The sequence below is a fragment of the Streptococcus dentasini genome, assembly GCF_053206945.1.
Window position 1 is genome coordinate 57,672 of record NZ_JBRUHS010000003.1, and the last position, 55,233, is coordinate 112,904.

The window sequence follows — 55,233 nt, forward strand, 5'->3', positions numbered from 1 at the left end:
TTATGGAAATTTCACCAGTTTATAGGATGGAGTTATTGAAAAAAGTTGAAACAAAAATATGGAATAAATATAGTAGCTATAAAAACGTAGAGCAATATATTAGACTGAACCAAACAGTGTATGACAATTTTGGAAATGCTGATTTTTATATTTCGTATTTTACGGAAGGAAATAATAAAAATAAAATTAATCTATCTGAAACCTTGGGGAATATAGCTATAGAAGTCCCTGATAAATTACTTCAAATGGCTATAGATTTAGGAATTGAAACGCCTGATTTTATTCCGTCAATTCCAACTTTTAGAAATGAGCTGAAAGCTGATTACAAAAATGCTTCAACAAGTTTTGAGAAAGCTTTTCAAAATATTGAAAAAGACCCTGCAGAATCAGTAGGTTACGCTAATTCAGTTTTAGAAAGTATTATGAAGGAAATTTTGAAGGATAGTAGATTTTCGGATATCAATGCTTCTAACTTAACAAATGGGAAATTAGTGAAAGCTATTTTAAAGAAATTTGAGCTTAATCCTAATTTAGAAATGCCTGATGAAATGAAAAGTATCAGCAGCTCACTTACAACTATTTCAAAGGCAATTGAAGATTTGCGTAGTGATAAAACATCATTTCACGGGCATGATTCTGATAAATACCTTATAGATGAACCATTATATGCTTATTTTGTTATTAATGCTTGCGCAACTGTGGGGTTGTTTCTAATAAATTTTTATGAAAATAAATTTCCGAAATATGGGACAGAAGAAGATAGTGATTTAGACATATTTAACATTAGCGATGATGATTTGCCTTTTTAGATGGAGTTACTACTCTGGTAAGATAAGTAAAGGATTTAAATATGGAGATACGGAGGTAGAGGGAAGTGAAATTTAATCCAGAGATTGCTAGAGATATTTCATTAGATATTGAGGAGTTATACCAATATCCAGAGCCCCTTGTGTTTTCTACACCAGAAAAATTTAATAGAGCAAAAAAGTATGATATTAATACTATTACCTATCGTTGTAATCTCCTTAAAGAAGCAGGATTTTTAAATTGGGATCCTAAGTATGGAAATAATAAATTTCAAATGGGATTTGTAAATGGATTAACTTATGAAGGTCATCAATTTTTAGATTCTGTTAGGAGTCCTAAAGTTTGGAGAGAAACTAAATCACGTGCTGAAAAATTAGGAGTGTTTACTGTAGATGTGATATCGAAAATAGCTTTAAATGTTATTTTAGACATGATAAATAGATCAAAATAAGCTACACGAGGTATATATGACAAATGAATTAATAGAAAGAAAAGGTAATAATGAGATTATCAGAAAAAAGTTAGAACAATTTTCTTTATTTACTTCTGATATTGATAAAAGAACCACAAATATTTTTGCAATTAGTAATCCGTTTGAGACGATTTTGCCACAATTACTTGACAGTGACGTATATCCTACTATAAATCAAATTGTTATTTCACATGATACGAATTTAGTCAATGCTATGACTGTTAGAGATCAAATTCACTCAGCGATTTTTGATGAATCTACTGGAAAACTCTATAAACCTGATTTTGATAATTTGTCGCCAGATGTAAAAAATAAGTTGGAAGCTGGAATATATAAATTAGGTGATTCTAAAAAGGTTGAAGGGAACTTACGAGCAGTAATTGTAGATACTCAAAATAATAATACTAGGGTTGAAGATTTGACATTAAAAGAAGTTGACGAGAGGGTAGATAATTCATCTGAACTTTCAACTCAGTTACAGTTAAAACAGATTTATGAGTTGTTGCTTGATATACAAAGTACACAGGAATATCAAGTGATATGGGATAGGAATAATAGTATTCTTAGTCCATTTTTTGAGTCTAGGATGAAAATAATTGAGGCTCAGAGCGAGACAAACCATGAAAAGAAGTTTAAGTTACTTGAAAAAGCTTCTAATTTGATGGAGAAATCAATTAGCCATATCAAATCTGATATGATTTCTAATAAAAACGAAGTTCTAAAAAAGATAAATCAACCAAATTATTTATATTCATCATTTGAAAGGCATACTAATTTTATTTTAGAGGATATTCAGTTGTATACTAAAATTGTTGGTATGCAAATATATATTGATTTTACACTAGATAAACAAGGACTTGCTAAAGAAAGGTTTTTAGCTTATAAAAGTTCAATTAATGAATTATCGGAATACAATGTGCCTATAAATAGAGGTTTAGTTGTAAAACTATTAAAAAAGGTGCCAAAAATTAAAAATTTGGAGTATATTCAAAAGCAAGAATTTGGAAGTGTTCTTGAGACCATTCATGAGAACTATCGTACTTCTGGTAAAAACATAGATTTTTGGCTAGATTTAGATAGAAAGATTAAAAAATTGAATAGTGAGAAGACGTTAATTGAGAATAGCAAGCAGTCTAAGTTTATTAAGGAAGAAAATAATGATGAAAGATAAAAAGGAGAGGCAGTGCATCAATAGATTTTGTAAGAAAACTTTGACAACGAACAAAAAGGTGCTAATTTGTGATAGTTGCAGAAAGAAGGGACGTGATTGGACGTTTGGTATTTTGGGGACAGTAGCATCCGTTGTGTTTTTGGAAAAGCAGATCAATAAAGATAAATAGCAGACTAATCCATAACTTACAATACTCTAAAGTACCATGGGTTCATTTTTTAGAATTTTTTAGTTAAAACTTTCTGGGAGAATACGATGACCTATAGGATTAGAAAAATGAAAAGAGATGAAGTAGATAGACTGAATGACTTTTTGTATGAAGCGATTTTTATTCCGGAAGGGGCGGAAAAGCCTGATAAAGAGATTATCAAACGCCCAGAACTGCAGCTATATGTCAAAGACTTTGGCAGTCAGTTTGGGGATTTTTGCCTGGTGGCAGAAATCAATCAAGAGCTAGTCGGTGCTGTATGGAGCAGGATAATGGAGGATTATGGGCACATCAACGATGATACGCCTTCTCTATCTATTTCCCTTTTCAAAGAATACAGAGGGCAGGTGATTGGAACAGTCCTGATGAAAGAAATGCTGACCTTGCTCAAAACAAATGGCTTTAAGGCAGCTTCTTTATCTGTTCAAAAGGCTAACTATGCCGTTAAACTGTACCGGAAACTAGGTTTCCGCACAGTATCTGAAAAAGATGAAGAGTTGATTATGGTGGCTGAATTATAGTAGGTTATTCTAGTTTTTCAATTCGATATGACTTTGGAGAAAGTTAAGTAATGGCAAGGTATAAAGGAGTGCAAATATGAAGGCTATTGAAAATTATCAGGCAGAAAAATATCAACAAACTAATTATGAAAAAGTTGAATCAGGCATTTATCAGACCAAAGATGAGAGTGGAGAACTTCAGTATGTGACTTCATTGTCTTTTGTACAGGAGCCCGACTTGGGTGAGGGAGCTGGTGAGGCTATATCGCAGTATCCTCTGGAGGATATTTTAGAGGAATTTTACTGTTATATTAGCGATTTTTATAGGGATATGAATACAGCGGATTCTGAAAAAAACTATCTGGAATTTGCCAGCCCTGACTTAGCAGATATCCAAAAACTTCGTTCTATTATTGGGAAACACGTTTACAATGCCGAAGAAGACGGTTTTGTAAAGTTGATGATTGATGAAACCTAAGGAATAGGAGACGGCCAAGCAGATTTGCAGAAGGTTTTGAAGCTTTTGCTGAGTGAAAAATATCCTAACCCGATAATCTCTGTCAGGCTTGTGCTGTCCTATTTGTAGGAGCAATTGATTTATGAAAAATAATAGACTATTTAAAATTCTATATTACGTACTGGAGAAGGGTAAAGTAACGGCTAATGAATTGGCTGAGAAATATGAAGTCTCGGTCAGGACCATATACCGAGATATCGATGTTATCAGCAGTGCAGGCATTCCGATTTATGCGACTCAAGGCAAGGGTGGCGGCATCGAAATTTCTGAAGACTTTGTACTGAGGAAGTCCCTTCTCTCTGGGAAAGAACAAGAGCAGATTTTAATCGCCCTGAAAGGTCTGGAGGGAACAAGTAAAGAATATGAGAATGAGCTTCTGACAAAATTGTCGGCCCTCTTTAAAATGAAAAACACCAATTGGATAGAGGTTGATTTTGACAGCTGGCAGGGGAATAAGGCCTATGGTGAGTTATTTAGAGACATAAAGTCAGCCATTATCGATAAAAATATTGTAAGATTCAGGTATTTTTCCAGCAGTAAAGAAGAGACTTATAGAGAAGTCAAGCCAATCAGGCTTTTATTTAAAAGCTGGGATTGGTATGTCTATGGTTTTTGTTTGCTCAGAAAAGATTTTAGATATTTTAAACTGTCTCGTATAAAAGCCTTTGAAATATGTTCGGATAGCTTTGACGATCAATTCGATAGTATTGTTTTGCCAAGGGAAGTAAAGACTAAAGATACAGTAGCAATCAAAATGAAATTTGATAAAACAGCAGCATTTAGGGTCTACGATGAAATGGCTGAATATGCTGTAGAAGATAAAGAGGGCAATCTCTGTGCCGAGATAGAATTGCCTAATGACGACAACCTTTATCGCTATATTCTTTCCTTTGGCGATGCAGTAGAAGTTTTAGAACCAGAGGATGTTCGAAAGCAAATGAGAGAAATGACTCATAAAATGGCCAAAAAATATAGAACCTGACAAATGGTGTCAAGTATCTTCCTGTACAATAGAACTATCAAAATACAGGAGGATTAGATCATGAAATACGAATGGAGAAAACAGGAAAAAGCTCTTTATGGTGTCAAGCAGACACCGGTCGTAGTAGAAGTACCCAAACAGCAGTTTATCCTGATAAAAGGCAAAGGTAATCCCAATGAAGCGGATTTTTCAGATAGGATATCCGCCCTATATGCGCTGGCCTATGCTATCAAGATGCAGTATAAGAAAGATATGAAAGATAGGTCCGATGCTGAAGTGACGGATTTTACCGTCTATCCTTTGGAGGGACTTTGGGAAAATGGTGATGAGTCAGCATTTGATAAAAACAAACTGACCTATACACTGATGATTAAACAACCTGATTTTATAAGGCAGAAGGATTTTACCAAGGCGCTTGAGACTGTTAGAAAGAAAAAGCCTAATGACTTGTATGATGAGATAGGCTTTGAAGAAGTAAAAGATGGCAAAGCTATTCAGATCTTACATATGGGAAGCTACGATGATGAACCCAAGTCTTTTGCATTGATGGATCAACTTGCCAATGAACTCAGCCTTACACGAACAGCCGATTTTCACAGAGAAATCTACCTAAGCAATCGCAACAGAACAGCTGAAGACAAGCAAAAGACCATACTAAGATACTCTGTGAGGTAGGAAATACATGGAAAAAGTTATTCAATAGGGGTGTGTGAGGCAGGAATGATGAAAACCGTTTATATGTACGTCCAAGATACTATGGCTGATTGGGAGCATGGCTATTTGATGCAAGCTTTGAGCCTGCAGACTATGCTGAAAAAGCCCAAAGTTTCGTTTAAGACGGTAGGCAGGACAAAAGCGCCGATTGGGACAGCCAGCGGCATTACTCTAGTGCCCGATTTAAGTCTAGATGATATAGATGTTGCGAGTACAGCAGCTTTGGTGCTCATTGGCGGTGAGACTTGGCTAGATGAGGAGCAAGCAGCTATTTTGAACCTTGCGGCCAAGTTGTTACAGGAGGGGATCTTGGTTGCCGCTATCTGCGGTGCTACCTTGGGGCTGGCTGACCGTAGTGCCTTAAATACACGTTTCCATACGAGCAATGCTCCTTTTTACCCAGAAATGAGTCCTCATTATACTGGGCAGAGGTATTACAAAGAAGATGTGGCTGTTTGTGATGGCAATCTGATCACAACAAGTTCCGCTGGTTCGCTCTTGTGGGCCAAACTGATTGTGGAAAAATTAAACTTGTATGCTAACAAAACCATCGAAGCTTGGTTTGACTATTTTTCTACGGGAGATGTTGCCGCTTATGCTAGATTGATGGCTTCATTTTCAGAGTGAGAAGACCTGATGAAGAAAGCGATTATCCTCCTGCGTGGCGTTACGCCGACCAGGCCAAATAAAATTCCCAAGATGGCTTATCTTAGGGAAATTTTAGAAGTGGCAGGTCTGCAGTCCGTAGAAACCTATATTCAGAGTGGGAATATTGTTTGCGAGACGGATTTAGCCGATAAAGACGTCAAAAATCTCGTCCACGATACGATTTTAAAAAATATCGGAGCGAATTTATCCGTCATTGTCAAAAGCTCTGAGCAACTAGCAAAGGCTACTCAGGAGAATCCTTTTGGTGAGACCTATGATAGTTCACGTGTTCATCTGGTGTTTACTAATGATCACTGCCTTCGGAGAAAATCGCTCAGCTCCTAGAGCAAGATTTTGGTGATGAAGTGTTTGCTGTCGGCAGTGAATGTCTGTATCTTTACTACCATGTGATGCTGAAAAGAAACGGCTGAATACCAACTTTCTAGAAAATAAGTTAGGCATTACCGCAACCATGCGTAAGCTTAGTGTCACGAAGCGTTTGAGTCAGCTGTGAAAAAGAATTGCAAAGGGAGTGGGAAAGAACCCAAAAATTGAAAGTTTTGGTTCGTATTCCCACTCCCTTTAGAATCATTTAGTCAAATACAGTCACAATTGGTTCAGCTGATGACCAATCAGACAATTGGTCGAAAAATTGGGTGAAGGCCGGTGTTTGGTTGTGGCTATCAATGGCTTCTTGATTTTCCCACTGTTCAATCATGATAAATTGATTGGGCTTGTCCACAGCTTGATAGAGCTGGTAGCTGCGGTTTCCTTTTTCTTGTCTTGAGGATTCAATCAGTGGTTGAACGGCCTGTAAAAAATCTTGACGTTTGCCTTCTTTAATAAAGAATGTAGCGTTGATTGTTTTCATAAATGGCCTCCTTGTAATTGATAATACTGGTAACAGTCTATAAATTTATAGACTAAATGTCAATATTTTGGTGCTTTCTAACACAGAGGGCAGCTACATATTATCTTTACCCCATGTGTTGAGTTTGAGTAAAAGCTTCAATAGTTCTTGTCCTTTTGCTGTTAAACGGTACTGAGTGTGGAAAGGCAAGGTTTGTAGGTCTGTTTTGAGCACTAGGCCATCGGCTATTAAATCGTTTAAAGCGCGTGTCAGCATGGTTTTAGTGATTCCCTCTACTTCACGCTTTAACTGGTTAAAACGAATGGGCTCATGCTGCGAGATCATCCAGATAATATTGAGTTTCCATTTTCCTGAAATACTGTCCATTAATCTTGATAACCCACAGTTCCAGTGTGTTTTTGGTTGCATAGAAAGGTCTCCTAAGACAGTAGTCACAAAAAAGTGACTACTGTTTTTTCATCATTAGCTTTATTATAATGAAATTGTTGAGAAACACAAAGGAGGATACAAGTTGTGGAAAATATTTTAAGCTTTTTGGATGAGCGTCGGTCTATCAGATATTTTGATTCCCAAGCAATCTTGGAAAAAAGTGTGATCGTCGATATGCTGAAACATGCCAGCTATGCACCGTCTGGCAACAATTTCCAGCCTTGGCGCGTCGTAGTTGTTAAAAATAAGGAAAAGCAAAAAGAGTTGAGGAAATTATCAGCTAATCAGCCGCAGGTTGAAACAGCCTCCGCAGTGTTTCTCTTGTTTGGAGATAAAGAGGCTTATGATTTGGATTGGTGGCAGGAATTTCATATGGAAAAAGGCATTGTTACAAAAGCTGAAGCAGCTGTCCGTTCTGAGCGGATTGGTCAGTATTTTGCCCTTCACCCTGAGGATAAGGATATTGAAGGATTGCGATTGGATGTTGGTCTCTTTGCTATGAACCTCATGCATGTTGTCCGTGCCTATGGTTATGAGAGTGTGCCGATGAGGGGGGTGGATTTTGAAGCAATGAAGGACTACCTAAAACTCTCTTCTGATTGGGAACCTATTTTAATGTTGTCTGTGGGGAAAGCCTTAAAATCTGGTCATCCCCATGTTAGGAGAAAGGTAGGAGAGTTTTCGGTTTTTATTGATTAATTAGCTTAACTGTTCTAGGTCGCCCGTCACCCCTGTTTTATTTATGGTAGAATAAATAGAAAGAATTAAAATAGAAAGTGCACCTATGAGAATAGCAGATTACTCTGTGACCCGTGCCATTTTGGAGCGTCGCGTTGTCAATCTGAAATGTCAAAATAGAAAAAAATCTCAGATGGTTCTGTAAGAAATGATGCTCTTTCAAATATCTTTTAGCCAAAGCAGTCTAATTTTGTAACTATTGACGTATTACTTTCTAAATCCTATGACATGGAAAATAGAATGTGTTAGAATTAGCTTGAATAAATGTCTATTTAGAAAAGGCATCTCTATGACTAAAAAACGCACAAAATTAGTATGTATTACCCTCTTAATTCTTTTACTTTCTTTGGGTTTATCAGCTGGAATCCCCATCAAAGGACAAGGTTTACAGTTTGTATTTTCCGCTTTAATTGGAATCATTTTACTTATTAAGAATATCAAGGCCTTCAAGTTTCAAGATTTAGTTCTTTCCCTATTTTTTGCCCTCTTATTAAACTTATACTATTTCAATCGCCACGAAGTGATTTCGCCCCTGACCTACATGCTTATTCCTAGCTATTTAGGAGCAATGGCAAGTATTAGGCGTTACGATATTGACCAATCGATAGTGAAGAATAATCTAATAAGAACACTAAGTATAATCATTGGATTGGGAACACTATTGGGAGGAATTAATATTTTATTAGTCTACTTATCTGGTGGGAGTAACTTTGGTTTCTTTCTTAATCTGGACAACTTACTAAAGTCGCTAGTCCCTGGTATTTCTGAAGAAATTATTACTCGTTTTGTGTATCTAGCCTTAGTCTTTAGTTTGTTAAAACGCAGACCTGAACATTTAATTGAGAATTTATGTACCTATACCTTAATGATTTTTCCCCATGTATTAGGACATTTTGTCGGACATATCCCTATTGCTGAAGTTATCCTCCTATCTATCTTTTTTGGTTTTCCATTGGCTTATTTGCAAAAGAAAATTGATTTAATTACCGCCATTGGGACTCACTCATATATAGATTTGATCCGTTATATTGTTTTTAACGCTTGATTAGAAACCTAGAAAGAAATACACATGAGAATTGCAGATTATAGCGTGACGAAGAGCGTACTTGAGCGTCACGGATTTACTTTTAAGAAATCCTTCGGTCAGAACTTTTTGACCGATACCAATATTTTACAGAAGATTGTGGATACCGCTGAGATTGACAAGAACGTCTTGCAGCATTTGCAGCAGGGCAGCTGCAAGTCAAGGAGGCTTCCGTAGTCTTTTTGCTCTTTGGTGATAAAAAGGCCTATGACTTAGAGAGGTGGCAGGAATTTCATGTGGAAAAAGGTACTGTTACAAAAGCTGAAGCAGCTGTCCGTTCTGAGCGGATTGGTCAGTATTTTGCCCTTCACCCTGAGGATAAGGATATTGAAGGATTGCGATTGGATGTTGGCCTTTTTGCTATGAATCTTATGCATCTTGTCCGTGTCTATGGTTATGACAGTGTGCCGATGAGAGGAGTGGGTTTTGAAGCAATGAAGGACTACCTAAAACTCTCTTCTGATTGGGAACCTATTTTAATGCTGGCTGTGGGGAAAGCTTTGAAATCTGGTTACCCGCATATCAGACGTTCCCCAGACGATTTTGCGGTTATTATAGAGGAGTAAAGGAAGTAAGAGGGGAAGGGAAAGAATTCAAAAATGGAAAATTTGGGGTCGTATCCTCTTGTGCCAAGGGCTTACTCCAAAATAGGAAGACTGGACGAATTTTTGCCCAGTCTTCTTTTTATGGTAGAATAAAATAGAAGATACTAGAACATTTTATGAAAATGACCTATTAAATGAGACAGACTGTCTTTTATTGTACTGTTACCAGAGGTAGTAGAAGCAATCAAGAGGAAGTTTTATCTAGAGATAGGCTGCAGAAGGAAATCATTATAATGAAAAAACAAACATTCGTCTTTAAGGTTGGAACAAGTTCCCTGACTCAGAAAAATGGAAATTTGGATCGTATTAAACTAGCCCGTATCACTAACCAGCTGGCCCAGCTCCACCAACAAGGGCATGATATTGTTCTTGTTACATCTGGCTCTATCGCAGCGGGCTTTAGGCGTCTAGGATTTGAGAAGCGTCCCAGAAAAATTGCTGAAAAGCAAGCTAGTGCAGCGGTCGGTCAGGGGCTTTTGATTGAGGAATACACTCAAAATCTCATGAAAGACAGCATTGTGGCGGCTCAGGTTCTATTGACTCAGGACGACTTTGCGGACGATCGTCGTTATAAGAATGCCTCTCAAGCTCTGCAGGTTTTATTGCGTCAGCGAGCTATTCCTATCATTAATGAAAATGATACCATTGCTATTGAAGAGATTAAGGTCGGAGACAATGATACGCTCTCAGCTCAGGTTGCTTCCTTGGTCAAGGCGGATCTTCTGGTTATCCTGACTGATGTCGATGGACTCTACTCTGACAATCCTAGTAAAAATCCTGAGGCTAAGCATTTTGATAAAGTCGTCAACATCACGGACGATCTCTTTGAAATGGCTGCTGGTACTGGCAGTAGCAATGGGACCGGTGGTATGACCACTAAACTTCAGGCTGCTCAGATTGCAACTAAGTCCGGTGTACCAGTCTATATTTGCTCGTCTAAGAAAGATACGGCTCTCCTGCAAGCGGTTGGTCAGACTAATCGGGGCACTCTTTTCTTGGCGGATGAAGCGGGGATGAGCCAACGTGAGCAGTGGATGGCTTTCTATGCCCGAACAGAAGCTTATGTAGAGATTGACGAAGGAGCCAAGGAAGCTTTGGATGACCATGGGAATAGTTTACTGGCAGCAGGCATTACCAAGGTCAGTGGTGATTTTGAGGTCGGCGATATTGTAGAGGTCTACAATCAGCCCCAGCATGACTTGCTTGGTAAAGGACGTGCCAAGATGTCTTCGCAAGAACTACGAGACCTGTTGCTTCAAGAGCATGCTAAGGGAGTTTTTATTCACCGCAATGACTGGGTGGCTCTATAAGAAAGGGATAATATGACATCAACACAAGAATTATTAGATAGTCTGCTAGCTCATAAAGCGGCTATCAATCTGGCCAGTACGACCCAGAAAAACGAGGCGCTTGAGGCCATGGCTGCAGCCTTGGAAGAGCATATACCAGCTGTTTTGGCCGCAAATGAAGCAGATATGGCCGCAGCCCAGCAGGGCTCTATCAGTCCGGTTATGCAAGACCGCCTGCTGTTGACAGAAAAGCGCATCCAAGAGATGGCTGCAGGTATTCGAGCCCTGATCTCTTTGACTGACCCAGTTGGTCTGATTTTGGAAGAAAATACGGCTTCCAACGGGATGAAGATCGTCAAGCGCTCCCTACCTTTTGGATTGATTGGCATGATTTATGAAAGTCGGCCTAATGTGACCTCCGATGCCGCAGCCCTAGCCATCAAAAGCGGTAATGCTGTCATTTTGCGCGGCGGTAAGGAGGCCTTTCGCTCGGCCAATGCGATTGTTTTAGCCCTGAAGGCCGGTTTGGAAAAGGCGGGTATTGCTCCTGAAGTGATTGAATTGGTTCAGGATACCAGCCGTACTTCAGCGACTGAGTTAATGACTGCCAAGGGCAAGATTGATCTCTTAGTTCCTCGGGGCGGAGCAGGTTTGATTCGGGCTGTTGTGGAGCAGGCTACTGTGCCAGTTATCGAGACAGGGACGGGAATTTGCCATGTTTATGTAGATGCTGACGCTGATTTGGATAAAGCGGTAGCTATCGTTGTTAATGCTAAAACCAGCCGGCCGTCAGTCTGTAATGCTGAGGAAGTCCTTTTGGTGCATGAGGCTGTTGCCAGCGACTTCCTGCCTAAATTGGAGCGAGCTCTGGCCGGTGAGGTAGAGCTGCGTGCTGATGAGCAAGCTTTGGCCTATTTAAGCAGCGCTCATCCAGCCGGCGTAGATGACTTTGATACGGAATTTTTAGACTTTATTTTGGCTGTTAAGGTGGTTTCTGATGTAGCTGAGGCCGTAGAGCATATCGCTCAGCATTCGACAGGGCACAGTGAAGCTATTGTGACAGAGAATACTAAAGCTGCAAATTACTTTACCCAGTTGGTAGATTCAGCAGCTGTCTATGTCAATGCATCGACTCGTTTCACTGATGGCGGACAGTTCGGTTTGGGTTGTGAATTGGGAATTTCAACGCAGAAAATGCATGCGCGCGGCCCTATGGGCTTGCGTGAAATGACAACCTACAAATACATCATTACAGGTAATGGTCAAATTCGAGAATAGGAGACAGACATGAAGATTGGTTTTATCGGTTTGGGCAACATGGGGGGAGCTATTGCAGAGTCAGTAGCCAAGCTTGAAGTCCACGAACTCTTACTCAGCAATCATAATCCAGTTAAAGCCGAACAGATCCAAAAAGCCTGTGGTGGTGAGGTTTTATCTAATGAGGCGCTTATTGAACAGGCTGATCTAGTTTTCCTCGGCATTAAGCCACAATTTATAGCACCTATTTTGGAGGACTTATCAGAAACTATTGCTCATAATCCTGAAACTGTTTGGGTCTCCATGGCTGCTGGTGTTACAATTGAGCAATTGTCAACTTATCTGCCCACTGAAAAGATTGTTCGTATGATGCCTAATACTCCAGTGGCTATCAGTCAGGGAATGACCACATTTACCACCCGCAATCCTCAATTAGAATTGCTTTTTGAAGAGGTGATGGTCGAATCTGGCCAAGTTCAGAAAATTCCAGAAAAGCTGATGGATGCAGCAACAGCTATTGCTGGCTGCGGACCGGCTTTTGTCTATGAGATTATCGACATCTTGACTCAAGCCGGTGTACAAAATGGTCTCAGTGCAGTAACAGCTAGACGCTTGGCAGCTCAGACCCTGCTTGGAGCTTCTCAAATGGTGCTTGAGTCAGACAGGCATCCGTCTCAATTACGAGATGAAGTGACGTCACCCGGTGGTTCAACGATTGCTGGCTTGCTGGCTATGACTCAAGCTGGCCTGCAAGCTTCACTGGTCCAAGGGATTAATCAAGCCTTGGAGCGCACTAAAGAACTGACTAAAGATAAGTAGCCCTCAGTTTACCAGTATTTAGTTCCTTAAGAGAAGAAAGATTAGTCATGAAAATCGCAGATAAAACCGTTACCCGCGCCATTTTAGAGCGTCATGGGTTTACCTTTAAAAAATCCTTCGGTCAGAACTTTTTGACCGATACCAATATTTTACAGAAGATTGTTGACGTAGCAGAGGTTAATCAGAACGTCAATGTCATTGAGATTGGCCCCGGCATCGGGGCTTTGACCGAGTTTTTGGCGGAGAAGGCTGCTGAGGTCATGGCTTTTGAGATTGATGAGCGTCTCATTCCGATTTTGGCAGATACCCTGCGTGATTTTGACAACGTGCAGGTAATCAATCAAGATATCCTCAAGGCGGACTTGCAAACGCAAATTCAAAACTTTAAAAATCCTGACCTGCCTATCAAAGTTGTAGCCAACCTGCCTTACTACATCACCACGCCGATTCTCATGCATTTAATTGAGAGTAGGATTCCCTTTCAAGAGTTTGTGGTCATGATGCAAAAAGAAGTGGCAGACCGGATTTCAGCCGAGCCTAACACTAAAGCTTACGGCTCTCTGTCTATTGCGGTACAGTATTATATGGAGGCTCAGGTAGCCTTTATCGTGCCTCGCACCGTTTTTGTACCCGCGCCAAATGTTGACTCAGCCATCCTTAAAATGGTACGCCGCAATCAGCCTTTGGTGGAAGTGCAAGACGAAGATTTCCTTTTTGACGTCGCAAAAGCCAGCTTTGTCCACCGTCGCAAAACCTTGTGGAACAACCTAACCAATCGCTTTGCCAAGTCAGAAGACATCAAAGCTAAATTGGAAGCCGCTTTGGAGCAAGCAGAACTCCAGCCATCTATCCGCGGCGAAGCTTTGTCTATTATGGATTTTGCTAGATTGGCAGATGCGTTAAAAGATCAAGGAGTGTAAGATGTTAAGAGAGTTGAAGTACGGCAACACACGGACCTATCTTATTAAAGGTAGCAAAGAAATCTTGCTGGTTGATACAGACTGAGCAGGAAAGCTGCCACAGTTTTTCAAAGTTATCAAGCAAGCGGGGGTTCAGGTAGACACTATTGACTACCTCCTCATCACTCACTACCATCCTGATCATATGGGTCTGGCACAGGACTTGATGGCTTTGGGGATAGATCTGGTAGTCATGGACGTGCAGAAATCTTTTATCCATCAGTCAGACCATATCTTTGAAAAAGAAGGAAACAAGGATTTCAAACCGATTCATGATGAGGAGATTTTTCTGCTCTCTTGTGCCAACAGCAGAAGCTTCTTGGCGGCTTTGGGAATCGCTGGTGAGATTGTCCATACACCGGGGCATAGCGAGGACAGTGTGTCCTTAGTCTTAGATAGTGGTCAGGCTATTGTTGGTGACCTCTATCCTTTAGAGCAAGTACCGCTTTATGACAATCCTGTGCTGACAGAGACATGGAATAGTTTGCTCAGTCGTCAGTTGAAGACAGTTTATTACGCCCATCCTCTACCAGCTGACGTCAGTCGCTGGCAGTCTTTTGAAGAATACAAGGCAGATGTTGAATAGAGGCAGGTGAATTTATGAAGTTGATAAAGATTTTAGCTGGTCTTTGTGCTAGCCTTTATGTCCTACAGGCTGGTTTACATTTTCTCATTTTATTAGGGATGCCTTTGGGTGGTTTCTTTTTTGGCGGGCTTTATACCGTCTTTCCGCTTTGGCTGAGGCCGATCAATCTGATATTTACCCTAGTTTGGTTATTTTTTGCCTATTTTTATTTGACTTATGGGCAGATTCTTACAAGCCACTGGACAAAAAGAAGACTGGATCTTATTATGGTGATAATGACTAGTCTAGCCCTCCTGGCTACTGTTTTTAATCTCTTTATTAGTAGCAGTCTGCTTGAGAAATATGGAACCGGCAGTATGACAGCCTCGACCTTTTTACTGAGTTGCTGCTTGCTCACCTTATCAAAAAAATCCCGCTGAACGAGCAGGATTTTTTAATTAGCTTAATTTTTCAGGCTCTTCCACAAAAAATCGAACAACCGTTCCACAGTTTTTACAGATTTCTAGGCAGATCGATTGACCTAGCTTAGTGGCACTGCCCGAACGTGAAACACCAGCATAGCCTTTGTTTTGTTTGGCTGTAACAAATTGATTTTCCCCACAGTAAGGGCAAGTTTGTGTTTTCATGATTGATCCTCCTTATTCAGTTGAAAAATATCTTCCACAGGCAGCTGGAAAATCTCCGCGATTTTCAGCGCCATTTCAAGTGAGGGGTTGTAACGGTTGTTTTCTAGGTGGACAATGGTTTCCCTTCTGACCCCAATTAACTGCGCCAGTTCCTCCTGACTCATTTTTTTCGCCTTGCGTAATTCTTTGAGATTAGTTAGGATATTAGCCATCTTAACCACCTCTTTTCTCAAAGAGGAAAAAAGCAATATCAAAGGCCAAAATCATAACTGCGCCGAAGATCAAAATCATACCAGCTGTCAAGGTAAATGGGAAGAAGAAGGCAATAACGCTCAAAATCATCAAGCAGGCTAAGATCAAACTCAAGGTCAGGCAAGCAGCCTTAGCCAAGTCAGCATAAAAGCGTTCATCAGGCTTTTCGTCCACTTTTTTGAAAGCAAAGTAGAGGAAGAAAGCAACTAAAATCAAGAGCCCCAATCCTAAAAAGACATGCTTTATCCAGATAGGATTGCTATTTGGCGTGATAGCCCAAATACCTTTGGTATAAACCCCCATTGCGGCAAAGATTGTCATACTGTACAATTTTTCAGTCAATCCAAAATAGCGGTCTTCTGGTTTTTGAAAGGCTTCTTTGCGAAAGAGCCACAGAATGATAGCTTGAAACAGTAAAGCGATAATGAAGACAGTAGTTTTTATCCAAGCAGGATGACTTTGCGGTGTTAGAAACCACGTTAGAAACCACAAAAGTAACATCAGAAGCCAGGAAATATAGAGCCGTTTTTTATTTTTCATTAGTAAGCAACCTCCCTAGTTTTTTGTGACGATTCATCAGCCAAGCAGTAGTCGCGAAAATGACAGCTATCAAACCAAATGTTATGCCTAAAACAGCAAGCTTGATACTAACAGGATTTGAACTAACTGCGACATTGACAATCATCATTGGGATAACAAATAAACTTGGTATCAAGTAGGTCCAGCGGAATTTTTGTTTTTGCTGGGGAGCTTTTTTAAGATCAGATTTGGCAGGTTTATCAGGAAATTTGACAGTATTGACAATGATAGAAATAATGAAAATCAAAGCCATTGTAATGCCAAAGGTGACATGTTTGATCCAGACAGGATGAGAGTCAGTTGAGATTAACCAGATGACAAATAGTTGAGGAAGCACAATAGCGAATGTCATCCGTTTGTAAATATGGTTTTTCATAAGTCATCCCTTCTTTCTATATAAGATAAATGTTAATTATTTCTAACTCTTTCTGTTATAAATATATCACTTCTTCAAAATACTGTCAATAAAAAAGTGAATTATTTATCACTTTTATGTCGTGGGGCATAAAAAACGCCCCCAATCCTTTTTATGACAAAAAACTCCCGTCTATATGAGACGAGAGCTCGCTAACAATAAGGAAAGGACGGGATTTGAACCCGCGCATGAACAAAGTCCACTTGCCGGATTTCGAGTCCGGTGCCGTACCAAGCTGGGCCACCTTTCCAGAAGTCTTTCAAACCTGACAAGGCAAGAATTCCACAAAATATTATTTCGTTTCAAACGAGGAAACAAAAGGCAGCTTAACCTGAGTTAGGCGCCTTGCAGTGACGAAGTATCAAACGAAATAAATGCGGAGGAAGGGATTTGAACCCTCACACCCGTACGGGCACATGCGCCTGAAGCATGCGTGTCTGCCGTTCCACCACCTCCGCATACACAACTATTATAGCGTATTTTCTGAAAATTGCAAGGCTTTGTTTCTGCCCCAAAGAGAGGGCTTTTATGGTATAATAAGCCCATAAAATTCATAAAGGAGCTCATTTGCAAGGTAGAATTATCAAGGCTTTAGCGGGTTTTTACTATGTTGAGTCAGCCGGCCAGATTTATCAGACTCGAGCCAGGGGAAATTTCCGCAAAAAAGGACAGACTCCCTATGTTGGTGACTGGGTCGATTTTTCAGCGGAGGAAAATTCTGAAGGTTATATTTTAAAGATTCATGAACGGAAAAATAGTCTGGTCCGGCCGCCTATTGTCAATATTGATCAGGCTGTTGTCATTATGTCCGCCAAGGAGCCGGATTTTAATAGTAATTTACTCGATCGTTTCCTAGTCCTTTTGGAAGGGAAGCAGATTCGGCCTATTATCTATATTTCCAAGATGGATTTGCTGGAAGATAGAGTAGCTATGCAAGAAATCCGTAGGCAGTACCAGATTATCGGTTATGATTTTGTCTGGTTGCTAGATGAGCTGCTTCCTTATTTATCTGGAAAAGTGAGCGTTTTTATGGGGCAAACTGGTGTTGGTAAATCTACCTTGCTCAATAAAATTGCTCCTGAGCTGGACTTGGAAACCAAAACTATTTCTGATAGTCTGGGACGGGGACGCCACACGACTAGGGCAGTCAGTTTATATGACGCTTATGGTGGTAAAATTGCTGATACCCCCGGCTTTTCCTCTCTTAATTATGAGATTGGCAGTGCTGAGGACTTAAGCGAAGCGTTTCCTGAAATTCGTAAAGCTAGTCATGGCTGTAAATTCCGATCCTGCACCCATACGCATGAGCCTGACTGTGCTGTGAAGACAGCTCTCGAAGCCGGCCATATCTGGCAGGAACGCTATGATAATTACCTGCAATTCCTTAGTGAAATTGAAAATCGCCGAGAAGTCTATAAGAAAATTATTAAAAGAAAGTAGGAAATCCATGATAAAAAAGATTGCTCCTTCAATCCTTGCTGCTGACTATGCCAATTTTGCAAATGAGCTCAAACGTATTGACGCTACTAATGCTGATTATGTTCATATTGATATCATGGATGGTCAGTTTGTTCCGAATATTAGTTTTGGAGCAGATGTGGTTGCTAGTATGCGTAAGCACAGCAAAATGGTTTTTGATTGTCATTTGATGGTTGTTGATCCTGAGCGCTATGTCGAGGCCTTTGCTCAGGCCGGTGCTGATATTATGACCATCCACGTTGAAGCAACGAAACATATTCATGGTAGTCTGCAAAAGATTAAGACTGCAGGAATGAAGGGTAGTGTGGCAATCAATCCAGGAACGCCAGTATCGATGTTAGCTCCCTTGCTGCCCTTGGTTGATCAAGTGTTGATTATGACCGTTAATCCAGGTTTTGGTGGGCAGGCTTTTATCCCTGAAATGCTGGATAAGGTTAAAACAGTAGCGGCTTGGCGGGAAGAAATGGGTTATGACTTTGATATTGAGGTTGACGGTGGTGTCGATAATCGTACGATTGCAGACTGTGCGGAGGCTGGAGCTAATATTTTTGTGGCAGGCTCCTACCTCTTTAAAGCTGATGATTTAACAGCCCAAGTCCAAACCCTAAAGGATGCGCTCAATGACTGAGGTTGCCTTGATTGCCGGTGGGAGGCCTTGCGCTCCTGCTAGGGATTTTGATGTTTATGTCGGAATTGATGGAGGCAGTCTCTGGCTTTTGCAGCATGGCTTTCCTTTAGATTTAGCAGTAGGGGATTTTGATTCTGTTACTGTCGAGGAGCTAGCCTTGATTGGGCAGCAAGCAGGGAAAATGATTCAAGCTCCAAGTGAGAAGAATGATACGGATACCGAATTAGCAGTCAAGACCGTATTGAGTCAGTATCCCAAAGCCGTCTTGACTATTTACGGAGTATTTGGCGGCCGTATCGATCATACCTTATCAAATATTTTCCTCCCTAGCGACCCAGCTATCGCTCCTTATATGCAGCAAATCAGTTTAGTAGATGAGCAAAATCGTGTTTGCTTCCTTCCAGCGGGGACTCATCAACTCCAACCAGTGAAGGATATGACCTATATCTCTTTTATGACATCAGATAGCGCGGATTTAGTGATTAAGGGAGCTAAATATGAGCTGACGGGTGATAATTTTTTCAAAAAGAAAATATATTCCAGTAACGAATTTACGAATCAACCTATTGAGGTCACTGTAGCAACAGGCTACGTTATTGCTATTCAGAGTAAGGATAAGAAATGGTCGGATTTTTAATAATTATTGGTTTGGCTGGCTTGGGCCTTTCCGTTTATATAGTGAGGCACTTGATTGGTTTATCAGGTCAGTTGGAAAAAAAGCTGGATGATAATGCTGATAATCTCTCAGAACAACTTTCCTATCAACTGGATTTGGCAAAAAAAGATCAGGCACTAGAGCTTAATCAACAAATTGCTGCTTTAAAAACAGAACTCTATCAGCAACTAGCAGATATTCGTGATGTCCTCCACCAAAACCTGACCGACAGTCGCGATCGTTCAGATCAGCGCTTGGAGCTTATTAATCAAAATTTGACGACTGCCGTTCAGGATATGCAAAGGTCAAACGAGAAACGTTTAGACCAGATGCGCCAAACTGTTGAAGAGAAGTTGGAGCAAACGCTTCAGAGTCGACTGAAAACCTCTTTTGAGACTGTATCGAAACAGTTGGAGTCTGTTAATCAGGGTCTGGGTGAAATGAAAAGTGTGGCTCAGGATGTCGGCACCCTAAACAAGGTGCTTTCCAACACTAAGACTCGTGGCATTATGGGAGAGCTGCAGCTAGGTCAGATTATTGAGGATATCATGACGGATAGTCAGTACGAACGGGAATTTGCAACAGTAAAGGGTTCTTCAGAGCGTGTAGAGTATGCGATTAAACTACCTGGCAGTCATGAGAATGATTACGTTTATCTGCCTATTGATTCTAAATTTCCGCTGGAGGACTACTATCGCCTAGAAGAAGCTTACGAATCTGGTGACAGTGAGCAGATTGACAATTATCGGAAGTCACTTTTAGCCAGCCTCAAACGCTTTGCCAAAGACATTCAAAAGAAATATCTCAATCCACCAGAAACAACCAATTTTGGTATCATGTTTTTGCCGACTGAAGGGCTCTACTCGGAAGTGGTTCGCAACAGTACTTTCTTTGATGATTTGCGACGGGAAGAACATATTGTTGTCGCTGGTCCTAGTACCTTATCTGCTCTTTTAAATTCCTTATCGGTTGGCTTTAAAACACTGAATATCCAGAAGAATGCTGATGATATTTCTAAAATTTTGGGCAATGTCAAAACGGAATTTACAAAATTTGGCGGTATGCTAACTAAGGCACAAAAGCAGCTCAATACAGCTAGTAAAACGGTCGATACGCTACTAACGACGCGAACGAATGCGATTATTAAGGCTCTGGATACAGTTGAGGATTATCAGGATGCTAGCACCCAATCTTTGCTTAGTATTCCGCAAATAGGAGGTGGAGATGACCATGAAGATTAACCAAATGAAAAAAGATGAGGCTTTTGAAGGTTTCTATCTGATCAAGAAAGCTGAACTTCGCAAAACTCGAGCCGGAAAAGATTATCTGGCGATGACCTTTCAAGATGACTCTGGTGAGATTTCGGGCAATCTCTGGGATGCTCAACCACATAATGTTGAAGAATTTACAGTTGGGAAGGTTGTCCATATGCAGGGACGACGGGAAGTCTACAATGGGACGCCTCAAGTGAATCAAATTACCTTGCGCAACGTTAAGGAAGGTGAGCCTCATGATCCTGCTGACTTCCGTGAAAAATCACCTGTCAATATTGTCGAAATTAAAGATTACTTGGAAAATATGATGTTTAAGATTGAGAATGCGACATGGCAGCGAATTGTTCGTACCCTCTACCGTAAGTTTGATAAAGAGTTTTTCAGTTACCCTGCAGCAAAAACCAACCATCATGCCTTTGAAAATGGTTTGGCCTATCATACAGCCACCATGGTTCGTCTGGCTGACAGTATTGGTGATATTTATCCCACTCTCAATAAAAGCTTGCTTTTTGCCGGAATTATGCTCCATGATTTGGCTAAATGCATCGAGCTATCCGGTGTCGATGGGACAGAGTATACCATTCGCGGAAATTTGATTGGGCATATTGCTCTTGTCAATGAAGAAATTACCAAAACTATACTGGAGCTTAATATAGAAGATGGACGCGAAGATGTAACGCTTTTGCGCCATGTTGTTTTGAGTCACCATGGTCAGTTAGAATACGGCAGTCCAGTTCGTCCGCAGGTCATGGAAGCAGAAATCATTCACATGATTGATAATATTGATGCGGAAATGATGATGATGACAGCAGCACTTGCTCAGGTTGATGATGGCGAAATGACACGAAGGATCTTTCCACTGGATAATCGCGCTTTCTACAAGCCTAAATTATAGAATTAAAAGACGAACATTCCTATAATGTTCGTCTTTTAATGATTTTTATGATAAAATAGAAATGAATCAATAGGAAATGAGAGTTAAAATGAAATTAAGAAGAAGTGAACGTATGGTTGTTATTTCGAATTACCTTATCAACAACCCTTATACTCTGACTAGTCTAAATACCTTTGCTGACAAATATGAAGCTGCTAAGTCTTCAATCTCAGAAGATGTTGCTATTATTAAGCGCGCTTTTGAGAACAGTCATATCGGTCATATCGAGACCGTTACAGGTGCCAGTGGTGGCGTTATTTTTACACCGACTATCTCAGAGCAAGAGGCCAAAGCAATTGTCGAAGGACTTTGTGAGCGTCTGTCGGAAAGCGATCGCATCCTACCTGGTGGTTATATTTACTTATCAGACTTGCTCAGTACTCCTCATATCTTGCAAAGTATTGGACGGATAATTGCCAGCAGCTTTGCGGGTCAAAAAATTGATGCTGTCATGACGGTGGCCACTAAAGGAGTTCCAATTGCGAATGCTGTAGCCAATGTTCTAAATGTTCCGTTTGTTATTGTTCGTCGAGATTTAAAAATTACGGAAGGCTCGACTGTGTCGGTTAATTATGCTAGTGGTTCCAGTGACCGTATCGAAAAAATGTTCTTGTCCAAGCGCAGCCTCAAACCCAGTAGCCGTGTTTTGATTGTGGATGATTTTCTTAAAGGAGGGGGCACAATCACTGGTATGATTAGCCTGCTTAAAGAATTTGAAAGTGAATTAGTCGGTGTTGCTGTTTTTGCTGACAATGGTCAAGAAAAACGTGATAATTTGTCCTATAAATCACTCTTAACAGTAACTAATATTGATGTGAAAGAGCAAAAGTTGGAAGTTGAACGGGGAAATATTTTTGATCAATAGAATAACGGTTTCTTATTCGTATAAATCTCTCTTTGCTTGGTGCTGCTTGGAACTTTAAGGGTAAGTTTTGAAGCTTTAAAACAATCTTAAAATATTTCTTGTTTTTTTAGAAAGTTTATGATAGATTGAGATTATTATAAAAAAGGAGACTTTATATGAAAAACTTTCAAAAACTCGTTGTAACTGTTTTAGCTCTAACACTGCTTGTTGGTCTTGCGGCTTGCGGTAATTCTAAAAAAGAATCTAGTGACAAATCTGATAAAACAGAAAAAACCAGCCAAAGCTCAGTGAAAAAGAGTGAAAAAAAGACTTCTGATGATAGTGCTGAAACCAACGGCGAGGACACTAAAGTCAGTGCTGGTGAAGAAGGCGTTGAAGTAAACGGCGGAGATTCCAACGTTAATGCTGGTGAAGAAGGTGTTGAGGTTAATGGTGGAGATACCAATGTCAAAGTTGGTGAAGATGGCAGTGTCGAAGTCAATCCTTAAAGATAATTTAAGAGATTAGTTGCTAACCTATTTTAAAAAGTTTCTAGCTGATTAGAATTGTTAATGACTACTTTCAAAATTTCTAACAAAAGCATTAAAGGTAGGAGATTAATTCCAGCCTTTTTTTAAAATTAAAGCAAGGCATTGACAAAATAGTGCTACTGTAGTATTATGATAGACGGTACTTTTTACTTTTGGTCTCTCCAAAGTGTACAGGGACGTGCTGACAAATGTTGCAAAGTACACACAGATATAGGCTGTCACCAAGCGCTATATCAACCAAAAATAAAATTTTACAGGAGAAAGTGTAGATGCCTACAATCAACCAATTGGTACGTAAGCCGCGTAAATCTAAAGTTGAAAAATCTGACTCACCAGCTCTTAATGTTGGTTATAACAGTCATAAAAAAGTAACGACAAATGTTTCTTCACCACAAAAACGTGGTGTTGCAACACGTGTTGGAACAATGACACCTAAAAAGCCTAACTCTGCCCTTCGTAAATTTGCTCGTGTGCGTTTGAGCAACCTTATCGAGGTGACTGCCTATATCCCAGGTATTGGTCACAATCTTCAAGAGCACAGTGTTGTTCTTATTCGTGGTGGACGTGTTAAGGACCTTCCAGGGGTACGTTATCATATCGTTCGTGGTGCGCTTGATACAGCGGGTGTAGCAGATCGTAAGCAAGGCCGTTCTAAGTACGGTGCAAAACGTCCTAAAGGATAAGAGAAGGGAGATAAGAACTAATGAGTCGTAAAAATCAAGCGCCTAAGCGCGAAGTATTACCAGATCCATTGTACAATTCCAAAATTGTGACACGTCTTATCAACCGCGTTATGCTTGATGGGAAACGTGGTACAGCTGCTACCATCGTTTATGGTGCTTTCGAACAAATTAAGGAAGCAACAAGCAATGATGCTCTTGAAGTCTTTGAGACAGCAATGGAAAATATCATGCCAGTCCTTGAAGTGCGTGCTCGTCGTGTCGGCGGTTCTAACTATCAAGTCCCAGTTGAAGTACGTCCAGAACGTCGTACAACGCTTGGTCTTCGTTGGTTGGTTAATGCCTCACGTGCCCGTGGCGAACATACTATGAAGGACCGTCTTGCTAAAGAAATCATGGATGCTGCCAACAATACAGGTGCTGCTGTTAAGAAACGTGAAGATACTCATCGTATGGCAGAAGCAAACCGTGCCTTTGCACACTTCCGCTGGTAATCTAAGATACGAGAGCGTTAAACAAGTCCTAGACAAAATAGGAAAAGCGACGACGAAGCTTAGGCTTCTAGGAGATTTTATCTTTTTGTCAGTGACTTTTAGCTCGAGTTCAATTATTTAAGATGTGAGGACGTCAAGAAAATTCTAGGAAAAATAGGAAATGTGACGACGAGCCTTTGGACTCTAGGAAGATTTATCTTTTTTCCCGAGTTTTTAGTCCGAACTCAATTATTTAAGATACAGAGACGAAGAGAGCAGAGACAAAATAAAGGAAACTGCCAACAAAGCTACAGCTTCTAGGGGGTATCTTTTTAGGCTGGTCGCTCTCGAATCGTGTTCAATTAAACTGGTAAACAGTGGAAACGGGTAGGTCCCTGCCTATCCGTTTTTTACAAAAATTATAGATTATAGGAGAAAACCATAATGGCTCGCGAATTTTCATTGGAAAAAACTCGTAATATCGGTATCATGGCTCACGTTGATGCTGGTAAAACAACTACAACAGAGCGTATCCTCTATTATACTGGTCGTATTCACAAAATTGGTGAAACTCACGAAGGAGCTTCACAGATGGACTGGATGGAGCAAGAGCAGGAACGTGGTATCACAATCACCTCTGCCGCAACAACAGCACAATGGAATGACCATCGTGTTAACATCATTGACACACCGGGGCACGTTGACTTCACCATTGAGGTGCAACGCTCCCTCCGTGTCCTTGATGGTGCGGTAACTGTTCTCGATGCGCAATCAGGTGTTGAGCCTCAAACTGAAACGGTTTGGCGCCAGGCAACTGAGTACGGTGTTCCACGTATTGTTTTTGCTAACAAGATGGACAAAATTGGTGCTGATTTCCTTTACTCAGTAAGCACTCTTCATGACCGCCTTCAAGCTAATGCACATCCGATTCAACTTCCAATCGGATCTGAAGATGATTTCCGCGGTATTATTGACCTCGTTAAAATGAAGGCTGAGATCTATACTAATGACCTTGGAACTGATATTCTGGAAGAGGATATTCCAGCTGAATACCTTGAACAAGCGCAAGAATATCGTGAAAAGTTAGTTGAAGCGGTAGCTGAAACTGATGAAGACCTCATGATGAAATACCTCGAAGGTGAAGAAATCACAATCGAAGAGTTAAAAGCAGGTATCCGTAAAGCAACGATCAATGTTGAATTCTACCCAGTTCTCTGTGGTTCAGCCTTTAAGAACAAAGGGGTTCAATTAATGCTTGATGCTGTTGTTGATTACCTTCCAAGTCCAGTTGACATTCCTGCTATTAAGGGTGTTAATCCAGATACGGATGAGGATGAAATACGTCCAGCATCTGATGAAGAACCGTTTGCAGCTCTTGCCTTCAAGATTATGACCGACCCATTTGTAGGGCGTTTGACATTCTTCCGTGTTTACTCAGGTGTCCTTAATTCAGGTTCTTATGTTATGAACACAACTAAAGGTAAACGTGAACGTATCGGACGTATCCTTCAAATGCACGCCAACAGCCGTAAGGAAATTGAAACTGTTTATGCTGGTGATATTGCGGCAGCCGTTGGTTTGAAAGAAACAACAACTGGTGATTCCTTGACTGATGAGAAGGCTAAAGTTATCCTTGAGTCTATCGAAGTTCCAGAACCAGTTATCCAGCTCATGGTTGAACCTAAGTCTAAGGCTGACCAAGACAAGATGGGTGTTGCCCTGCAAAAATTGGCTGAAGAAGATCCAACCTTCCGCGTTGAAACAAATGTTGAAACGGGTGAAACAGTTATCTCTGGTATGGGTGAACTCCACTTGGATGTCCTTGTTGACCGTATGAAACGTGAATTTAAGGTTGAAGCCAATGTTGGTGCACCTCAGGTATCGTATCGCGAAACTTTCCGTGCTGCTACACAAGCTCGTGGATTCTTTAAACGTCAATCAGGTGGTAAAGGTCAATTTGGTGATGTTTGGATTGAATTCACACCAAATGACGAAGGTAAAGGTTTCGAATTTGAAAATGCTATTGTTGGTGGTGTCGTTCCCCGTGAATTCATCCCAGCAGTAGAAAAAGGTTTGGAAGAAGCAATGGCAAACGGTGTCCTTGCCGGCTATCCTTTGGTTGATATCAAGGCTAAGCTTTATGATGGATCATACCATGATGTCGACTCTTCTGAAACAGCCTTCAAGATTGCCGCTTCTCTGGCTCTGAAAGAGGCAGCTAAGTCTGCACAACCAACTATTCTTGAACCAATGATGCTGGTAACAATCACGGTTCCTGAAGAGAATCTCGGTGATGTTATGGGACACGTAACAGCTCGTCGTGGTCGTGTTGATGGTATGGAAGCACATGGTAACAGCCAAATCGTGCGTGCTTATGTACCACTTGCCGAAATGTTTGGTTATGCAACTGTTCTTCGTTCAGCATCTCAAGGACGTGGTACTTTCATGATGGTATTTGACCACTATGAAGATGTTCCAAAATCTGTTCAAGAAGAAATCATTAAGAAAAATTCAGGTGAGGCTTAATCCACCTGTGGTTAGTAGTAAAAGACCAGCGTGTTTGCTGGTCTTTTTGTCTGGTTGGGGATAGTAAGTGGTTGCAATTTGCAGAAAAAGATTATATAATAATCATGTTGAAGGGGCTTTGTGGACGTTCGCAAGTTAACCTTTTCACAAATCGTTAAAGGGTTCGCCCTTAATAAAAATTTTCTTGATTTTCATAAGGAGGAAATCACACATGGTAGTTAAAGTTGGTATTAACGGTTTCGGACGTATCGGTCGTCTTGCATTCCGTCGTATCCAAAACGTTGAAGGTGTTGAAGTTGCTCGTATCAATGACCTTACTGACCCAGCAATGCTTGCACACTTGTTGAAATACGATACAACTCAAGGTCGCTTTGACGGTACTGTTGAAGTTAAAGACGGTGGATTCGAAGTTAACGGTCAATTTGTTAAAGTTTCTGCAGAACGTGACCCAGAACAAATTGATTGGGCTAACGATGGTGTAGAAATCGTTCTTGAAGCAACTGGTTTCTTTGCTACTAAAGAAGCAGCTGAAAAACATCTGCATGCTGGTGGTGCTAAGAAGGTTGTTATCACTGCTCCTGGTGGATCAGATGTTAAAACAGTTGTATTTAACACTAACCATGATGTTCTTGATGGTTCTGAAACAGTTATCTCAGCTGGTTCATGTACAACAAACTGTCTTGCACCAATGGCAGATGCATTGAATAAAAACTTTGGTATCAAAGCTGGTACTATGACAACTATTCATGGTTATACTGGTGACCAAATGATCCTTGATGGACCACACCGTAAAGGTGACTTCCGTCGTGCTCGTGCTGCTGCAGCTAATATCGTTCCTAACTCAACAGGTGCTGCTAAAGCTATCGGTCTTGTATTGCCAGAATTAAATGGTAAACTTCAAGGTCATGCTCAACGTGTTCCAGTTCCAACTGGTTCATTGACAGAACTTGTTTCTGTTCTTGACAAGAAGGTTACTGCTGATGAAGTAAATGCAGCTATGAAGGCAGCAGCTACTGAATCATACGGTTACAACACTGATCCAATCGTATCTTCTGATATTGTTGGTATGTCATTTGGTTCATTGTTTGATGCAACTCAAACAGAAGTAACTGAAGGTGCTGATGGCACTCAATTGGTTAAAACAGTTTCATGGTACGATAACGAAATGTCTTACACTTCACAGTTGGTTCGTACTCTTGAATACTTCGCAAAAATCGCTAAATAACTTTATTAATTAGTGGTAGTAGGAGAGCCTGTGGGCTCTCTTTTTTGGTGTCTCTTTATCGAGTAGAATTTTGTGAAATGCTTCATTTGATTGTCTTATCCCCTTATGTTGTGATATAATACAGATATTAATATAAAAAGGAGTCTTATGTAATGGCGAAATTGACTGTTAAAGACGTTGATTTGAAAGGTAAAAAAGTTCTCGTTCGTGTTGACTTTAATGTTCCTCTGAAGGATGGTGTCATCACTAATGATAATCGTATCTCTGCAGCGCTTCCAACTATCAAATACATCATCGAACAAGGCGGACGTGCAATTCTCTTTTCTCACCTTGGACGTGTGAAAGAAGAAGCTGATAAAGAAGGTAAATCTCTTGCACCAGTCGCTAAAGACTTAGCTGCTAAACTTGGTCAAGATGTTGCTTTCCCAGGAGCTACTCGTGGTAACGAATTGGAAGCAGCTATCAATGCTCTTGAAGATGGACAAGTGCTTTTGGTTGAAAACACTCGTTTTGAAGATGTTGACGGTAAAAAAGAATCTAAAAATGATCCAGAACTTGGTAAATACTGGGCTAGTCTTGGCGACGGTATCTTTGTAAACGATGCATTTGGTACAGCTCATCGTGCGCATGCTTCAAACGTTGGTATCTCAGCAAATGTTGAAAAAGCGGTTGCTGGTTTCCTTCTTGAAAATGAAATTGCTTATATCCAAGAAGCTGTTGAAACACCAGAACGTCCATTTGTTGCTATCCTTGGTGGATCAAAAGTTTCAGATAAGATTGGTGTTATCGAAAACCTTCTTGAAAAAGCTGATAAAGTCCTTATCGGTGGTGGTATGACTTATACCTTCTTCAAGGCTCAAGGTATCGAAATTGGTGACTCATTGGTTGAAGAAGATAAATTGGATATTGCCAAATCTCTTCTTGAAAAAGCAAATGGTAAATTGATTTTGCCAGCTGACTCAAAAGAAGCAAATGCATTTGCTGATTACACTGAAGTTAAAGATACCGAAGGTGAAGCTGTAGATTCTGGCTTCCTTGGCCTTGATATCGGTCCTAAATCAATCGCTAAATTTGATGAAGCCTTGACTGGTGCTAAAACAGTTGTTTGGAATGGTCCAATGGGTGTCTTTGAAAACCCTGACTTCCAAGCTGGTACAATCGGTGTGATGGACGCTATCGTTAAACAGCCAGGCGTGAAATCAATCATCGGTGGTGGTGACTCAGCAGCTGCAGCTATCAACCTTGGCCGTGCAGATAAATTCTCATGGATTAGTACAGGCGGAGGCGCAAGCATGGAGTTATTAGAAGGTAAAGTATTGCCAGGTTTGGCAGCACTTACTGAAAAGTAATAAATCTTTCATCTAGAAGATTAGAAAAGGTGTCGAAAGGCATCTTTTTTGTGCATTGCGCAGAGTTTCTGCGAAGCGGAGTAAGTTAAAAAATCTATTTTGTGAAGAAGAAAAGTCGATATAAAAATGAGACTGGAGGAAGTTCTCAGCCTTATTTATTTGGTTAATTTTATTTGCTAGGCGCATTAGTTGGGGGAAAAGCTGGTTGACTCTGCCAAGAAGTCTTTCCCTTGCACAGTTCATTAGGTGCTATAGCACCTAATGAACCACTGCTGATGGAGGTCCTAAACCCTTGTTCCGCAATTGTCAGCGGCTATCCTAATCAACTGTTCGAAGGTGGAACGACGAAGTCGATTTTTTATATCAATTGACTTCTGTCCCACTCTCATTTTTGTGCTAATTCAAATAACCGTGATTACGGTACCATTTGATGGTAGCTAACATTGTCTCTTCAACTGGGCGGAAATATCCTCCCAGTTCTTTTTTGGTTTTAGTATGATCAAAGTGGGTGCGTTGGTATTCCTTAGCCAAGAGGTCTACTAAATCTTTACTGACTAAGACAGGTTTGCCGGTAATTGAATGATAAATTTCATTCCAAGTAGCAAGGGTTCGTAGTAAGGGACGAGGAATGTATCTTTTGGGGGCAGGAATTCCTGTCACGGCCTCCAAGGTGTTCATTAGTTCCTGCATGGTCATGTATTGTCCAGCAACTAAATAGCGCTCACCCTTGCGGCCATATTTCATAGCTCGGATATGGATGTCTGCCACATCTCTAGCATCAACTACACTATAACTGGCTTTGATAGTCCCTGGAAGCTTCTGTTGCATATAATTTAAAATCATCTGGCCTGTAGAAGTCGGTCCCATGTCTCCTGGACCATACATGGATCCAGGCAGAACAAAGGTTAAAAATAAATCGGGATGCCTAACCAGAAAATCTTTAGCAGCATTTTCACTGAGAATTTTACTGCGATAGTATTCTATTTTGGTATCGGGGCTGCGGGACATGGTCTCATCAATGAGCTGGTTAGGCTGGCCTGTAAGGACAGCAATGGATGAGGTGTGTACCACTTGGCGAATCCCAGCATCATAAGCGGTCTGCAGGAGATTTATAGTTCCTGTGATGTTGGTATCGTAAAGTTCTTGCCAGTGCTTGCCACCTTTATGGCTGTCACGAAAAAAAGCAGCTGTGTGAAAGAGGCTGTCACAATCGGATACATGAGATTTATAATTTTCTGGATTGAGAATATCTCCTTGAACAAAACGAATGGAGAGATTTCCAAATTGTTTTTGTGCTTTATCCATTGATCTAACTAAAGCGGTAACTTGGATATTCTCTTTGAGTAAAGCGCGGACAAGATTATTCCCCAAAAGACCTGTTGCCCCAGTAACAAAGGCATGTTTGATAGTTCGGGATAAAGTGGTTGTGTTCATGTAAAAGCTCCTTTTGATAAATCGCTAAATAGATGACATGTCATCTATTTGATTCTATTCTAGTTTTTAATTATTTTATTGTCAACAATTTACCTAATCTAGTGTAAAATAGTAGACAAGAATAATGAGGTAGGGAGAAACAATGGATTCGCTAGGAAAACAGTTTAGATATTTATTTAGAAGCGCTGATAATATAGCTATGAAGGAATACACTCACTTAATGTCATCTGCAGGTGTTACCCCTAATCAGAGTGAGGTTCTATTGGTGCTAAAGGAATATGGTCCATTATCTTTAAAGCATTTGGGAGAATTATTAATTTGTGAGGAAAGAAGCCCCAGTCGATTGGTGAAGAGTCTGATTCAAAAAGGATTAATCATAAAAGAAATATCGGAGTCCGATCGCCGCCGGTCTCTACTGTCTTTGACACAAACTGGTGAGAATCTTATTGCTAAAATAAAAGAAGCTGAGCAAAGTTTTGATCGATCAATGGAAAAGCGCTATGCAACTGAGCTAAATATCCTTAATGACTTGTTGGCGGAGTATATTAAAGGAAGCCTCTATGAAGAAAAATTAAAGCGTCGAAGTCTGTGGGATGACTAAGGGAGATCTTATGAAAATATAGAAATTCGATAGTTCGATCGGCCCCGTTCTTCGTTAGAAAGCCTAACTATAAACTAAGTCTGACGCTTGAAAAACAGTATCCCCTTCTCTTAATGGCTGTATTATAAGTTGGAAATAGAGAAGGGAGGACAGCAGGAATTATCAGAAAATTTTGTGATTATCATCCAAAACTATGATAGAATGAATAAGGAAGTGAACTTTTGGAAGGTAGGATTCAATATTGGGACGATTTCGCTTTAATCCTCAAGAGTTTAAATTAGGGATGCGAACATTTAAGACGGGTTTAGCTGTATTTTTAGTTCTCTCCCTCTTTTCTTTATTTGGCTTTGAAGGGCTACAAATTGGTGCTTTAACGGCTGTATTTAGTTTAAGAGAAGATTTTGACAAGAGTGTCCATTTTGGAACTTCTCGTATTTTAGGGAATACAATTGGTGGTGTTTATTCACTGTTATTCTTTGGCTTAACCGCTTTATTTGATAATCTCTTATGGGTGACGCTTGTATTCGTGCCGATTTTTACGATGTTGACGATTATGACCAATGTTGCTATGAATAATAAATCGGGTGTCATCGGTGGCGTTGCTGCCCTATTGATTATTACTCTTTCAATTCCCGCAGGAGATACGTTTACCTATACTGTTGCTCGTATCTTTGAAACATTTATAGGAGTGTTTATAGCTACTTTAGTTAATATAGATGTGGATTGGCTACGTAAGCGCTTGATCAAGAAGGATTAATGTTATTGGAGCCAGATAACCAAACTAAACTAGTTACTTAAGCTTAGTTTTTATCTATAATCTGATCCTACTGACTTAAAAATACTTCTTATCATTGAAAACAGTTTTGCTGGTTTTTTCGCTTTGATTTTGTGTAGGAACCGTTCTTAATAAGGTTGTTTTGTCTATGTTAGAAAATGTAACATTCGAGCTTGACAAGACTGAATTTTCAGATATAATGGGATGTGAAAGGAGTTACAGTTATTATGCGAGAAAAAGAGTTCAGGCGTTCTCTAGCCGTTTTCCCAATTGGATCGGTTATGAAACTAACTGATTTAACTGCTAGACAGATCCGTTATTACGAGGATCAGGGTCTTTTAACTCCTGACCGTAGTTCTAGTAATCGTCGTCTCTATTCTTTAAATGATATGGATGTCTTGCTGGAAATTAAAGATTTTTTGGATGAAGGACTTAATATTGCTGCAATTAAGAAGGAGTACGAAAAACGTAAACAAGCAGTAAAAGACAAGCAAAAGCCATTAACTGATGCCGATGTCCGTCGTATCCTTCAGGACGAGTTGCGAAATCAGGCGCGTTTTACTTCACCCAATTCCAACATTGGTGGTTTTCGTATGTAAATGACGAAATCATATAGATTGATATTTTAGGAGACAGGGGCTTTACGTTTTTGTCTTCTATGGAAATTAGAAAAAGGAGGCCGTCATGGCAATCACAGCAGATGATATCCGTCGCGAAGTCAAAGAGAAAAATGTTACTTTCTTGCGTTTAATGTTCTCAGATATTGCAGGAACAATGAAAAATGTAGAGATACCTGCTACTGATGAGCAGCTTGATAAGGTTCTGTCTAATAAGGCTATGTTTGACGGTTCATCTATTGAGGGGTTTGTCCGCATTAATGAGTCAGACATGTATCTTTACCCGGATCTTAATACCTGGACCGTTTTTCCTTGGGGAGGGGAAAATGGGGCTGTTGCAGGTCTGATTTGTGATATCTATACTGCTCAAGGTGAACCTTTTGCAGGTGATCCTCGCGGTAATTTAAAACGTGCCCTTCGTCACATGGAAGAGTTGGGGTTCAAATCCTTTAATTTAGGGCCTGAGCCAGAGTTTTTCCTATTCAAAATGGATAGTATGGGAAATCCAACACTTGAAGTTAATGATAAAGGTGGTTATTTCGATCTTGCTCCAACTGATTTAGCAGACAATACGCGCCGTGAAATTGTTAATGTTCTGACCCAAATGGGATTTGAAGTGGAGGCAAGTCACCATGAGGTAGCTGTTGGTCAGCATGAGATTGATTTCAAATACAGTGATGTGCTGCAGGCTTGTGATCACATCCAAATTTTCAAGCTAGTGGTTAAGACGATTGCGCGTAAGCACGGTCTCTATGCGACCTTTATGGCTAAGCCTAAATTTGGTATTAATGGATCTGGGATGCATTGTAACATGTCTCTCTTCAATGCGGATGGTCAAAATGCCTTCTTTGATCCTGAAGATCCAAGAGGCATGCAGCTTTCCCAAAATGCCTATTACTTCCTAGGCGGTTTGATGGAGCATGCTTATAATTACACGGCTATTGTCAATCCTACAGTTAACTCTTACAAACGCTTGGTTCCCGGTTATGAGGCACCGGTATATATCGCTTGGGCAGGGCAAAATCGGTCTCCATTAATTCGTGTTCCAGCTTCACGCGGAATGGGAACGCGTTTAGAGTTGCGCTCAGTTGATCCAACAGCTAATCCTTATCTTGCTTTAGCTGTTTTACTTGAATCTGGTCTTGATGGTATTGAAAATAAGATCGAAGCGCCAGAGCCAGTCGAGTCCAATATCTACGTGATGACAGAGGAGGAACGTCAGGCAGCGGGAATCCGTGACTTGCCTTCTACTTTGCACAATGCGGTTAAGGCCTTGCAGGAAGATGATGTTGTTAAGGCCGCTCTTGGAGATCATATTTATCCTAACTTTGTAGAGGCCAAGCGTTTGGAGTGGTCTAGCTATGCAGCTTTTGTCTCTCAATGGGAAGTTGACAACTATTTAGATTTATATTGATCCTTAAGGAAAAAGTTCAGGGTTGGGGCATTTGTGTTTCAACTCTTTTTATATGTCATTTTGATTAAAAAAATAACAAATTTCAAGAGGAATGTCATTAGAATAACGATATTTCTTAATTGGGAGTTAATGGAGTTGTTATTTTTTCCTGTTAAACTAACCACATAACCCAGTTAAAGAGTACTGAGCCTGTCTGCTAAGGCTCTTTTGCTGAGATTATAGTACTGATGAGAGGGAATAAACATGAATAAAAAATTAACAACTGCTAGCCTTTTTGCTGCAACAGCTGTATTAGTTGGTCTGGCTGGTCAAGTAGCTCACGCTGAGACTTACGCTGTTCAAAATGGTGATAGTTTCTTTAGCATAGCAGAACAGCACGGTATGGATCCTTATCAACTAGCGGCTGATAACGGGATGACTATTTCAAGTACGATTCTTCCAGGACAGACTGTTGAAGTGGCTGGTGTAGCAGCCCCAGCAGAAGCTGTAGCGCCTGCAACAGATGCAGCTGCCCCTGCAGCAGATCAGGGGTCTGTTGCATCAGTAGATACGGCTGTCAATACCTACCCTGTTGGTCAGTGCACATGGGGTGTAAAACAGTTGACTGGCTGGGCCGGAGACTGGTGGGGTAATGGTGGTGACTGGGCTAGCAGTGCGGCGAATGATGGTTATACTGTAGGTTCAGCACCTCAAGTTGGATCTATCGTTTGCTGGACTGACGGTGGCTATGGCCATGTAGCTTATGTTACAGATGTTAGTGCTGATGGACAAATTCAAGTTCTTGAATCAAACTATAAGGATCAGCAGGAAATCGGCAACTATCGCGGTTGGTTCGATCCGAATAACAGTGTGACACCTGGTTCTGTTAGTTATATTTATCCCAATGCTTGATAGCAAATAAAAAAGATAAAGCCTTGCTAAACAACTATCTTAGCAAGGCTTTTTGTGATAAAAAAGAAATTAAAATTCAAGACTGTTATCTTGGCCGTTTTCTTCCGCAATGGAGAGGCCAATCAACACTTAATACTGTTATTGTTAGCTGGTATCTGTAGTGATAAGCAACAGCCTTTTCTATAAAATTAGGGGAGTAGGAATAAAATGAACAGTGTTCATCGCATTCGTATAGCCTTACTCCCAACCACTTTTTGCTCAGTATCTTATTGAGCTAGTTATCATTATCAGGTGTTAGGACCATTGGAATAATAATTGGTTCACGTTCGGTCTGTTCATATAAGAAAGGACGCAGAGCATTGACGATAGCACCATTAACGCTTTGGATGCTAGCGTCTTTATTTTTAAGGGCGATGCGAATAGCGTTGAAGAGGATGCGCTGTCCCTGACGGATGAGGTCTCCTGATTCACGCATATAGACAAAACCACGACTGAGAATATCTGGACCTGCTAAAATCATTTTGCTCTTGAAATCAACAGTAGCTACTGCTAGAACAACACCATCCTCTGATAAATCGCGACGGTCGCGTAAAACAGCTGTTCCGATATCGCCAATACCGTTACCATCAACGTAAATATCTTGGGCGTTGAAGTGACCAGCACGCCGAGCTGAATCCTCAGTAAGAGCAAGAACATCACCGTTTTCCATGATAAAGATATTGTCACGTGGAACACCTGTATCTTCAGCGAGGCCTGCGTGTACTTTTTGCATACGATATTCACCGTGAACGGGCATGAAGAATTTAGGTTTGATGAGGCGGAGCATAAGTTTCTGCTCCTGCTGGCCACCGTGTCCAGAAGTATGAATATTATTGATTTTACCATGGATAACATCGACGCCAGCTTCTTGGATGGTATTGATCAATTTATTAACGCTGGTTGTATTACCCGGAATTGGACTGGACGAGAAGATTACAGTATCTCCAGGCTGCAGGGTGACCTGCCTGTGAGTTCCGTTGGCGATACGAGCTAGAGCAGCCATGGATTCTCCTTGACTACCTGTACACATAATTAAAATTTCACTAGCGTGATAATCCTTAATTTCATTAGGTTCAATGAAAGTATCTTTTGGAACCTTAATGTAGCCAAGTTCAATCCCATTGGCAATAGCTTTTTCCATGGAGCGGCCAAAAACTGCAATTTTACGCCCAGTCTTAACTGCAGCTTCAGCAGCCTGTTGAAGGCGGAAGATATTGGAAGCAAAAGAAGCGAAAATAATACGTCCATGAATACCTTCAATGATCTTCATAATGGATTGGCCGACAACTTTTTCTGAGTTGGTGAAGGTTGGAATCTCGGCGTTAGTAGAATCAGAGAGAAGGCAGAGGACACCATCCTCACCGAGGGCAGCCATTCGATGCAGATCCGCTGGTTCTCCTACTGGGGTAAAGTCGAATTTAAAGTCACCGGTGCAGACAATTTTTCCTTGTGGTGTATGGATCACAATTCCAAGGGGTTCTGGAATCGAGTGGGTCGTACGGAAAAAGGTGACCTTAAGATTTTTGAAGGTCAACTCTGTATTGTCATTGATTTCGTAGAGCTTGGCTTCACGCAGGAGACCGTGTTCTTCAAGTTTACCGCGAATCAAAGCCAAAGCCAGGGGGCCTGCGTAAATAGGGACATTAGCCTGTTTAAGCAGGAAGGGGATACCACCTATGTGATCCTCATGCCCGTGAGTGATAACTAAGGCTTTGATACGATTAACATTTTCGACAATATAGGAATAGTCAGGGATAACGTAGTCGATACCTAGAAGGTCATCTTCTGGGAATTTAATGCCGGCATCAACAATAATAATTTCATCTTGATACTCGATTCCATAGGTGTTCTTACCGATTTCGCCAAGTCCACCAATAGCATAAACCCCAACTTCTTCGGGTTTCAGATTGATGTTTGACATATTAAAACTCCGTTAATTCAAAGGCATCTGTCTCTTGTTCGTATTCAAGGTGTTTATCAGATAGTAGTTCAATAAATTCAATGTTATAGTCTGTATTTGCTTCTACTAATTTTCGAGCCTTAATATGTCCCTCTAATTCATCCTTGGCATCGATGCTAAGATAGAGGGCCTGAGTTGTTTCACGTCTTGGGCTGCGGTCGGTTGTTTCTTGATAAAAAACTTTATAGATCATGATTATCCTTTCTGATTGGTCAGGCAAACCTAAATGAAAGCAATCAAAGAAGACAGAAAAAAGCTGGTTCACTTTGATTGCTTTTTATGAAATTGTATAGAGTAATAGATTTGACCTGAATCGTTATAACTACCAAGATTATACCATAAAGTGAGGGATTAGTAAAAAGGATTAAGAAAGATAGGGTTGTCTTGGGTGCTAAGCCTTCTAATTTATGTTAAAATAGGAAGGAAATTGACAAGGGGAAATGATGAAATTATTAGCTTTTGATACCTCCAATCAGGCTTTGTCAGTAGCTCTGATGGAAGATGATCAGTTGGTGGCTGACCTATCCTTGACGGTTAAAAAGAATCATAGTATCAGCCTGATGCCGACAATTGATTTTTTAATGGCCCAAGCTGGCTGGAAACCTAGTGATTTAGATCGGATTGCGGTTGCTCAGGGACCAGGCTCTTATACGGGGTTGCGAGTGGCTGTTGCAACGGCTAAGACCTTAGCTTACACATTGAATATCGATCTGGTTGGTGTTTCTAGCTTGCTAGCCTTAACAGATCTTGATGAGGAGGGCTTGGTTGTTCCATTAATAGATGCTAGACGCAATAACGTTTATGCCGGTTTTTATCTGGAGGGACACTCAGTCACTAAAGAACGCCATAGCAGTTTGTCTGATGTTTTGGCGTTTGTTAAAGAGTATCCTAATGTCACTTTTGTGGGGGAAGTGGAAGCTTTTCAATCACAAATTAAAGATACCATACCTTGGGCTAAGCTTGTGCCTAGTTTACCTTCGGCTCGGCTCATTGCTCGGGTAGGAAGAGCTTTACCGGCAGCGGATGTCGATGCTTTTATCCCCGATTATTTGAAGCGAGTAGAAGCAGAAGAAACCTGGCTTAAGACCCATCAGGATACGGATCCTGGTGATTATGTTAAACGTGTGTAGATGAAGCAGGAAGAATTAGCTCAGGCTGTTTTTGATATTCTAAGTGATGTTTATGAACAATCACCATGGACCTTACAGCAAGTGTTGACAGACCTGAAGCAGGATAATACGGATTATTTTTATGTCTACGAAGATCAGGCTATTATAGGCTTTATGTCTATTCAAAATCTGGTCGGCGAGTTAGAATTAACTAATATTGCTGTAAAATCAAACTATCAAGGTCAAGGATTAGCCAGCCGTCTGCTAGAAGAAATCATTCATAGACCGGAGACAATTTTTTTGGAGGTACGCGCGTCTAATAGGCCGGCTCAGGAACTCTACCAAAAATTTGGCTTTAAAGAGGTGGCTCGACGCAGAGATTATTATCATCATCCTGTGGAAGATGCTTTGATTATGCAACGTCTGTCAGAAGATTAAGACCTAAGTATTAAAAATAGGGCTTGTTGAATACGTCGAAGTGATTTTAACGAACAATAGGCAGTCTGGAGTTTTATAAATATGACAAGGAATAGATATATTTTAGCCATTGAGTCTTCCTGCGATGAGACCAGTGTGGCCGTTTTGAAAAATGATGATGAGCTCCTCAGCAATATCATTGCGAGTCAGGTGGAAAGCCATAAACGTTTTGGGGGTGTAGTGCCTGAGGTGGCCAGTCGCCATCATGTCGAAGTGATTACCCTTTGTATCAAGGATGCGTTAGCCGAAGCTGGTCTTAAGGCTGAAGACTTAGCTGCGGTGGCTGTGACCTATGGCCCAGGTTTGGTTGGGGCCCTTTTAGTAGGAATGGCTGCAGCTAAAGCTTTTGCCTGGGCAAACAGCCTTCCTTTAATTCCAGTTAATCATATGGCAGGACATCTCATGGCGGCGCGTGAGTCAGGCCCCCTATCCTACCCACTTATGGCGCTTTTGGTGTCTGGTGGACATACAGAGCTAGTTTATGTCAAAGAACCTGGTGACTACAAGATCATAGGGGAAACCAGAGATGATGCTGTTGGTGAAGCTTACGACAAGGTAGGGCGTGTCATGGGCTTGACGTATCCAGCTGGTCGAGAGATTGATGACTTAGCCCACAAGGGACAGGATATCTATGACTTTCCACGGGCCATGATCAGGGAGGATAATTTGGAATTTTCATTTTCTGGACTGAAGTCAGCCTTTATCAATCTCCATCACAATGCCCGACAAAAGGGAGAAGATCTGGTGTTAGAGGATTTAGCAGCGTCCTTTCAGGCGGCAGTTTTAGATATTCTTATGGTAAAGACTAAGAAGGCTTTGGTGCAGTACCCTGTTGAAACCCTAGTTGTTGCAGGCGGTGTTGCTGCTAATCAGGGGCTGCGCGAGCGGATAGCTCAGGAAATCAAGGATGTTAAGGTGAATATCCCTCCTTTGCGCCTTTGCGGTGATAATGCTGGAATGATTGCCTTAGCGGCCGCAGTTGAGTTTGAAAAGGGGCATAGGGGCGAGTTGTCTCTCAATGCTAAACCAAGTCTTGCCTTTGAAACGATGGATTGAGTAGATGTCAAAGCGCTTGTTTTGGCATTTTTGATTTGTTATAATGATAAGAAATTTCAAAAAATTGAAAGAAGCAAAATATGCGAGAAAAAGGATTTAAGGAAGGTGTCAAAGCTGCTTTACCAACAGCATTTGGTTATGTCTCGATCGGGATTGCGTTTGGTGTGGTCGCTGCTTCGGCTGGTTTGTCAATTCTAGAGGTAGGATTGATGAGTTTGTTGGTTTATGGTGGTTCGGCTCAATTCGCTATGGTAGCTATGCTAGCTGCTCAGGCTGATTTATTGACGATTACGGTGACGGTCTTTTTGATCAACTTGCGCAACATGCTAATGAGCTTACACGCAACCACTATATTCACTCGGACACCTTTCATTCAAAATCTTTTGATAGCTAGTTTAATTACTGATGAAAGCTATGGCGTCCTTTTGGGGGAAGTCGTTCACAATAAAAATATCACAGCGAATTGGATGCACGGAAATAACCTTCTTAGTTACTTAGCTTGGATTTTGGCAAGTGTAGCAGGTGCCTTAATGGGGAGTTTTATTCCTAATCCCGAGCTGCTGGGGTTAGATTTTGCCTTGATAGCTATGTTTATCGGTCTCTTAGTTTTTCAACTTGAAGCCATGCTACCGTCAGGAGTAAGGAAACTAGCACTTGTTCTTTTAGCTGTTGCTGTTTCCTACTTCCTTTTGGTCTTACTGGTTTCTGAGTCTCTAGCTGTTTTACTAGCAACCTTGGTGGGTTGTAGTGTGGGGGTGATGTTGGATGCAGCTCACTGATGATGTTTTGGCAGCTATTTTGTTGGGGTTTGTAGTAACTTGGCTTCCGCGCATAGCTCCTTTTATTCTAGTTAAGTATCGTGGCCTTCCTGATCTTGTTGTCCGTTTTTTAAGGTACCTACCTGTGACTATTTTATTTGCTTTGACTTTATCAAGTTTGGTCACAGAGAGGACCGGCCGTCTTCCTATACTAAATAGTTTAGAAATTTTGGCTAGCCTACCGACACTTTTTGTTGCTGTTCGGACAAAGAATCTCCTGTATGCGGTTCTTACTGGTATCGTCAGCCTTGCCTTGCTACGGTGGATAGTTTAAGCGCAATGATGATTGATCACTCATGCTATAATAACTAAGGTAGAAAGAGTAGTGATATGGTTTTATCTAAAAAGCGGGCGCGCAAGGTTATTGAGGAAATTATTGCCTTGTATCCTGATGCTAAGCCCAGTTTGAATTTTAAGAATAATTTTGAATTGTTGATAGCTGTTTTGTTGTCAGCTCAAACGACTGATGCAGCGGTTAATAAGGTGACACCAGCCCTTTTTGAAGCTTATCCGACACCACAAGCCATGGCTCAGGCTAGTGAAGCGAACCTATCCCAATATATCTCACGCTTGGGTCTTTATCGTAATAAGGCCAAGTACATGCAAAAGTGTGCCCAGCAATTGGTTGACAACTTTGGTGGTATGGTACCTCAGACTCGTAAGGAGTTGGAGAACCTGGCAGGAGTGGGGCGAAAAACGGCTAATGTGGTCATGAGTGTGGGGTTTGGTATTCCAGCATTTGCGGTAGATACCCATGTTGAGCGCATTTGTAAACACCATAAGATTGTTAAAAAATCGGCAACACCGCTTGAGGTCGAAAAGCGTGTCATGGAAGTGCTCCCGCGAGAAGAATGGCTGCCAGCCCATCAAGCGATGATTCTCTTTGGTCGTGAAATTTGCCATCCCCAAAATCCAGAGTGTGGCCAGTATCCACAGCTCTATGATTTTTCAGATATTTAGGAAGGAGGATCTATGCTTCATTTTGAAAACGACTATAATGAAGGAGCACACCCTAAGTTGCTGGAAACTTTATTAGAAACTAATGAGGAGAATTTGGCCGGTTATGGTCTGGATAGTTACACAGAATTGGCAACTCAGAAAATCAGAGAGGCTAGTGGCTGTCCAGAAGCGCAAGTGACTTTTTTAACCGGTGGTACACAGACTAATCAGATCGTTATCGATACAGTCCTTGCTCCCTATGAGGGTGTCCTTGCCGCCCGAACAGGTCATATTGCGACCCATGAGGCTGGTGCTATTGAATTCACAGGGCATAAAGTTTTGGAGTTACCGCAGGAGCATGGGAAAATTAGGGCTAGTGATGTCAAGTATTTTCTAGAAAATTTCTATGCTGATGGCAATCACGAGCACATGGTATTTCCGGGTATGGTCTATATTTCTCAGCCGACTGAATACGGTGCTCTTTATACTTATAAAGAATTGCAGAAGCTGAGCCAAGTTTGCCAAGTACATGAGTTGCCATTGTTTATTGACGGTGCTCGTTTGGGCTACGGTCTGGCAGCTAAGGAAAATGATGTGGACTTACCTGCTTTAGCAGAGTTAGCTGATGTCTTTTATATCGGTGGAACTAAATTGGGGGCTTTGCTGGGTGAAGCAGTAGTCTTTACCAGCAATAATCAGCCTAAGCACTTTGCAACCCAAGTCAAACAACACGGTGCGCTTCTTGCCAAGGGGCGCGTGATTAGTGTGCAGTTTGATCGATTCTTTACGAATAATCTTTATCTCAAGATTGGTCAAGAAGCCCTTAATTATGCAGAACAGCTTAAAACTATACTGAGAGAAAAAGGTTATCAGTTCTATTATGAATCACCAACTAATCAGCAGTTTGTCATTGTGGAAAATGAGCAGCTTAAGACCCTAGCAGAAAAAGTGGTCTATAGCTTTTGGGAAAAATATGATGATAAGCACACGGTAATTCGCTTGGCAACCAGCTGGTCAACGACGCAAGAAGATATTGACCGATTAAAAGAAATTTTATAGAAAAAATGGGTGACTGACTCAGCCACTCTTTTTAATTTGAAATAGGGGAAAGGCTTGTATCAAAATAGAAGAAAAAGCAGCCGCTAGGGCTGCAAAGGGTTAAATAAGAAGAATTATGAGATAATTATAATCAAAATCACTAAAAGCATACTTAAGAAAAACTGTTAGAAAACTTAATATCATACTTGTTTAAGAAGGTAGTCATACTGTCCTCTAATAGTGGGGACTACCAGCAACCCAACCGGTACAGAGGGCAGCGGTGATGTTAAAGCCTCCAGTATGAGCATTGATATCGAGAACTTCTCCAGCAAAGTGTAGTCCTGCTACTTTTTTGCTTTCAAGGGTTTTAGGATTAATCTCTTTGAGGTTTACCCCGCCTTTGGTGACAAAGGATTTGGTTAGGGACATTTTACCCGTTATTTTGATGGGCATATCCTTGATAGATGCTAGTAAGGATTCTAGTTTTTTAGGGTCGAGCTGTTTAACTTTGTCTGGCTGATCCTGTGCTAGAAATTCTGCTAGTCGCTCAGGGAGTAGTAGTTTAAGAGCATTTTTAATGGTTTTTTCACGATTTTTCTCAAGAAAGGCGCTCAGCTGCTCTTGATTCATAGCTGGCAAAAGATCCAAGTGGGCGGTTTCGCCACCCGAGACAAAGCTCGAGAGTCTCAAGGCGGCTGGGCCAGATAAACCAAAGTGAGTGAAGAGTAAATCATGGGTGATACTGTGCTTGTCATAGGTGAGATTGACATCGTCCAGAGAAATCCCCTGCAGTAGTTTGTGAGGAAAATCAGTTAATAGCGGACTTTCAGCTGCTTCTAAGGGCGTAACCTCCAGCTTAAAGTGTCTGGCAATGTCGTGACCAAACCCAGTCGATCCTGTTGACGGATAGGATTTACCTCCCGTTGTGACGATGAGTTTATCACAAGTAAGGGACTGATCGGCTGATTTAAGTACAAAGCGATCATGATCCTTTATGACAGATACGACCTCAGTTTCAGTCAAAATGCGGCCGCCTAACTCCTTTATTTTATCCTCCAAGGCTTGGATGATGGTGCGTGACTTATTGGTCGTAGGGAACATCCGACCGTGGTCCTCCTCCTTGAGGGCAACCCCATTATCTTTGAAAAAGTTAATAATATCGTGATTATCAAACTGAGCAAAGACACTGTAGAGGAAGCGGCCATTGCCTGGGATGCCAGCCATGAGATCATCTAGGTTTCCACTATTAGTAACGTTGCAGCGGCCGCCACCAGTTCCTGCTAATTTTTTACCTAAACGCTTATTCTTTTCAATCAGGAGGGTGGAGAAGCCGTAGTAACTGCTGGCAATGGCTGCCATCATACCGGCTGGCCCCCCTCCGATAATAATTGTGTGATAATGTGTCATAGCTTTATTATAGCATGGGATTGTTGCTGGAACCAGTTTTGATGATTACTGTCAATGTTAATAGTTGGATGAGTTGTTATCTAAATTTTAGTAAAATTGCTGAAAAGGAGCAACTAGTTCAAATCTATCAACTACCCATCTTATCCTATCTTACAGAGGTAAGCATAGTTAAGTAGATAGAAATAAAAATACTAGAGACTAACTTTTCAGAAAACAACCTTTTATTTTGTCCATTAATTTTCACGCTGAAAAACGCACAATGACATCTTATGATGTTTATTTTCTTTGCGTACTTGTGGGGGATTCCCTGTAGATTGACAGCAAAGGCCTATTATGATACTATTTTATAAGAATTTTCGGATAAAAAGAGGACTTTATGGCTATTGAAAAGACTGTCAGCGAATTAGCTGAAATTCTTGGTGTCAGTCGCCAAGCAGTAAATAATCGTGTCAAGACTCTGCCTGAGGAGTTTGTCGATAAAAATGAGAAGGGCGTTACAGTTGTCAATCGCGACGGTTTAATTAAGCTCGAGGAAATCTATAAGAAGACGATTTTTGAAGATGAACCTGTTAGTGAAGAAACTAAGCAGCGCGAGTTGATGGAAATCTTGGTTGATGAGAAGAATGCTGAAATTGAGCGTCTCTATAATCAGCTTAAAGCCAAAGATGTTCAGCTGTCTTCTATGAATGAACAGCTCAGTATCAAGGATGTCCAGATTGCCCAGAAAGATAAGCAGCTGGATCAGCAGCAACAGCTGACTTTGACGGCTATGCAGGACAGTGAAAATCTTAAATTGGAATTGGATGAAGCTCGTACACAAGTTGAAGAGATTCAAATTCAGCAAGCTCGTGCACAAAAGAAAGGCTTTTTTGCTCGGGTGTTTGGTGGCAAGTAATTGAAAATACAGAGGCTGTCTTAGGACAGTTTTTTTATTGAAAAGAAGGATATATCATGAAAAAATTAGACGCTTATATTGCTTTTGATCTAGAATTTAATAGGGTAGAGGATGTCAGTCATATTATTCAAATATCGGCCGTGAGGATCCTAAATCATGAGGAGGTCAGTCATTTTGATCGTTATGTGTATACGGATGTACCTTTGCAAAGTTTTATTAATGGTTTAACAGGGATTACAGCAGATAAGATTGCCTCAGCACCAAAGTTAGAAGTAGTTCTGGCTGAATTTAAATCATTTATCGGTGAGCTCCCCTTGATCGGCTATAATGCTGAAAAATCAGACCTGCCCATTCTGGCTGAGAATGATTTGGATTTGAGTAAGCAGTATGCCCTTGATGTTTTTGATGAGGCTTATGAGCGCCGTTCGACTGATTTAAACGGTATCGTCAACCTTAAATTAACAAGTGTAGCTGACTTTTTAGGAATCAAGGGGCGTGGGCATGATAGCTTAGAGGATGCTCGAATTACGGCGCGTGTTTACGAAGCCTTTTTAGAACTGGACAGTAACAAAGATTACCTTAATCAGCAGGAGGAAGCGCATGGTGACAATCCGTTTGCAGCTTTGGGGGATTTATTTGATTAATAGCAAAAATTGTCAAAAAAGTGATGTTTTGGCTTGCATGTAACGCAGCGTCATTTGCTAGGATGAGAATGAACAAGGGTGAACAATGGTTTTCCTTGTTCTTGGTAGGGAGGTAATAAGTGACTAAGACGTATTCAACTGGTGAGCTAGCCAAGCTCGTTGGTGTGTCAGTACGAACGGTGCAATACTACGACCAGAGGGAGATTTTAACCCCGTCGCAGTTGACTGAGGGTGGCCGACGAATCTATACAGCATCTGATGCTGAGCAGCTTAAACTCATTTGTTTTCTGCGTGATATGGATTTTTCGATTGAAGACATCAAGACGGTTTTATCAGAAGACAGAGAAATGTCGGTTTTGCAACTTCTGCTAAAAGAGCGGATTGCAGACCTAAAAACTGAAATTGCTGATAAGCAGGGCAAACTTGACACAGCTGTCAACTTGCTTGACAGGCTGAAAAAACAGGACGATTCATCCCTTAAAACTCTTTCAGGCCTTTCACTAACCTTGAAAAATCAGAAAGCCTGGCGACGATTGCAGTGGCAATTAGGGGGTGGTCTGGTCATGATGATAGTAGTCATTGCTATCTATGCGAGCTTTATCGATGGGACTAACTATGAATGGACGATTTTACTGATTTTACCAGTCATTCTTCTTATCGTGACAAGGATAATCTATCGGTATCATCAACAGGTAGTTTATCTATGCCCTAACTGCCATCATATTTTCAATGTTGCCCTGAAAACCTTTATGTTTGCTGCCCATACGCCTAGAACACGACGACTAACCTGCCCACATTGCCAGCAAAAATCGTTTTGCTTAGAATTGGCTAAGGAGGTAGAACATTGATGGAAACGATTTTAACCTGCCAGCAGGTTACCAAGCATTTTAAAACCAAGTCAGTCTTAAAAGGCGTTGACTTGGCTATTGCAGCCGGTCGTATTGTGGCTTTATTAGGTCCTAATGGGACAGGGAAGACAACCTTAATACGGACAATCTTAGGGTTATTAAAAGCAGATAGTGGAACGGTTGAACTGTTTGGAGAAACGCTGACAACAAGGAATCGTACTGACTTATTAAAGCATATTGGGGTTCAAAATGATGGCAACCTCTACGAGCAGCTATCGGTCAAAGAAAACCTAAGAATCTGGGGTCAGCTTTATGGTCTTGATGCTTCTGAAATAGAACAGGCTATCATGGAAGTGGTGAAACGCTTAGATTTAGAGACTTATCTGGACGAAGTAGTTGGGAAACTCAGTAAAGGAAATCGCCAGAAAGCCGCCCTAGCCAGAGCCATTTTACATCAGCCAAAGCTTTTGATTTTGGATGAGCCTACTACAGGCTTAGATCCGCAAATGGTAGAATCCTTCCTCAGTTATTTAAAGGAACTCGTTGCCAGTCGTGGAACGACTGTTCTGATGTGTACACACCAGCTACACGGCTTAGAGGAGATAGTAGATGAGGTGGCTATTATGTCAGAAGGAAAGATTTTATTAACTGGGTACTTGCAACCCCTACTAGCTAGTTATGATGATGGGCAGCCCTTATCCTTGGAGGTAGAACCTCTAGCAATAGGGAAGACACTAGCTCAACAATATGGTGAAGCAACTGTTGAAAATGGCTATCTCCTTGTCAAAAACATCACACGTGAGGGGATTCCTCACCTAGTGCGAGATTTGACAAATCAAGGCTGTCAACTCTATAGCCTAGTCCGTGAATCTGTTAGTTTAACCGATCTTTATTTAGAGGTCATAGGAGGTGCAAAAGATGGATAAGAGACAAATTCTAGTAATTGTCCGTAAGGATTTGCAGGATTTTTTCTCAGATAAGAGTATTCTAGGGCTTTTCATTTTTCTCCCTCTACTCTTTAGCCTTATCCTTCCCGGATTATTGTTATCGCTTGGGACCAACGAAGCTCTCCTTAGCTCTATCAATGGCATGAAGAGTTTCATTGATCATCTCCCGATGTCAATTCTTCCCAAGACTATTGATAGTCAATTAGCACCACTTTATGCCATCTTGGTATTTTTTATGCTTCCTCTTTTTATGATGCTACCGATTATTTTTTCCAATTTGATGGCTAGTTTTAGCTTTATCGGAGAAAAGGAACATAAGACCTTGGAAGGCTTGCTCAGCACACCAATTAGCTCTCGTAATCTTATCATTGGGAAAATGCTAGCCTCTATGATTCCAGCTATTTTAGTGACTTGGCTGGCCATGCTCGTTTATGCTGTGGTTGTCGATGTGATGGGCTATCATATCTTTAAGCAGTTGCTTTTTCCTAATATGACTTGGTTAATGAGCGGGCTCTTGGTTTCTCCTTTGCTTGTGATGTTATCGAGTTTTTTGGTCTTAGGGGTCTCCCAGTATATCAAAACCAGCAAGTCAGCTCAGTCAGTTTCTATGTTATTGGTTCTGCCCTTAGTGACTCTAATGATTTCACAAAGTACAGGTGTCCTTCTCATTGATAGTCGACTAACGCTACTTATCGCAGGCGTGTTGGTTCTAACTAATATGTTGACCTTTTATATTGTTAGTAAGATCTTTAACACGGAAACCTATATTACCCAATAAAATCGGTTGATAAGATTAAAAAAGCGCTTGGAAAAATATCCAAGCGATTCTTTTTAAAACGGCAATTTACCAGCAAAAGCTCCCATTGATTTCTTAGTTGCTTCATCAATTTGAGTCAGCGCATCATTGACTGCTTGAGCTGTCATATCAGATAGGGTTTCAAGATCTTCCGGATCAACGACAGCTTCTTGGAAATCAATAGAGACTAATTTTTTATCGCCAGTAAAAGTTGCAACAACTAGATCTTGAGCTGACTTGCCGATAAATTCTTGGGCAGCTAGCTCGCCTTGTTTTTGTTCCATCTGTTTTTGCAGCTTTTGGGCTTGCTTCATCATGTTTTGCATATTCATCATAGGTCTAGATGTCTCCTTAAATATAGTACGTTGTCATTATATCACGTTTATCAATGATTTAAAAATGCTACTGCAGTCATGTTTATTAGTTTTACAGTATTCGCTGTTCTCTATTTTTTTCTGGTTTTATCACAATTTGCAAATTCTCAGACAAGTATTATAATGAAGTGTAGAAGAGTAGATTAGAAGGAAGTACCCTATGTCAAAAATTGATCAAGCTTTTACAGATAAATTATTTGAGAATTATCAAGCCAATGCTAAATATCGCGCACTTGAAAATGCTATCACTCACGCTGGTTTGCTAAAAAGTTTAGAAGATCGTCAGCTTGCTAGCCGCCACGATTTCTCCTTTTCTATTGATCTAACTAAAGATGAGGTGTCTAATCAAAAGCAGTCGGGACGATGCTGGATGTTTGCTGCCCTTAATACCTTTCGTCACAAATTAATCTCTGAGTTTAAACTGGAAAATTTTGAATTATCACAAGCTCACACTTTTTTCTGGGATAAATATGAGAAATCCAATTGGTTTTTAGAGCAGATTATTGCAACGGCCGATCAGGAGTTGGGGAGTCGCAAAGTGAAGTTTCTACTGGATGTTCCTCAGCAAGATGGCGGCCAATGGGATATGGTTGTAGCCCTCTTTGAAAAATATGGGGTTGTTCCAAAATCTGTTTATCCGGAGTCTGTTTCATCTAGCAGCAGTCGGGAGTTAAACCAGTATTTAAATAAACTTCTACGGCAGGACGCTCAAATTTTGCGAGAGTTAGTGATTTCTGGTGCCGGTGATAAGACTGTTCAGGACAAGAAGGCAGAGTTGCTGCAAGAAGTTTTTAATTTCTTGGCGGTTAATCTAGGCCTGCCTCCTCGTCACTTTGATTTTGCTTATCGCGATGAGGATAATCACTATCACAAGGATAGTCAAATTAGTCCTCAGGCCTTCTATGAAAAGTATGTAGGTTTGAAATTGGAGGACTATGTGTCTATTATCAATGCTCCAACGACAGACAAACCCTATGGTAAATCCTATACTGTTGAATTGCTTGGTAATGTTGTTGGCAGTCGCCCCGTGCGTTATCTTAATCTCGATATGAAACGATTTAAAGAATTAGCGGTTGCTCAGATGCAGGCGGGAGAAACTGTTTGGTTTGGGTCAGATGTTGGTCAGTCTAGTAATCGTCAGTCGGGCATTATGGCAGCTAAGCTTTATGATTTTGAGACTGCGTTAGATATCGCTCTGACGCAGGATAAGGCTAGTCGCTTGGATTATAGTGAAAGCCTCATGACTCACGCGATGGTATTGACTGGTGTTGACTTAGATGAACAAGGTCAACCAATTAGATGGAAAGTTGAGAATTCTTGGGGGGACAAAGTCGGTAAAGATGGTTATTTTGTAGCCTCTGATGACTGGATGGATGAATATACCTACCAAATTGTTGTTCGTAAGGACTTTTTAACCCAGGAAGAACTGGCAGCCTATGAGGTAGACCCCATTATCTTGGCACCTTGGGATCCGATGGGAGCTTTGGCATCTAAATAGTCAGACTTTCCAAGAAGCTTAAGACAGGCCGCTGATAGTAGCTTTACATAAAGAATTATTATTGTTGACACCATCTTAGTAATTCTTAATTTGTTATACCGCAGATTTTTATCAGTCTGTTGAGCTTGCCAGCCATTGCAGTAAATAAGAGGGCACTTCACCAATACCGTTGTGTTTTTTGGAATTTCCTATGCTATACTTAAGGGGAGATTAGGAGATGAACACGCCCATACTCCAGCGGAATTCGGCAAATGCTCTCATTCTTAGTGAATCGTTTTCATTTCCTAAATTCTTTTGGAGGACTTAAAGACTTTGTATCTTGACTACGAGGAGGACGACCATGATTGATGTAGAAGATATCTTATCTCGAATGAACCCTAATCAGAAGGTAAATTATGATCGTGTGATGCAGCAAATGGTTAAAAAATGGCAATCGGAACAAACACGTCCACGTGTTTTGATGCATGTTTGCTGTGCTCCCTGCAGTACTTACACTCTTGAGTACATAACCCAGTACTGCGATGTAACTATTTATTTTGCCAATTCTAATATTCACCCCAAGGCTGAATATGAACGCCGCAGCTATGTAACACAGAAGTTTGTTCATGACTTTAATGAAAATACTGGGGCTCAGGTGGAATTTTTAGCAGCGCCGTATGAGCCGAGTGAATTTTTCAGGACTGTTCATGGTTTGGAAGATGAGCCGGAAGGTGGTGATCGCTGCCGTGTTTGCTATGATTATCGCCTTGATAAGACAGCGCAAAAAGCTGTGGAATTGGATTTTGACTACTTTGGCAGTGCCTTAACCATCAGTCCGCATAAAAACTCGCAAACCATCAATGCTGTTGGCCTCGAGGTCCAAAAAATTTATGATGCTCAGTATTTACCAAGCGATTTTAAGAAGAATAGCGGTTACCAACGTTCTGTTGAAATGTGTGAGGAATATGACATCTATAGACAGTGTTATTGCGGCTGTGTTTTTGGAGCACAGGCTCAGGGTATTGATCTTACTCAGGTGCGTAAGGAAGCTAAGGCTTTTATGCAAGGTAAGGATTTAGAACACGATTACCCCCATATTCGTTTTGTCTATAATGGAAAAGAAGCCTAAAGAGGGGCAATAGCGATTGCTAGAAAGTTCATATTGAAGCCAGTTAAAAAGTTGCTCAGGGATTGACATGAACTAACCTTCATAGACTTGGATACCCTCCAACAGTTTCCCGAACTGTTGGAGGGTATCACTTGCGTGGTCGTTAAACAGTCTAGTGGACTGTTTAAGGAGGCGTCTAAAAATAGGACTGCACCCCAAGATAAGGATCGCCAATCAGCAGTGGTTTATTGGTGCTAAAGCACCTGATGAACTGTGCAGGAGTAAGACTTCTTGGCATAGCCAACAAGTCTTACTCCCAACCACTGCGCCTCGATCTGGTAAATCTAGAATAATGCTATCGGGTCTGGCCTTTTGTCCCAGGCTCTTTTTGATGCAGTGACCACCTTTTATATTATAGCCGAGTGCCACACTACAGAAAAAGAACTTCGGATCAAAAATTCCGAAGTTCTTTTGACTTGTTGAATTATTCACTATCATCTTCATCGGGCTCGTCATCTTGATCATCCTGTCCATTAGCAGAGGAGGCACCAGGTTGGCTATTGCCGCTGCCATTAGAATCTTGAATTTGGCTATCCGAACTGCTTGATGCACCGTAAGCAGATGATGATGAACTACTGCTGTAACTATAATTTGCACTATAACCGCTCTTAGCTAGATAAGAGCCCTTGCGATATACGCCGTCAGGCATCGTCCAATCTGTAGAACCACTACCATTAGATTGAAGAAGGTAACTACTCATAGCCTGATAAACCTCAGCTGCGACATCAAGTCCTGTACCATAAACAGGTGTTAGACGGCTCTTATATCCTGTCCAAACAGCCATTGAGTACATTGGCGTAATACCGACGAAGGACTCATCTGGAGCCATGGTGCCGACTGAACTATTGTAGAGACCCGTATTGGCTTCTACTTGGGTCAGCTCATCATCAGCATAGTTAGATGTCCCAGTCTTACCAGCGTTGAAGGCACCTGAAACAGCAGCTTTAGTACCTGTCCCAGAAGCTAAGACGGATTTCAGCATATCTACCATCATATAAGCAGTTTCTGGCGACATAGCCTGCTTACCAGAAGATGAGAATGTTTGATCAGTACCGTTACTAAATTCTACTTTATTAATATAAAGAGGCTCATAATAGGTACCACCGTTGGCAAAGGCTGCATAAGCTGCGGCCATTTTTTCAGAGCTAGCACCATATTTTTTATCAGAACTGCTGGTATTGCTTGAGATAGCATTGGAGTACTGCAGTTCTGGGTAATTGATGCCCAGGCCACTGAGGAAGCTTTGAGCCTTTTCTAGCCCAACGGCTGCTAAGGATTTAACAGCTGGGACATTACGTGACTGCTGGATAGCAGTCTGGATTGACATACCGCCCATATACTTTCTGTCCCAGTTATAAACAGGAGTTGAAGTACCAGGGAAGCTGTAAGGAGCATCAGTTACTGGATCTCCTGTTGAGTTGTAGACTCCGTTTTCGAGAGCAGGGGCATAATCGGTAATAGGTTTCATGGTTGAACCCCAGTCACGGTCAGTCAGAGTGGCTTGGTTGGTCCCCATAGAAACTCCGTCATCCTGATGGCGGACTCCAATTTGGGCAATAACATTACCATTAGTGACATCAATAACAGTTGTTGCTACCTGCATTTGATCATCAGGGTAGGGTACGTAGTCATCAGAATTAACAATATTGAACAATTGTTGTTGAGCTGCTGAGTCAACATTGGTGTAGACTTTCAGGCCTGCACTGTAAACATCAGCTCCAGTCTTTTCAGAAACTTGAGCGACAACCTCTTTGATGTAGTTATCAAGGTAGGCATCGTAGCTAGATTTCTCAGTTTGCGGAATTAACCCATCAGCTACGTCGGTTGCTACAGCGTCGTCGTAAGTTTTCTTATCAATGCTGCCAACTTCGTACATTTCTGAAAGGACGGTATCGCGCCGTTTTTTAGCTTGCTCAGGGTTGGTATAAGGATCGTAAAGGGTTGGGGCATTTGGAAGTCCAGCTAAGAGAGCCAGCTGGGGGATAGACAAATCCGTCAAGGTTTTGCCGTAATACCCTTGGGCTGCTGTCTGCATGCCGTAATAACCATTGCCCATATAGACCTTATTGACATAGAAGGTCATGATTTCTTCTTTACTGTATTTTTTCTCTAATTGAATGGCCAGCCAGGCCTCTTGCGCTTTACGCTTTAAAGTTTTATCGGAGTTATTGGTTGAAAAATAGGCTAACTTGATCAGCTGCTGATCAAGAGTAGATCCCCCTTGCGTGCTAGAACGCGTCAGGTTGTGCCAAGCAGCCCCAATAATCCGGTAGACATCAACTCCACGGTGTTTGTAGAAGCGGTGGTCTTCGATGGCCGTAACAGCATTAACCAAGTTGACTGGGATAGAATCTGTCTTGGCACTGATACGCTTTTCTGCACCCAAGTCAGCGATTTCAGTACCATTCTTATCATAAAGAATACTCGAATTTGTAGCCACCAGCTGCTTCTCATTAAGACTAGGCGAGCTGCTGACATAATAAGCAAATAAAAGGCCGCCAGCAATCAAACCGACAATCATGAGGGAGGCCAAAACAGCCAAGAAATATTTGAAGAATTTCCAAGCCCTCTGCTTGGGAGTTAACTTTTGTCCGTGCTCGCCGGTACTTTGTCGAAATGATTTGAAGCGGTCGGATAGTTTGTTACCCATGCCCTTCCAATCAGGAGATTTGAAATTAAAATTTTTCATAAGTTTTTACTTCCGTTCAGAAAATGATAGTCAATAACATCTAAATAAGGAACTTGCGGATAGGCACTCTCTTCAATTCTAATGCCGTTTTTTTTGATATAATGAAGAGGCATAGATTTGCCCCCTTTATCAATCTGATAGAAATCAATCAGCGCTCTTGCGGGTAAGAGGTAGGTCTCTTTTAAGCTGGAAAAATGTAAGAGAACAAAGCAGATACCGCTTTGGCCGAGGACCTGCTCCATGTGTTCAACCTGATGCGCATGGAAATTTTTCATGGGCATTGCTGTCTTCTGGCGGGTTTCCTTAGCTTCAAAATCGATATAATGTCCTTTGTAAACACCAGAGTAATCTGTTGTAGAAGCTTGCCTAAAATAGGCCTCTACAATCTTGGCGCGGCTACGTTTAGGATAGTCTACCTTGACAATTTGGACTGGTGTTGGTTTTTTGTGAATGACAGCCATATGATGTGACAAATAATATTCGTTTGTTTTGTTGATAGCTGCTTCGAAAGACATCCCCCGATTGGCAAAGTCGATTTTTTTCTGCGACTGTCCTATCTTTGGAGAGGGTCTTCGAATAAGGTTATGTGGGTACTTAACCATATTTCTCCTAACTTAAATGGACTTATTTCCATAAGCCATCCCATTATACCATAAATTAAAAAAGGAATACAGTCTATGACGTCGATTCTCATAACGGGTTATAAAAATTTTGAATTAGGAATATTTAAGGACAAGGATCCCAAGGTAGCTATTATTAAAAAGGCCATAGAAAAAGCTATCCGACGTTACTGTGAGGAAGGTTTGGATTGGCTGATTTTTACTGGTAATTTAGGATTTGAGTTTTGGGCTTTTGAGGTTGCAAGGTCGCTAAAGGGAGAGTATGGTTTCCAAACCGCTGTTGTATTTCCCTTTCAGACGCATGGGCAAAATTGGAATGAGTCTAATCAAAATAAGCTCGCCTATTTTAAGCTGGCAGATTTTGTTAAATACTGTTATGAGGAATATGACAATCCCAGTCAATTCAGGCATTATCAGCAATTTTTGATCGATAATACGGACGGTGCCTATGTTTTCTACGATCCAGAGGCCGAAACGAATTTGAAATATTTTATTAGCCAAATGACCTCAAATCCACATTATTCTGTTGACTTCTTAACCTTTGAAAAATTGAATGAAATTTTATCAGATGACGAGTGGTAAAGACTTGATTTTTGATATTTTTGTCTGTATAATTATTATTTGCTAGGGTTTGACCCTGACAAGAATTACAGATAGGTATGGAGAATAGAATGGCAAGTATTATTTTTAGTCCTAAGGACATTTACGAACAAGATTTTAAAACTAGTATGCGCGGTTACGATAAGAATGAGGTTGATGAGTTTTTGGATGATGTCATCAAAGATTATGAAACCTATGCGGCTCAGATCGCAGCCTTGCGTAAGGAAAATGAAAAACTCAAGGCTGACGTTAAAAAGGCAGCTTCCCAGCCTAGCAGCGTAGCTCCTTCTTATGGCAGTGACGGTGTACGTACGGCTAGTGTAGCTTCTGCTCAGGCTAGTAATATCGATCTTTTGAAGCGTGTTAGTCGCTTAGAAAAAGAGGTCTTCGGCAAGCAGCTTGCGGACTAATCGAGAGTCAGTATGCAATTTTTGGATAATCGCATGTTGCCAAG

General features: G+C 41.0%; 62 protein-coding genes, 2 tRNA genes, 1 other RNA gene and 3 pseudogenes (1 of these 68 cut by a window edge). 53 read left to right on the top strand and 15 right to left on the bottom strand.

Annotation, left to right across the window (positions count from 1 at the left end):
* The first annotated feature begins 2 nt into the window (after positions 1-2).
* The 9 genes and pseudogenes from ACVR1G_RS03215 (at position 3) to ACVR1G_RS03255 (ending at position 6,533) form a co-directional block, all read left to right on the top strand.
* On the top strand, positions 3-809 hold the full coding sequence (locus ACVR1G_RS03215) for an abortive infection family protein (protein WP_447451770.1): 807 nt from the start codon (positions 3-5) through the stop codon (positions 807-809).
* Between the two features lie 65 nt (positions 810-874).
* Complete coding sequence (locus ACVR1G_RS03220) at positions 875-1,258, top strand: DUF2513 domain-containing protein (protein ID WP_447451771.1); 384 nt, start codon at positions 875-877, stop codon at positions 1,256-1,258.
* Between the two features lie 16 nt (positions 1,259-1,274).
* Entirely contained in the window at positions 1,275-2,450 is a 1,176-nt protein-coding gene (locus ACVR1G_RS03225) for a hypothetical protein (RefSeq protein ID WP_447451772.1), read from the top strand.
* 255 nt (positions 2,451-2,705) lie between these two features.
* Positions 2,706-3,179 (top strand): GNAT family N-acetyltransferase, encoded by a 474-nt coding sequence (locus ACVR1G_RS03230; protein WP_447451773.1) that lies wholly within the window; start codon positions 2,706-2,708, stop codon positions 3,177-3,179.
* A 76-nt stretch (positions 3,180-3,255) separates the two neighbouring features.
* On the top strand, positions 3,256-3,636 hold the full coding sequence (locus ACVR1G_RS03235) for a hypothetical protein (RefSeq protein WP_027975045.1): 381 nt from the start codon (positions 3,256-3,258) through the stop codon (positions 3,634-3,636).
* 121 nt (positions 3,637-3,757) lie between these two features.
* Complete coding sequence (locus tag ACVR1G_RS03240) at positions 3,758-4,657, top strand: helix-turn-helix transcriptional regulator (RefSeq protein ID WP_447451774.1); 900 nt, start codon at positions 3,758-3,760, stop codon at positions 4,655-4,657.
* A gap of 60 nt (positions 4,658-4,717) precedes the next feature.
* Positions 4,718-5,332 (top strand): GyrI-like domain-containing protein, encoded by a 615-nt coding sequence (locus ACVR1G_RS03245; protein WP_447451775.1) that lies wholly within the window; start codon positions 4,718-4,720, stop codon positions 5,330-5,332.
* A 48-nt stretch (positions 5,333-5,380) separates the two neighbouring features.
* A complete protein-coding gene (locus tag ACVR1G_RS03250) occupies positions 5,381-5,998 on the top strand; it encodes a DJ-1/PfpI family protein (protein ID WP_447451965.1) in 618 nt (205 codons plus the stop codon).
* A 9-nt stretch (positions 5,999-6,007) separates the two neighbouring features.
* Positions 6,008-6,533: pseudogene (locus tag ACVR1G_RS03255) on the top strand (DUF1697 domain-containing protein).
* Positions 6,534-6,611: 78 nt separating this feature from the next.
* On the opposite strand, the gene ACVR1G_RS03260 reads toward ACVR1G_RS03255, so the two are convergent.
* Together ACVR1G_RS03260 and ACVR1G_RS03265 are read right to left on the bottom strand one after the other, a co-directional pair.
* Positions 6,612-6,890, bottom strand: coding sequence for a putative quinol monooxygenase (locus ACVR1G_RS03260; RefSeq protein WP_447451776.1), 279 nt, complete (start codon positions 6,888-6,890; stop codon positions 6,612-6,614).
* Between the two features lie 93 nt (positions 6,891-6,983).
* Entirely contained in the window at positions 6,984-7,298 is a 315-nt protein-coding gene (locus tag ACVR1G_RS03265; RefSeq protein WP_447451777.1) for a winged helix-turn-helix transcriptional regulator, read from the bottom strand.
* A 105-nt stretch (positions 7,299-7,403) separates the two neighbouring features.
* On the opposite strand from ACVR1G_RS03265, the gene ACVR1G_RS03270 reads away from it, so the two are divergent.
* The 10 genes and pseudogenes from ACVR1G_RS03270 (at position 7,404) to ACVR1G_RS03315 (ending at position 15,075) form a co-directional block, all read left to right on the top strand.
* Complete coding sequence (locus tag ACVR1G_RS03270; RefSeq protein ID WP_447451778.1) at positions 7,404-8,018, top strand: nitroreductase family protein; 615 nt, start codon at positions 7,404-7,406, stop codon at positions 8,016-8,018.
* Positions 8,019-8,346: 328 nt separating this feature from the next.
* Positions 8,347-9,102, top strand: a complete 756-nt coding sequence (locus ACVR1G_RS03275) for a hypothetical protein (protein WP_447451779.1) — start codon at positions 8,347-8,349, stop codon at positions 9,100-9,102.
* A gap of 24 nt (positions 9,103-9,126) precedes the next feature.
* Positions 9,127-9,270 (top strand): annotated as a pseudogene (locus ACVR1G_RS03280) (rRNA adenine N-6-methyltransferase family protein); the annotation flags it as partial.
* Positions 9,261-9,707 (top strand): annotated as a pseudogene (locus ACVR1G_RS03285) (nitroreductase family protein); the annotation flags it as partial. The pseudogenes ACVR1G_RS03280 and ACVR1G_RS03285, both read left to right, overlap by 10 nt.
* A 272-nt stretch (positions 9,708-9,979) precedes the next feature.
* Complete coding sequence (proB, locus tag ACVR1G_RS03290) at positions 9,980-11,056, top strand: glutamate 5-kinase (protein ID WP_447451780.1); 1,077 nt, start codon at positions 9,980-9,982, stop codon at positions 11,054-11,056.
* 12 nt (positions 11,057-11,068) lie between these two features.
* Positions 11,069-12,313 (top strand): glutamate-5-semialdehyde dehydrogenase, encoded by a 1,245-nt coding sequence (locus ACVR1G_RS03295; RefSeq protein WP_447451781.1) that lies wholly within the window; start codon positions 11,069-11,071, stop codon positions 12,311-12,313.
* Positions 12,314-12,322: 9 nt separating this feature from the next.
* Complete coding sequence (gene proC, locus ACVR1G_RS03300; RefSeq protein ID WP_447451782.1) at positions 12,323-13,111, top strand: pyrroline-5-carboxylate reductase; 789 nt, start codon at positions 12,323-12,325, stop codon at positions 13,109-13,111.
* 47 nt (positions 13,112-13,158) lie between these two features.
* Positions 13,159-14,031, top strand: coding sequence for a 16S rRNA (adenine(1518)-N(6)/adenine(1519)-N(6))-dimethyltransferase RsmA (gene rsmA / locus ACVR1G_RS03305; protein ID WP_447451783.1), 873 nt, complete (start codon positions 13,159-13,161; stop codon positions 14,029-14,031).
* 115 nt (positions 14,032-14,146) lie between these two features.
* Complete coding sequence (locus ACVR1G_RS03310; protein ID WP_447451966.1) at positions 14,147-14,656, top strand: MBL fold metallo-hydrolase; 510 nt, start codon at positions 14,147-14,149, stop codon at positions 14,654-14,656.
* 14 nt (positions 14,657-14,670) lie between these two features.
* Positions 14,671-15,075: a hypothetical protein gene (locus tag ACVR1G_RS03315; RefSeq protein ID WP_447451784.1), complete on the top strand. Its 405-nt coding sequence runs from the start codon at positions 14,671-14,673 to the stop codon at positions 15,073-15,075.
* A gap of 18 nt (positions 15,076-15,093) precedes the next feature.
* Here ACVR1G_RS03315 and ACVR1G_RS03320 read toward each other — a convergent pair whose 3' ends face one another.
* From ACVR1G_RS03320 to ACVR1G_RS03345, 6 genes are all read right to left on the bottom strand, one after another.
* Positions 15,094-15,282 (bottom strand): hypothetical protein, encoded by a 189-nt coding sequence (locus ACVR1G_RS03320; RefSeq protein WP_447451785.1) that lies wholly within the window; start codon positions 15,280-15,282, stop codon positions 15,094-15,096.
* Complete coding sequence (locus ACVR1G_RS03325; protein ID WP_057489981.1) at positions 15,279-15,494, bottom strand: helix-turn-helix transcriptional regulator; 216 nt, start codon at positions 15,492-15,494, stop codon at positions 15,279-15,281. The genes ACVR1G_RS03320 and ACVR1G_RS03325 overlap by 4 nt, the downstream gene beginning before the upstream one ends.
* Position 15,495: 1 nt before the next feature.
* Positions 15,496-16,074, bottom strand: a complete 579-nt coding sequence (locus tag ACVR1G_RS03330; protein WP_057489980.1) for a hypothetical protein — start codon at positions 16,072-16,074, stop codon at positions 15,496-15,498.
* Positions 16,064-16,489, bottom strand: coding sequence for a hypothetical protein (locus tag ACVR1G_RS03335; protein ID WP_447451786.1), 426 nt, complete (start codon positions 16,487-16,489; stop codon positions 16,064-16,066). The genes ACVR1G_RS03330 and ACVR1G_RS03335 overlap by 11 nt, the downstream gene beginning before the upstream one ends.
* Positions 16,490-16,689: 200 nt before the next feature.
* Positions 16,690-16,778, bottom strand: a tRNA-Ser gene (locus tag ACVR1G_RS03340).
* 125 nt (positions 16,779-16,903) lie between these two features.
* Positions 16,904-16,986 (bottom strand) — tRNA-Leu (locus ACVR1G_RS03345).
* A 109-nt stretch (positions 16,987-17,095) separates the two neighbouring features.
* Between ACVR1G_RS03345 and rsgA the strand changes: the two genes are divergently transcribed.
* From rsgA to ACVR1G_RS03405, 12 genes are all read left to right on the top strand, one after another.
* Positions 17,096-17,968, top strand: coding sequence for a ribosome small subunit-dependent GTPase A (rsgA, locus tag ACVR1G_RS03350; protein ID WP_447451787.1), 873 nt, complete (start codon positions 17,096-17,098; stop codon positions 17,966-17,968).
* 7 nt (positions 17,969-17,975) lie between these two features.
* On the top strand, positions 17,976-18,635 hold the full coding sequence (rpe, locus tag ACVR1G_RS03355; protein WP_447451788.1) for a ribulose-phosphate 3-epimerase: 660 nt from the start codon (positions 17,976-17,978) through the stop codon (positions 18,633-18,635).
* Positions 18,628-19,272, top strand: coding sequence for a thiamine diphosphokinase (locus ACVR1G_RS03360; protein ID WP_447451789.1), 645 nt, complete (start codon positions 18,628-18,630; stop codon positions 19,270-19,272). Before rpe ends, ACVR1G_RS03360 begins: the two co-directional genes overlap by 8 nt.
* The gene (locus ACVR1G_RS03365) at positions 19,257-20,531 is read left to right on the top strand and encodes a DNA recombination protein RmuC (protein WP_447451790.1); all 1,275 of its coding nucleotides are present in this window, start codon (positions 19,257-19,259) and stop codon (positions 20,529-20,531) included. Before ACVR1G_RS03360 ends, ACVR1G_RS03365 begins: the two co-directional genes overlap by 16 nt.
* The gene (locus tag ACVR1G_RS03370; protein WP_447451967.1) at positions 20,521-21,459 is read left to right on the top strand and encodes a 3'-5' exoribonuclease YhaM family protein; all 939 of its coding nucleotides are present in this window, start codon (positions 20,521-20,523) and stop codon (positions 21,457-21,459) included. Before ACVR1G_RS03365 ends, ACVR1G_RS03370 begins: the two co-directional genes overlap by 11 nt.
* Before the next feature lie 88 nt (positions 21,460-21,547).
* Positions 21,548-22,363, top strand: a complete 816-nt coding sequence (gene purR / locus ACVR1G_RS03375; protein ID WP_447451791.1) for a pur operon repressor — start codon at positions 21,548-21,550, stop codon at positions 22,361-22,363.
* 155 nt (positions 22,364-22,518) lie between these two features.
* On the top strand, positions 22,519-22,851 hold the full coding sequence (locus ACVR1G_RS03380) for a hypothetical protein (RefSeq protein WP_447451792.1): 333 nt from the start codon (positions 22,519-22,521) through the stop codon (positions 22,849-22,851).
* Between the two features lie 311 nt (positions 22,852-23,162).
* Positions 23,163-23,576: a 30S ribosomal protein S12 gene (gene rpsL, locus ACVR1G_RS03385; protein WP_447451793.1), complete on the top strand. Its 414-nt coding sequence runs from the start codon at positions 23,163-23,165 to the stop codon at positions 23,574-23,576.
* 20 nt (positions 23,577-23,596) lie between these two features.
* Positions 23,597-24,067, top strand: a complete 471-nt coding sequence (rpsG, locus tag ACVR1G_RS03390; protein ID WP_447451794.1) for a 30S ribosomal protein S7 — start codon at positions 23,597-23,599, stop codon at positions 24,065-24,067.
* Positions 24,068-24,490: 423 nt separating this feature from the next.
* Complete coding sequence (fusA, locus tag ACVR1G_RS03395) at positions 24,491-26,572, top strand: elongation factor G (protein ID WP_447451795.1); 2,082 nt, start codon at positions 24,491-24,493, stop codon at positions 26,570-26,572.
* A gap of 211 nt (positions 26,573-26,783) precedes the next feature.
* Positions 26,784-27,797 (top strand): type I glyceraldehyde-3-phosphate dehydrogenase, encoded by a 1,014-nt coding sequence (gene gap / locus ACVR1G_RS03400; protein ID WP_447451796.1) that lies wholly within the window; start codon positions 26,784-26,786, stop codon positions 27,795-27,797.
* 152 nt (positions 27,798-27,949) lie between these two features.
* Positions 27,950-29,146: a phosphoglycerate kinase gene (locus ACVR1G_RS03405; RefSeq protein WP_447451797.1), complete on the top strand. Its 1,197-nt coding sequence runs from the start codon at positions 27,950-27,952 to the stop codon at positions 29,144-29,146.
* Positions 29,147-29,542: 396 nt separating this feature from the next.
* Here ACVR1G_RS03405 and ACVR1G_RS03410 read toward each other — a convergent pair whose 3' ends face one another.
* Positions 29,543-30,580, bottom strand: a complete 1,038-nt coding sequence (locus tag ACVR1G_RS03410; RefSeq protein ID WP_447451798.1) for an SDR family oxidoreductase — start codon at positions 30,578-30,580, stop codon at positions 29,543-29,545.
* A gap of 142 nt (positions 30,581-30,722) precedes the next feature.
* On the opposite strand from ACVR1G_RS03410, the gene ACVR1G_RS03415 reads away from it, so the two are divergent.
* The 5 genes from ACVR1G_RS03415 (at position 30,723) to ACVR1G_RS03435 (ending at position 34,878) form a co-directional block, all read left to right on the top strand.
* Positions 30,723-31,181 (top strand): MarR family winged helix-turn-helix transcriptional regulator, encoded by a 459-nt coding sequence (locus tag ACVR1G_RS03415; protein WP_447451799.1) that lies wholly within the window; start codon positions 30,723-30,725, stop codon positions 31,179-31,181.
* A gap of 283 nt (positions 31,182-31,464) precedes the next feature.
* On the top strand, positions 31,465-31,938 hold the full coding sequence (locus ACVR1G_RS03420; RefSeq protein WP_447451800.1) for an FUSC family protein: 474 nt from the start codon (positions 31,465-31,467) through the stop codon (positions 31,936-31,938).
* A gap of 245 nt (positions 31,939-32,183) precedes the next feature.
* The gene (locus tag ACVR1G_RS03425) at positions 32,184-32,555 is read left to right on the top strand and encodes a MerR family transcriptional regulator (RefSeq protein ID WP_447451801.1); all 372 of its coding nucleotides are present in this window, start codon (positions 32,184-32,186) and stop codon (positions 32,553-32,555) included.
* An 85-nt stretch (positions 32,556-32,640) separates the two neighbouring features.
* A complete protein-coding gene (glnA, locus tag ACVR1G_RS03430) occupies positions 32,641-33,987 on the top strand; it encodes a type I glutamate--ammonia ligase (protein WP_447451802.1) in 1,347 nt (448 codons plus the stop codon).
* Positions 33,988-34,230: 243 nt separating this feature from the next.
* On the top strand, positions 34,231-34,878 hold the full coding sequence (locus ACVR1G_RS03435) for a CHAP domain-containing protein (RefSeq protein WP_447451803.1): 648 nt from the start codon (positions 34,231-34,233) through the stop codon (positions 34,876-34,878).
* Positions 34,879-35,152: 274 nt separating this feature from the next.
* Here the strand turns inward: ACVR1G_RS03435 and rnjA are convergent, their stop codons facing one another.
* Positions 35,153-36,838, bottom strand: a complete 1,686-nt coding sequence (rnjA, locus tag ACVR1G_RS03440) for a ribonuclease J1 (protein WP_447451804.1) — start codon at positions 36,836-36,838, stop codon at positions 35,153-35,155.
* Between the two features lies 1 nt (position 36,839).
* Positions 36,840-37,070: a DNA-directed RNA polymerase subunit epsilon gene (gene rpoY, locus ACVR1G_RS03445; RefSeq protein ID WP_447451805.1), complete on the bottom strand. Its 231-nt coding sequence runs from the start codon at positions 37,068-37,070 to the stop codon at positions 36,840-36,842.
* 250 nt (positions 37,071-37,320) lie between these two features.
* Between rpoY and tsaB the strand changes: the two genes are divergently transcribed.
* From tsaB to ACVR1G_RS03480, 7 genes are all read left to right on the top strand, one after another.
* Positions 37,321-38,007, top strand: coding sequence for a tRNA (adenosine(37)-N6)-threonylcarbamoyltransferase complex dimerization subunit type 1 TsaB (gene tsaB, locus ACVR1G_RS03450; RefSeq protein WP_447451968.1), 687 nt, complete (start codon positions 37,321-37,323; stop codon positions 38,005-38,007).
* Positions 38,008-38,424 (top strand): ribosomal protein S18-alanine N-acetyltransferase, encoded by a 417-nt coding sequence (gene rimI, locus ACVR1G_RS03455; protein ID WP_447451806.1) that lies wholly within the window; start codon positions 38,008-38,010, stop codon positions 38,422-38,424.
* A gap of 81 nt (positions 38,425-38,505) precedes the next feature.
* Entirely contained in the window at positions 38,506-39,519 is a 1,014-nt protein-coding gene (gene tsaD, locus ACVR1G_RS03460; protein WP_447451807.1) for a tRNA (adenosine(37)-N6)-threonylcarbamoyltransferase complex transferase subunit TsaD, read from the top strand.
* An 80-nt stretch (positions 39,520-39,599) separates the two neighbouring features.
* Positions 39,600-40,298, top strand: coding sequence for an AzlC family ABC transporter permease (locus ACVR1G_RS03465; protein WP_447451808.1), 699 nt, complete (start codon positions 39,600-39,602; stop codon positions 40,296-40,298).
* Positions 40,285-40,611 (top strand): branched-chain amino acid transport AzlD family protein, encoded by a 327-nt coding sequence (locus ACVR1G_RS03470; protein WP_447451809.1) that lies wholly within the window; start codon positions 40,285-40,287, stop codon positions 40,609-40,611. Before ACVR1G_RS03465 ends, ACVR1G_RS03470 begins: the two co-directional genes overlap by 14 nt.
* A 56-nt stretch (positions 40,612-40,667) precedes the next feature.
* Positions 40,668-41,297 carry an endonuclease III gene (nth, locus tag ACVR1G_RS03475; protein WP_447451810.1) on the top strand — a complete coding sequence of 210 codons (630 nt, stop codon included), beginning with the start codon at positions 40,668-40,670 and terminating at the stop codon, positions 41,295-41,297.
* Between the two features lie 12 nt (positions 41,298-41,309).
* Positions 41,310-42,335, top strand: coding sequence for a threonine aldolase family protein (locus tag ACVR1G_RS03480; RefSeq protein ID WP_447451811.1), 1,026 nt, complete (start codon positions 41,310-41,312; stop codon positions 42,333-42,335).
* Positions 42,336-42,548: 213 nt separating this feature from the next.
* On the opposite strand, the gene aao is transcribed toward ACVR1G_RS03480, so the two are convergent.
* Entirely contained in the window at positions 42,549-43,721 is a 1,173-nt protein-coding gene (gene aao / locus ACVR1G_RS03485; protein ID WP_447451812.1) for an aminoacetone oxidase, read from the bottom strand.
* Between the two features lie 376 nt (positions 43,722-44,097).
* On the opposite strand from aao, the gene ACVR1G_RS03490 reads away from it, so the two are divergent.
* The 5 genes from ACVR1G_RS03490 to ACVR1G_RS03510 all read left to right on the top strand — a co-directional run bounded on the left by ACVR1G_RS03490 (position 44,098) and on the right by ACVR1G_RS03510 (position 47,833).
* Complete coding sequence (locus ACVR1G_RS03490) at positions 44,098-44,616, top strand: DUF536 domain-containing protein (protein ID WP_447451813.1); 519 nt, start codon at positions 44,098-44,100, stop codon at positions 44,614-44,616.
* A gap of 56 nt (positions 44,617-44,672) precedes the next feature.
* Positions 44,673-45,260 (top strand): 3'-5' exonuclease, encoded by a 588-nt coding sequence (locus ACVR1G_RS03495; RefSeq protein ID WP_447451814.1) that lies wholly within the window; start codon positions 44,673-44,675, stop codon positions 45,258-45,260.
* 119 nt (positions 45,261-45,379) lie between these two features.
* Positions 45,380-46,108: a MerR family transcriptional regulator gene (locus ACVR1G_RS03500; protein WP_447451815.1), complete on the top strand. Its 729-nt coding sequence runs from the start codon at positions 45,380-45,382 to the stop codon at positions 46,106-46,108.
* Positions 46,108-47,034, top strand: coding sequence for an ABC transporter ATP-binding protein (locus ACVR1G_RS03505; RefSeq protein ID WP_447451816.1), 927 nt, complete (start codon positions 46,108-46,110; stop codon positions 47,032-47,034). The genes ACVR1G_RS03500 and ACVR1G_RS03505 overlap by 1 nt, the downstream gene beginning before the upstream one ends.
* Positions 47,027-47,833 carry an ABC transporter permease subunit gene (locus ACVR1G_RS03510; protein ID WP_447451817.1) on the top strand — a complete coding sequence of 269 codons (807 nt, stop codon included), beginning with the start codon at positions 47,027-47,029 and terminating at the stop codon, positions 47,831-47,833. The genes ACVR1G_RS03505 and ACVR1G_RS03510 overlap by 8 nt, the downstream gene beginning before the upstream one ends.
* A 53-nt stretch (positions 47,834-47,886) precedes the next feature.
* On the opposite strand, the gene ACVR1G_RS03515 is transcribed toward ACVR1G_RS03510, so the two are convergent.
* Positions 47,887-48,186 carry a YbaB/EbfC family nucleoid-associated protein gene (locus ACVR1G_RS03515; protein ID WP_447451818.1) on the bottom strand — a complete coding sequence of 100 codons (300 nt, stop codon included), beginning with the start codon at positions 48,184-48,186 and terminating at the stop codon, positions 47,887-47,889.
* 199 nt (positions 48,187-48,385) lie between these two features.
* Between ACVR1G_RS03515 and pepC the strand changes: the two genes are divergently transcribed.
* The gene (pepC, locus tag ACVR1G_RS03520; protein ID WP_447451819.1) at positions 48,386-49,723 is read left to right on the top strand and encodes an aminopeptidase C; all 1,338 of its coding nucleotides are present in this window, start codon (positions 48,386-48,388) and stop codon (positions 49,721-49,723) included.
* Between the two features lie 340 nt (positions 49,724-50,063).
* Positions 50,064-50,831 (top strand): epoxyqueuosine reductase QueH, encoded by a 768-nt coding sequence (locus ACVR1G_RS03525; protein WP_447451820.1) that lies wholly within the window; start codon positions 50,064-50,066, stop codon positions 50,829-50,831.
* A gap of 463 nt (positions 50,832-51,294) precedes the next feature.
* Here the strand turns inward: ACVR1G_RS03525 and pbp1a are convergent, their stop codons facing one another.
* Positions 51,295-53,559 carry a penicillin-binding protein PBP1A gene (gene pbp1a / locus ACVR1G_RS03530; RefSeq protein ID WP_447451821.1) on the bottom strand — a complete coding sequence of 755 codons (2,265 nt, stop codon included), beginning with the start codon at positions 53,557-53,559 and terminating at the stop codon, positions 51,295-51,297.
* The gene (recU, locus tag ACVR1G_RS03535) at positions 53,556-54,161 is read right to left on the bottom strand and encodes a Holliday junction resolvase RecU (RefSeq protein WP_447451822.1); all 606 of its coding nucleotides are present in this window, start codon (positions 54,159-54,161) and stop codon (positions 53,556-53,558) included. Before recU ends, pbp1a begins: the two co-directional genes overlap by 4 nt.
* Positions 54,162-54,236: 75 nt before the next feature.
* On the opposite strand from recU, the gene ACVR1G_RS03540 reads away from it, so the two are divergent.
* From ACVR1G_RS03540 to rnpB, 3 genes are all read left to right on the top strand, one after another.
* Entirely contained in the window at positions 54,237-54,761 is a 525-nt protein-coding gene (locus ACVR1G_RS03540) for an SLOG family protein (RefSeq protein WP_447451823.1), read from the top strand.
* An 89-nt stretch (positions 54,762-54,850) separates the two neighbouring features.
* Positions 54,851-55,189: a cell division regulator GpsB gene (gpsB, locus tag ACVR1G_RS03545; protein WP_447451824.1), complete on the top strand. Its 339-nt coding sequence runs from the start codon at positions 54,851-54,853 to the stop codon at positions 55,187-55,189.
* Positions 55,190-55,206: 17 nt separating this feature from the next.
* An RNA gene (rnpB, locus tag ACVR1G_RS03550) (RNase P RNA component class B) lies at positions 55,207-55,233 on the top strand (it continues 342 nt past the right edge of the window).

Bases quoted from the DNA above. Each gene is read 5' to 3' on its own strand.
- ACVR1G_RS03215 (WP_447451770.1), top strand. From the start codon at position 3: ATGGAAATTTCACCAGTTTATAGGATGGAGTTATTGAAAAAAGTTGAA.
- ACVR1G_RS03225 (WP_447451772.1), top strand. From the start codon at position 1,275: ATGACAAATGAATTAATAGAAAGAAAAGGTAATAATGAGATTATCAGA.
- ACVR1G_RS03230 (WP_447451773.1), top strand. From the start codon at position 2,706: ATGACCTATAGGATTAGAAAAATGAAAAGAGATGAAGTAGATAGACTG.
- ACVR1G_RS03235 (WP_027975045.1), top strand. From the start codon at position 3,256: ATGAAGGCTATTGAAAATTATCAGGCAGAAAAATATCAACAAACTAAT.
- ACVR1G_RS03240 (WP_447451774.1), top strand. From the start codon at position 3,758: ATGAAAAATAATAGACTATTTAAAATTCTATATTACGTACTGGAGAAG.
- ACVR1G_RS03245 (WP_447451775.1), top strand. From the start codon at position 4,718: ATGAAATACGAATGGAGAAAACAGGAAAAAGCTCTTTATGGTGTCAAG.
- ACVR1G_RS03250 (WP_447451965.1), top strand. From the start codon at position 5,381: ATGAAAACCGTTTATATGTACGTCCAAGATACTATGGCTGATTGGGAG.
- ACVR1G_RS03260 (WP_447451776.1), bottom strand. From the start codon at position 6,890: ATGAAAACAATCAACGCTACATTCTTTATTAAAGAAGGCAAACGTCAA.
- ACVR1G_RS03265 (WP_447451777.1), bottom strand. From the start codon at position 7,298: ATGCAACCAAAAACACACTGGAACTGTGGGTTATCAAGATTAATGGAC.
- ACVR1G_RS03275 (WP_447451779.1), top strand. From the start codon at position 8,347: ATGACTAAAAAACGCACAAAATTAGTATGTATTACCCTCTTAATTCTT.
- proB (WP_447451780.1), top strand. From the start codon at position 9,980: ATGAAAAAACAAACATTCGTCTTTAAGGTTGGAACAAGTTCCCTGACT.
- ACVR1G_RS03295 (WP_447451781.1), top strand. From the start codon at position 11,069: ATGACATCAACACAAGAATTATTAGATAGTCTGCTAGCTCATAAAGCG.
- proC (WP_447451782.1), top strand. From the start codon at position 12,323: ATGAAGATTGGTTTTATCGGTTTGGGCAACATGGGGGGAGCTATTGCA.
- rsmA (WP_447451783.1), top strand. From the start codon at position 13,159: ATGAAAATCGCAGATAAAACCGTTACCCGCGCCATTTTAGAGCGTCAT.
- ACVR1G_RS03315 (WP_447451784.1), top strand. From the start codon at position 14,671: ATGAAGTTGATAAAGATTTTAGCTGGTCTTTGTGCTAGCCTTTATGTC.
- ACVR1G_RS03320 (WP_447451785.1), bottom strand. From the start codon at position 15,282: ATGAAAACACAAACTTGCCCTTACTGTGGGGAAAATCAATTTGTTACA.
- ACVR1G_RS03325 (WP_057489981.1), bottom strand. From the start codon at position 15,494: ATGGCTAATATCCTAACTAATCTCAAAGAATTACGCAAGGCGAAAAAA.
- ACVR1G_RS03330 (WP_057489980.1), bottom strand. From the start codon at position 16,074: ATGAAAAATAAAAAACGGCTCTATATTTCCTGGCTTCTGATGTTACTT.
- ACVR1G_RS03335 (WP_447451786.1), bottom strand. From the start codon at position 16,489: ATGAAAAACCATATTTACAAACGGATGACATTCGCTATTGTGCTTCCT.
- rpe (WP_447451788.1), top strand. From the start codon at position 17,976: ATGATAAAAAAGATTGCTCCTTCAATCCTTGCTGCTGACTATGCCAAT.
- ACVR1G_RS03360 (WP_447451789.1), top strand. From the start codon at position 18,628: ATGACTGAGGTTGCCTTGATTGCCGGTGGGAGGCCTTGCGCTCCTGCT.
- ACVR1G_RS03365 (WP_447451790.1), top strand. From the start codon at position 19,257: ATGGTCGGATTTTTAATAATTATTGGTTTGGCTGGCTTGGGCCTTTCC.
- ACVR1G_RS03370 (WP_447451967.1), top strand. From the start codon at position 20,521: ATGAAGATTAACCAAATGAAAAAAGATGAGGCTTTTGAAGGTTTCTAT.
- purR (WP_447451791.1), top strand. From the start codon at position 21,548: ATGAAATTAAGAAGAAGTGAACGTATGGTTGTTATTTCGAATTACCTT.
- ACVR1G_RS03380 (WP_447451792.1), top strand. From the start codon at position 22,519: ATGAAAAACTTTCAAAAACTCGTTGTAACTGTTTTAGCTCTAACACTG.
- rpsL (WP_447451793.1), top strand. From the start codon at position 23,163: ATGCCTACAATCAACCAATTGGTACGTAAGCCGCGTAAATCTAAAGTT.
- rpsG (WP_447451794.1), top strand. From the start codon at position 23,597: ATGAGTCGTAAAAATCAAGCGCCTAAGCGCGAAGTATTACCAGATCCA.
- fusA (WP_447451795.1), top strand. From the start codon at position 24,491: ATGGCTCGCGAATTTTCATTGGAAAAAACTCGTAATATCGGTATCATG.
- gap (WP_447451796.1), top strand. From the start codon at position 26,784: ATGGTAGTTAAAGTTGGTATTAACGGTTTCGGACGTATCGGTCGTCTT.
- ACVR1G_RS03405 (WP_447451797.1), top strand. From the start codon at position 27,950: ATGGCGAAATTGACTGTTAAAGACGTTGATTTGAAAGGTAAAAAAGTT.
- ACVR1G_RS03410 (WP_447451798.1), bottom strand. From the start codon at position 30,580: ATGAACACAACCACTTTATCCCGAACTATCAAACATGCCTTTGTTACT.
- ACVR1G_RS03415 (WP_447451799.1), top strand. From the start codon at position 30,723: ATGGATTCGCTAGGAAAACAGTTTAGATATTTATTTAGAAGCGCTGAT.
- ACVR1G_RS03420 (WP_447451800.1), top strand. From the start codon at position 31,465: ATGCGAACATTTAAGACGGGTTTAGCTGTATTTTTAGTTCTCTCCCTC.
- ACVR1G_RS03425 (WP_447451801.1), top strand. From the start codon at position 32,184: ATGCGAGAAAAAGAGTTCAGGCGTTCTCTAGCCGTTTTCCCAATTGGA.
- glnA (WP_447451802.1), top strand. From the start codon at position 32,641: ATGGCAATCACAGCAGATGATATCCGTCGCGAAGTCAAAGAGAAAAAT.
- ACVR1G_RS03435 (WP_447451803.1), top strand. From the start codon at position 34,231: ATGAATAAAAAATTAACAACTGCTAGCCTTTTTGCTGCAACAGCTGTA.
- rnjA (WP_447451804.1), bottom strand. From the start codon at position 36,838: ATGTCAAACATCAATCTGAAACCCGAAGAAGTTGGGGTTTATGCTATT.
- rpoY (WP_447451805.1), bottom strand. From the start codon at position 37,070: ATGATCTATAAAGTTTTTTATCAAGAAACAACCGACCGCAGCCCAAGA.
- tsaB (WP_447451968.1), top strand. From the start codon at position 37,321: ATGAAATTATTAGCTTTTGATACCTCCAATCAGGCTTTGTCAGTAGCT.
- rimI (WP_447451806.1), top strand. From the start codon at position 38,008: ATGAAGCAGGAAGAATTAGCTCAGGCTGTTTTTGATATTCTAAGTGAT.
- tsaD (WP_447451807.1), top strand. From the start codon at position 38,506: ATGACAAGGAATAGATATATTTTAGCCATTGAGTCTTCCTGCGATGAG.
- ACVR1G_RS03465 (WP_447451808.1), top strand. From the start codon at position 39,600: ATGCGAGAAAAAGGATTTAAGGAAGGTGTCAAAGCTGCTTTACCAACA.
- ACVR1G_RS03470 (WP_447451809.1), top strand. From the start codon at position 40,285: ATGCAGCTCACTGATGATGTTTTGGCAGCTATTTTGTTGGGGTTTGTA.
- nth (WP_447451810.1), top strand. From the start codon at position 40,668: ATGGTTTTATCTAAAAAGCGGGCGCGCAAGGTTATTGAGGAAATTATT.
- ACVR1G_RS03480 (WP_447451811.1), top strand. From the start codon at position 41,310: ATGCTTCATTTTGAAAACGACTATAATGAAGGAGCACACCCTAAGTTG.
- aao (WP_447451812.1), bottom strand. From the start codon at position 43,721: ATGACACATTATCACACAATTATTATCGGAGGGGGGCCAGCCGGTATG.
- ACVR1G_RS03490 (WP_447451813.1), top strand. From the start codon at position 44,098: ATGGCTATTGAAAAGACTGTCAGCGAATTAGCTGAAATTCTTGGTGTC.
- ACVR1G_RS03495 (WP_447451814.1), top strand. From the start codon at position 44,673: ATGAAAAAATTAGACGCTTATATTGCTTTTGATCTAGAATTTAATAGG.
- ACVR1G_RS03505 (WP_447451816.1), top strand. From the start codon at position 46,108: ATGGAAACGATTTTAACCTGCCAGCAGGTTACCAAGCATTTTAAAACC.
- ACVR1G_RS03510 (WP_447451817.1), top strand. From the start codon at position 47,027: ATGGATAAGAGACAAATTCTAGTAATTGTCCGTAAGGATTTGCAGGAT.
- ACVR1G_RS03515 (WP_447451818.1), bottom strand. From the start codon at position 48,186: ATGATGAATATGCAAAACATGATGAAGCAAGCCCAAAAGCTGCAAAAA.
- pepC (WP_447451819.1), top strand. From the start codon at position 48,386: ATGTCAAAAATTGATCAAGCTTTTACAGATAAATTATTTGAGAATTAT.
- ACVR1G_RS03525 (WP_447451820.1), top strand. From the start codon at position 50,064: ATGATTGATGTAGAAGATATCTTATCTCGAATGAACCCTAATCAGAAG.
- pbp1a (WP_447451821.1), bottom strand. From the start codon at position 53,559: ATGAAAAATTTTAATTTCAAATCTCCTGATTGGAAGGGCATGGGTAAC.
- recU (WP_447451822.1), bottom strand. From the start codon at position 54,161: ATGGTTAAGTACCCACATAACCTTATTCGAAGACCCTCTCCAAAGATA.
- ACVR1G_RS03540 (WP_447451823.1), top strand. From the start codon at position 54,237: ATGACGTCGATTCTCATAACGGGTTATAAAAATTTTGAATTAGGAATA.
- gpsB (WP_447451824.1), top strand. From the start codon at position 54,851: ATGGCAAGTATTATTTTTAGTCCTAAGGACATTTACGAACAAGATTTT.